57 protein-coding genes (2 of these 57 only partly in view) are annotated in these 55,324 nt (G+C 64.4%); 23 read left to right on the top strand and 34 right to left on the bottom strand.

Going from position 1 to position 55,324, the window contains the following annotated elements:
• The 5 genes from D9R08_RS05380 to D9R08_RS05360 all read right to left on the bottom strand — a co-directional run.
• Positions 1–826, bottom strand: partial view of a carbohydrate ABC transporter permease gene (locus D9R08_RS05380; RefSeq protein ID WP_121897003.1) — the 5' portion only. Its footprint begins 473 nt before the window's first position; 826 of the gene's 1,299 nt are visible here — the first part of the coding sequence; its start codon is at positions 824–826; its stop codon lies beyond the left edge, outside the window.
• A 68-nt stretch (positions 827–894) separates the two neighbouring features.
• Entirely contained in the window at positions 895–2,241 is a 1,347-nt protein-coding gene (locus D9R08_RS05375) for an ABC transporter substrate-binding protein (protein WP_121897274.1), read from the bottom strand.
• Positions 2,242–2,495: 254 nt separating this feature from the next.
• Positions 2,496–3,686, bottom strand: coding sequence for a kynureninase (gene kynU, locus D9R08_RS05370; RefSeq protein ID WP_121897002.1), 1,191 nt, complete (start codon positions 3,684–3,686; stop codon positions 2,496–2,498).
• Positions 3,687–3,689: 3 nt separating this feature from the next.
• On the bottom strand, positions 3,690–4,523 hold the full coding sequence (locus tag D9R08_RS05365) for a tryptophan 2,3-dioxygenase (RefSeq protein WP_121897001.1): 834 nt from the start codon (positions 4,521–4,523) through the stop codon (positions 3,690–3,692).
• Entirely contained in the window at positions 4,520–5,350 is an 831-nt protein-coding gene (locus D9R08_RS05360) for an alpha/beta hydrolase (protein WP_121897000.1), read from the bottom strand. The genes D9R08_RS05365 and D9R08_RS05360 overlap by 4 nt, the downstream gene beginning before the upstream one ends.
• Positions 5,351–5,513: 163 nt before the next feature.
• On the opposite strand from D9R08_RS05360, the gene D9R08_RS05355 reads away from it, so the two are divergent.
• Genes D9R08_RS05355 through D9R08_RS05320 form a run of 8 tightly spaced genes read left to right on the top strand, consistent with a single transcriptional unit; the run spans position 5,514 to position 13,442 of the window.
• Positions 5,514–7,808: a bifunctional salicylyl-CoA 5-hydroxylase/oxidoreductase gene (locus D9R08_RS05355; protein ID WP_121896999.1), complete on the top strand. Its 2,295-nt coding sequence runs from the start codon at positions 5,514–5,516 to the stop codon at positions 7,806–7,808.
• Positions 7,805–8,560, top strand: coding sequence for an SDR family NAD(P)-dependent oxidoreductase (locus D9R08_RS05350; RefSeq protein ID WP_121896998.1), 756 nt, complete (start codon positions 7,805–7,807; stop codon positions 8,558–8,560). Before D9R08_RS05355 ends, D9R08_RS05350 begins: the two co-directional genes overlap by 4 nt.
• Positions 8,557–9,024, top strand: a complete 468-nt coding sequence (locus D9R08_RS05345) for a MarR family winged helix-turn-helix transcriptional regulator (RefSeq protein WP_121896997.1) — start codon at positions 8,557–8,559, stop codon at positions 9,022–9,024. The genes D9R08_RS05350 and D9R08_RS05345 overlap by 4 nt, the downstream gene beginning before the upstream one ends.
• Positions 9,025–9,029: 5 nt before the next feature.
• Positions 9,030–9,833 (top strand): enoyl-CoA hydratase family protein, encoded by an 804-nt coding sequence (locus tag D9R08_RS05340; RefSeq protein ID WP_121896996.1) that lies wholly within the window; start codon positions 9,030–9,032, stop codon positions 9,831–9,833.
• Positions 9,833–10,990 (top strand): acyl-CoA dehydrogenase family protein, encoded by a 1,158-nt coding sequence (locus D9R08_RS05335; protein WP_121897273.1) that lies wholly within the window; start codon positions 9,833–9,835, stop codon positions 10,988–10,990. Before D9R08_RS05340 ends, D9R08_RS05335 begins: the two co-directional genes overlap by 1 nt.
• Positions 10,991–10,994: 4 nt before the next feature.
• Positions 10,995–12,623 (top strand): AMP-binding protein, encoded by a 1,629-nt coding sequence (locus D9R08_RS05330; protein WP_121896995.1) that lies wholly within the window; start codon positions 10,995–10,997, stop codon positions 12,621–12,623.
• Positions 12,624–12,627: 4 nt separating this feature from the next.
• Positions 12,628–13,032 carry an acyl-CoA thioesterase gene (locus D9R08_RS05325; RefSeq protein ID WP_121897272.1) on the top strand — a complete coding sequence of 135 codons (405 nt, stop codon included), beginning with the start codon at positions 12,628–12,630 and terminating at the stop codon, positions 13,030–13,032.
• Complete coding sequence (locus D9R08_RS05320) at positions 13,032–13,442, top strand: RidA family protein (protein WP_121896994.1); 411 nt, start codon at positions 13,032–13,034, stop codon at positions 13,440–13,442. The genes D9R08_RS05325 and D9R08_RS05320 overlap by 1 nt, the downstream gene beginning before the upstream one ends.
• 63 nt (positions 13,443–13,505) lie before the next feature.
• Here the strand turns inward: D9R08_RS05320 and D9R08_RS05315 are convergent, their stop codons facing one another.
• Positions 13,506–14,246 (bottom strand): aspartate/glutamate racemase family protein, encoded by a 741-nt coding sequence (locus D9R08_RS05315; protein WP_121896993.1) that lies wholly within the window; start codon positions 14,244–14,246, stop codon positions 13,506–13,508.
• A 3-nt stretch (positions 14,247–14,249) separates the two neighbouring features.
• Complete coding sequence (locus D9R08_RS05310) at positions 14,250–14,963, bottom strand: GntR family transcriptional regulator (RefSeq protein ID WP_325048862.1); 714 nt, start codon at positions 14,961–14,963, stop codon at positions 14,250–14,252.
• A gap of 68 nt (positions 14,964–15,031) precedes the next feature.
• Here D9R08_RS05310 and D9R08_RS05305 point away from each other — a divergent pair, with 68 nt between their 5' ends.
• Positions 15,032–16,723: a thiamine pyrophosphate-binding protein gene (locus tag D9R08_RS05305; protein WP_121896991.1), complete on the top strand. Its 1,692-nt coding sequence runs from the start codon at positions 15,032–15,034 to the stop codon at positions 16,721–16,723.
• A 4-nt stretch (positions 16,724–16,727) separates the two neighbouring features.
• Here the strand turns inward: D9R08_RS05305 and D9R08_RS05300 are convergent, their stop codons facing one another.
• Positions 16,728–17,642: a LysR substrate-binding domain-containing protein gene (locus D9R08_RS05300; RefSeq protein WP_121896990.1), complete on the bottom strand. Its 915-nt coding sequence runs from the start codon at positions 17,640–17,642 to the stop codon at positions 16,728–16,730.
• 95 nt (positions 17,643–17,737) lie between these two features.
• On the opposite strand from D9R08_RS05300, the gene D9R08_RS05295 reads away from it, so the two are divergent.
• The 6 genes from D9R08_RS05295 (at position 17,738) to D9R08_RS05270 (ending at position 24,026) form a co-directional block, all read left to right on the top strand.
• Complete coding sequence (locus D9R08_RS05295; RefSeq protein WP_121897271.1) at positions 17,738–18,874, top strand: enolase C-terminal domain-like protein; 1,137 nt, start codon at positions 17,738–17,740, stop codon at positions 18,872–18,874.
• Complete coding sequence (locus D9R08_RS05290) at positions 18,871–20,118, top strand: NAD(P)/FAD-dependent oxidoreductase (protein WP_121896989.1); 1,248 nt, start codon at positions 18,871–18,873, stop codon at positions 20,116–20,118. Before D9R08_RS05295 ends, D9R08_RS05290 begins: the two co-directional genes overlap by 4 nt.
• Positions 20,119–20,165: 47 nt before the next feature.
• Positions 20,166–21,149, top strand: a complete 984-nt coding sequence (locus D9R08_RS05285; RefSeq protein ID WP_121897270.1) for a TRAP transporter substrate-binding protein — start codon at positions 20,166–20,168, stop codon at positions 21,147–21,149.
• A gap of 81 nt (positions 21,150–21,230) precedes the next feature.
• A complete protein-coding gene (locus tag D9R08_RS05280) occupies positions 21,231–21,767 on the top strand; it encodes a TRAP transporter small permease (protein ID WP_121896988.1) in 537 nt (178 codons plus the stop codon).
• Between the two features lie 4 nt (positions 21,768–21,771).
• A complete protein-coding gene (locus D9R08_RS05275; protein ID WP_121896987.1) occupies positions 21,772–23,082 on the top strand; it encodes a TRAP transporter large permease in 1,311 nt (436 codons plus the stop codon).
• Complete coding sequence (locus D9R08_RS05270; RefSeq protein WP_121896986.1) at positions 23,079–24,026, top strand: hypothetical protein; 948 nt, start codon at positions 23,079–23,081, stop codon at positions 24,024–24,026. The genes D9R08_RS05275 and D9R08_RS05270 overlap by 4 nt, the downstream gene beginning before the upstream one ends.
• Before the next feature lie 39 nt (positions 24,027–24,065).
• Here D9R08_RS05270 and D9R08_RS05265 read toward each other — a convergent pair whose 3' ends face one another.
• From D9R08_RS05265 to D9R08_RS05235, 7 genes are all read right to left on the bottom strand, one after another.
• Positions 24,066–24,812, bottom strand: coding sequence for an SDR family oxidoreductase (locus D9R08_RS05265; protein ID WP_121896985.1), 747 nt, complete (start codon positions 24,810–24,812; stop codon positions 24,066–24,068).
• A 9-nt stretch (positions 24,813–24,821) separates the two neighbouring features.
• Positions 24,822–26,276, bottom strand: coding sequence for an aldehyde dehydrogenase family protein (locus D9R08_RS05260; RefSeq protein ID WP_121896984.1), 1,455 nt, complete (start codon positions 26,274–26,276; stop codon positions 24,822–24,824).
• 82 nt (positions 26,277–26,358) lie between these two features.
• Positions 26,359–27,588, bottom strand: coding sequence for an MFS transporter (locus tag D9R08_RS05255; protein WP_121896983.1), 1,230 nt, complete (start codon positions 27,586–27,588; stop codon positions 26,359–26,361).
• 49 nt (positions 27,589–27,637) lie between these two features.
• Positions 27,638–28,657, bottom strand: coding sequence for a GGDEF domain-containing protein (locus D9R08_RS05250; RefSeq protein ID WP_121896982.1), 1,020 nt, complete (start codon positions 28,655–28,657; stop codon positions 27,638–27,640).
• Positions 28,654–29,241, bottom strand: a complete 588-nt coding sequence (locus D9R08_RS05245; RefSeq protein WP_121896981.1) for a heme NO-binding domain-containing protein — start codon at positions 29,239–29,241, stop codon at positions 28,654–28,656. The genes D9R08_RS05250 and D9R08_RS05245 overlap by 4 nt, the downstream gene beginning before the upstream one ends.
• 89 nt (positions 29,242–29,330) lie before the next feature.
• Entirely contained in the window at positions 29,331–30,890 is a 1,560-nt protein-coding gene (locus D9R08_RS05240; protein WP_121897269.1) for a trimethylamine methyltransferase family protein, read from the bottom strand.
• Positions 30,891–30,998: 108 nt separating this feature from the next.
• The gene (locus D9R08_RS05235; protein ID WP_121896980.1) at positions 30,999–31,697 is read right to left on the bottom strand and encodes an HAD family hydrolase; all 699 of its coding nucleotides are present in this window, start codon (positions 31,695–31,697) and stop codon (positions 30,999–31,001) included.
• Positions 31,698–31,781: 84 nt separating this feature from the next.
• Between D9R08_RS05235 and D9R08_RS05230 the strand changes: the two genes are divergently transcribed.
• Positions 31,782–32,237: a MarR family winged helix-turn-helix transcriptional regulator gene (locus D9R08_RS05230; protein WP_121896979.1), complete on the top strand. Its 456-nt coding sequence runs from the start codon at positions 31,782–31,784 to the stop codon at positions 32,235–32,237.
• 27 nt (positions 32,238–32,264) lie between these two features.
• Here D9R08_RS05230 and D9R08_RS05225 read toward each other — a convergent pair whose 3' ends face one another.
• Positions 32,265–32,543, bottom strand: coding sequence for a DUF3572 domain-containing protein (locus D9R08_RS05225; protein WP_121896978.1), 279 nt, complete (start codon positions 32,541–32,543; stop codon positions 32,265–32,267).
• Between the two features lie 93 nt (positions 32,544–32,636).
• On the opposite strand from D9R08_RS05225, the gene D9R08_RS05220 reads away from it, so the two are divergent.
• On the top strand, positions 32,637–34,007 hold the full coding sequence (locus tag D9R08_RS05220) for a diguanylate cyclase (protein WP_121896977.1): 1,371 nt from the start codon (positions 32,637–32,639) through the stop codon (positions 34,005–34,007).
• 129 nt (positions 34,008–34,136) lie between these two features.
• On the opposite strand, the gene D9R08_RS05215 is transcribed toward D9R08_RS05220, so the two are convergent.
• Genes D9R08_RS05215 through D9R08_RS05200 form a run of 4 tightly spaced genes read right to left on the bottom strand, consistent with a single transcriptional unit; the run spans position 34,137 to position 36,166 of the window.
• A complete protein-coding gene (locus D9R08_RS05215) occupies positions 34,137–34,679 on the bottom strand; it encodes a periplasmic heavy metal sensor (protein WP_158598929.1) in 543 nt (180 codons plus the stop codon).
• A gap of 5 nt (positions 34,680–34,684) precedes the next feature.
• Positions 34,685–35,041, bottom strand: coding sequence for a dihydroorotate dehydrogenase (locus D9R08_RS05210; RefSeq protein WP_199709260.1), 357 nt, complete (start codon positions 35,039–35,041; stop codon positions 34,685–34,687).
• Complete coding sequence (locus tag D9R08_RS05205) at positions 35,028–35,618, bottom strand: RNA polymerase sigma factor (protein ID WP_121896976.1); 591 nt, start codon at positions 35,616–35,618, stop codon at positions 35,028–35,030. Before D9R08_RS05205 ends, D9R08_RS05210 begins: the two co-directional genes overlap by 14 nt.
• A gap of 59 nt (positions 35,619–35,677) precedes the next feature.
• Complete coding sequence (locus tag D9R08_RS05200; protein ID WP_121896975.1) at positions 35,678–36,166, bottom strand: CREC-EF hand family protein; 489 nt, start codon at positions 36,164–36,166, stop codon at positions 35,678–35,680.
• Between the two features lie 172 nt (positions 36,167–36,338).
• Here D9R08_RS05200 and D9R08_RS05195 point away from each other — a divergent pair, with 172 nt between their 5' ends.
• Both D9R08_RS05195 and D9R08_RS05190 read left to right on the top strand, forming a co-directional pair.
• On the top strand, positions 36,339–36,734 hold the full coding sequence (locus D9R08_RS05195; RefSeq protein ID WP_121896974.1) for a DUF983 domain-containing protein: 396 nt from the start codon (positions 36,339–36,341) through the stop codon (positions 36,732–36,734).
• Entirely contained in the window at positions 36,707–37,399 is a 693-nt protein-coding gene (locus D9R08_RS05190; protein ID WP_121896973.1) for an NUDIX hydrolase, read from the top strand. The genes D9R08_RS05195 and D9R08_RS05190 overlap by 28 nt, the downstream gene beginning before the upstream one ends.
• Before the next feature lie 61 nt (positions 37,400–37,460).
• On the opposite strand, the gene D9R08_RS05185 is transcribed toward D9R08_RS05190, so the two are convergent.
• Genes D9R08_RS05185 through D9R08_RS05175 form a run of 3 tightly spaced genes read right to left on the bottom strand, consistent with a single transcriptional unit; the run spans position 37,461 to position 40,222 of the window.
• On the bottom strand, positions 37,461–38,390 hold the full coding sequence (locus D9R08_RS05185; RefSeq protein WP_121896972.1) for an AEC family transporter: 930 nt from the start codon (positions 38,388–38,390) through the stop codon (positions 37,461–37,463).
• 1 nt (position 38,391) lies between these two features.
• Positions 38,392–39,303 carry a DMT family transporter gene (locus tag D9R08_RS05180; protein WP_121896971.1) on the bottom strand — a complete coding sequence of 304 codons (912 nt, stop codon included), beginning with the start codon at positions 39,301–39,303 and terminating at the stop codon, positions 38,392–38,394.
• Between the two features lie 37 nt (positions 39,304–39,340).
• Positions 39,341–40,222, bottom strand: a complete 882-nt coding sequence (locus D9R08_RS05175) for a fatty acid desaturase (protein ID WP_121896970.1) — start codon at positions 40,220–40,222, stop codon at positions 39,341–39,343.
• Positions 40,223–40,345: 123 nt separating this feature from the next.
• Here D9R08_RS05175 and D9R08_RS05170 point away from each other — a divergent pair, with 123 nt between their 5' ends.
• On the top strand, positions 40,346–41,212 hold the full coding sequence (locus tag D9R08_RS05170; RefSeq protein ID WP_121896969.1) for a helix-turn-helix domain-containing protein: 867 nt from the start codon (positions 40,346–40,348) through the stop codon (positions 41,210–41,212).
• Here the strand turns inward: D9R08_RS05170 and D9R08_RS05165 are convergent.
• Positions 41,209–42,342: a thioesterase family protein gene (locus D9R08_RS05165; RefSeq protein WP_121896968.1), complete on the bottom strand. Its 1,134-nt coding sequence runs from the start codon at positions 42,340–42,342 to the stop codon at positions 41,209–41,211. The two genes, D9R08_RS05170 and D9R08_RS05165, sit on opposite strands and share 4 nt — an antisense overlap.
• A 53-nt stretch (positions 42,343–42,395) precedes the next feature.
• Positions 42,396–43,442: an aldo/keto reductase gene (locus tag D9R08_RS05160; protein WP_121897267.1), complete on the bottom strand. Its 1,047-nt coding sequence runs from the start codon at positions 43,440–43,442 to the stop codon at positions 42,396–42,398.
• Positions 43,443–43,696: 254 nt separating this feature from the next.
• Here D9R08_RS05160 and D9R08_RS05155 point away from each other — a divergent pair, with 254 nt between their 5' ends.
• The 3 genes from D9R08_RS05155 (at position 43,697) to metG (ending at position 47,332) form a co-directional block, all read left to right on the top strand.
• Complete coding sequence (locus tag D9R08_RS05155; protein ID WP_121897266.1) at positions 43,697–44,911, top strand: MFS transporter; 1,215 nt, start codon at positions 43,697–43,699, stop codon at positions 44,909–44,911.
• 71 nt (positions 44,912–44,982) lie between these two features.
• Positions 44,983–45,552 carry a YceI family protein gene (locus D9R08_RS05150; protein ID WP_121896967.1) on the top strand — a complete coding sequence of 190 codons (570 nt, stop codon included), beginning with the start codon at positions 44,983–44,985 and terminating at the stop codon, positions 45,550–45,552.
• A gap of 64 nt (positions 45,553–45,616) precedes the next feature.
• Positions 45,617–47,332 carry a methionine--tRNA ligase gene (gene metG / locus D9R08_RS05145; protein ID WP_121896966.1) on the top strand — a complete coding sequence of 572 codons (1,716 nt, stop codon included), beginning with the start codon at positions 45,617–45,619 and terminating at the stop codon, positions 47,330–47,332.
• Positions 47,333–47,495: 163 nt separating this feature from the next.
• Here the strand turns inward: metG and D9R08_RS05140 are convergent, their stop codons facing one another.
• The 9 genes from D9R08_RS05140 to cyoE form a co-directional block, all read right to left on the bottom strand.
• Positions 47,496–48,896: an FAD-binding oxidoreductase gene (locus D9R08_RS05140; RefSeq protein WP_121897265.1), complete on the bottom strand. Its 1,401-nt coding sequence runs from the start codon at positions 48,894–48,896 to the stop codon at positions 47,496–47,498.
• 64 nt (positions 48,897–48,960) lie between these two features.
• A complete protein-coding gene (locus tag D9R08_RS05135) occupies positions 48,961–49,545 on the bottom strand; it encodes a GNAT family N-acetyltransferase (RefSeq protein ID WP_121896965.1) in 585 nt (194 codons plus the stop codon).
• The gene (locus D9R08_RS05130) at positions 49,545–50,807 is read right to left on the bottom strand and encodes a M16 family metallopeptidase (protein WP_121896964.1); all 1,263 of its coding nucleotides are present in this window, start codon (positions 50,805–50,807) and stop codon (positions 49,545–49,547) included. Before D9R08_RS05130 ends, D9R08_RS05135 begins: the two co-directional genes overlap by 1 nt.
• On the bottom strand, positions 50,804–52,192 hold the full coding sequence (gene thrC / locus D9R08_RS05125; protein WP_121896963.1) for a threonine synthase: 1,389 nt from the start codon (positions 52,190–52,192) through the stop codon (positions 50,804–50,806). The genes D9R08_RS05130 and thrC overlap by 4 nt, the downstream gene beginning before the upstream one ends.
• Positions 52,193–52,202: 10 nt before the next feature.
• Positions 52,203–52,877 (bottom strand): SURF1 family protein, encoded by a 675-nt coding sequence (locus tag D9R08_RS05120; RefSeq protein WP_121897264.1) that lies wholly within the window; start codon positions 52,875–52,877, stop codon positions 52,203–52,205.
• Positions 52,878–53,060: 183 nt separating this feature from the next.
• Positions 53,061–53,867, bottom strand: a complete 807-nt coding sequence (locus D9R08_RS05115; protein ID WP_121896962.1) for a cytochrome c oxidase subunit 3 — start codon at positions 53,865–53,867, stop codon at positions 53,061–53,063.
• 21 nt (positions 53,868–53,888) lie between these two features.
• Positions 53,889–54,452: a cytochrome c oxidase assembly protein gene (locus D9R08_RS05110; protein WP_121896961.1), complete on the bottom strand. Its 564-nt coding sequence runs from the start codon at positions 54,450–54,452 to the stop codon at positions 53,889–53,891.
• Positions 54,449–54,643, bottom strand: coding sequence for a hypothetical protein (locus D9R08_RS05105; RefSeq protein WP_121896960.1), 195 nt, complete (start codon positions 54,641–54,643; stop codon positions 54,449–54,451). Before D9R08_RS05105 ends, D9R08_RS05110 begins: the two co-directional genes overlap by 4 nt.
• A gap of 1 nt (position 54,644) precedes the next feature.
• On the bottom strand, positions 54,645–55,324 hold the 3' portion of the coding sequence (cyoE, locus tag D9R08_RS05100; protein WP_121896959.1) for a heme o synthase. The gene runs 262 nt beyond the window's last position; 680 of the gene's 942 nt are visible here — the last part of the coding sequence; the start codon falls outside the window, past its right edge — the gene reads right to left on this strand; it ends in the stop codon at positions 54,645–54,647.

Below are 55,324 nucleotides of genomic sequence, written 5' to 3'. Positions count from 1 at the left end.
TCTGCTGCGGGACGCCGAACCAGCCGGTGACCGTGGCAATGAAGCCGTTGTCCCAGGTGAACCAGTTCCACATCAGCACATACATGACCGGCGGCAGGATGCGGGGCAGGAACCAGATCGAACGGAAAACGTTCGCAAGCTTGAGCGGCAGGTAGAAGGTCGAGATCGCCAGAAAGAGGCCAAAGGTGATGTTGAACGCCAGCGTGCAGACCACATAGAACGCGGTGTTCAGCGCATATCGCAGGGTCGAAGGCAGCTCGAAAAGAAGCGAGAAGTTATCGCTGGTCCAGATCCAGCCTGTATAGGCCGCGGTGACAAGCGCATCATGATCCGAAGGGTCGATGCCCGTGTCCGAAAGGGCGTCGCGAAACGCGGCTTCTGTGTCATATCTCTCGCCGACGATCGTGACGGCGAAAAGGTCGGCGGCGGCCTTGCGCTCGCGGGTGTTGCGGATCGGGTTGTTGTCCAGATCGCGCAGCAGGCGCTCCAGATCGCGGCGAGCCTCGAACGTGTCGCCAAAGTAGTCCTCGCGCAACTCCTGCGCACGGTCTGCGCCGAACGCGGCGGCCATTCGCGCCAGCCCGACCTCGGTAATCGCGTATCCCGCCGCGTCAAGCTGCACGACGGTTTCCGCGCTCACGCCCTGTGCGGGCAGGTCGCGCAGATCGGTTTCAATGATCAGGTACTCGCCACCGCTAATGCCCGTTGAGGTGGACATGTTCGTGAAGGAGAATACCGCGGTCAACAGGACCGGCAGAAGAAAGAACAGCGACACCGCGACAAGTGCAGGAGCCAGAAAACCGATACCAAGCAGGCGGACGCGCATGACGGAGACCTCTTTGCAGGGAGGGATCGGGGCGCCGTTCTTCAGCGCCCCGATCCCAGGTGGCCGCCCTAGCGGATGATCAGATCGTCGCCCAGGGTCGCGCGCATCTGCGCCTCGACCTCTGCTACGGCCTCCTCGACACTCTGGGTACCGCTCCACGCGGATTCCAGACCGCTGAACATCGCCTCGGAAAAGGCCCCGTATTGCAGATGGTTGGGTTGCGCATTGGCCGAAGCCAGCAGCACCTCGGTCGCCTCTGACGCCCATCTGTCGCCGCTGTAGAGATCCAGATCCTGCTGCACCTGCGCCACCGCAAGATGGCTCGATTTGATCGCGTGCAGCGTGTTCAGGCGCGGCTCGGTCGCGATGGCCACCAGCCGTGCGGCAATCTCTTCGGCCCGGTCATCGTCCTGATCGGTCAGCAGATAGACAAGCGGATGCGTGATGGTGTTGGGGCGGCCGGCATCATTGCCCGCCGGGATCAGCGAAAACTGGATCGTGTTCCAGAAATCCTCGTTCCCCTCGCGGCCATAGCGGCCGAAATGCCATGTCCCGCCATGCCAGAATGCGGCGCGTCCATTGGCAACCTCGTTGTACCACTGGTCCCAGTCGGTGCCGATATGGTTCTGCCGGGTCACGCCCGCCTCCACCGCGTCGACGAAGAACTGGTAGAATTCGGTCATTGCCGCCCGGTCGAAGACCAGTTGCCCGGTTTCCGGGTCGATCAGTTCACCGCCGAAGGATTGGTAGAACTGCGCATAGTCCGGCCCGTTGGAGACCCGCGGGTAAAACCCGTATCCTTCCTCGACAAGGCCCATTTCGACGGCGCGGGTGGCATCGGCCAGCATGTCGCGGAGTGTGTAATCGCCGCTGGCAACCATGTCGGGCAGGGCGTCGATCTGCTCTTCGGTATAGCCCAGCCCGCTCATCGTTTCGCGCCAGAAGAAGAAAGGTCGCGATTCGGAATCCTGCGGCACACCCCACTGCGTGCCACCGAAGGCGGCAATTTCCATGAGGTTCGGATAGACGTTGTTCAGCGGCCAGGCATCCAGATCGACATAATCCTCCACCGGCACGATGTATCCGGCCTGGCTCCACGGGGCGATGTCGAGATGCGAGGTGACAACGATATTGGGCGCGGTTCCGGCCTCGGCGCCAAGTGTCACGGCCTGTTTGAATTCATCCCATCCGGCGAAATCCCAACGCCCATCAACGGTGATGTCGATCTCTTCGCCCCGGATCGCGGCTTCGCGCTCCAGAATATCGGCGGCCATCTCGATCGCCTCGACACGGTAACTGTCGTTGTCGTTTGAGCCGCCGGCCCAGACGGTGATGGTGATTTGCTCGGCAAGGGCCGGAGCCGCGAAAGCAGCGAGCGTCGCGGCGATTGCCGTGCTGCGGGTCAATATGGTCATCAGTTTCTCCAAGGAAGAATTGTGGCAGAGAATGCGTCAGTGTGCACACGTGTGCAGAGCCTCTTCGATTCTTGTAACACCATCAAGACAATGTTTGCCGCTACGTAAGCCGGCAGATGCGGGCCGGACCCTGAAAACGGCCGCGCCACACGCCGCGATCCGCTTGCCTGACATCTGGTCAGGTCATCTCGCGGGCAGACCACCGGGCGCCAATCGGCACGCCCGCCAAGCCCCTCTCCCGGCCCGAAAAGAGTTCAGGTGACCTTGTTCGCCGTCTTGTAAGCCGGATCGTCCCAAAGCCGATTGGCCATGATATCCTGCAAGATGCCCGCGGCCGCCACAATATCGTCCTCGTCCAGATATAACGGGGTAAAGCCGAAGCGAATGATGTCCGGCGCGCGGAAATCGCCGATGACACCACGGGCGATCAGCGCCTGCATCGCGGCATATCCCTCAGCAAACGCAAAGGAAACCTGGGAACCCCGCATCGCCGGATCCCGGGGGCTGGCCAGCACCAGTTCCGGGCAGCGGGCTTCAACCTCCTGAATGAAGCGTTCCGACAGGCGGATAGAGGCGGCCCGGATTTCATCCATCGTCACGCCTTTCCAGACGGACATCGCCTCCTCCAGTGCACTCATCTGCAGAACCGGTGGCGTACCGACGCGCATCCTCTCGACACCCGAGGCCGGGCGATATTCCAGATCGAAGGCGAAAGGCGCATCATGGCCCATCCATCCCGACAGGGCAGGCCGCACATGATCCAAGATGTCGGGCCGCACATAGATGAAGGCCGGCGCACCTGGGCCCCCATTGAGATACTTGTAGCTGCATCCGACCGCGAATTCGCAGCGCGACCCGGTCAGATCCACAGGCAGCGCGCCCGCCGAATGGGCCAGATCCCAGATCATCACCGCCCCGGCATCATGGGCCCGCCTTGTCAACTCCGTCATGTCGTGTTTTCGGCCCGTGCGGTAATCGACTTCCGTCAGCATCACCGCCGCCACGGTCTCGTCCATTGCGCCCGCGACGTCCTCGGGGTCCACGATCCTCAGCTCGTGGCCTTGCCCGAGCGAGGTCAGAAGCCCCTTCGCCATGTAAAGATCGGTGGGGAAATTGCCGCTGTCGGACAGGACCACCTTTCGGTCCGGGCGCATCTCCAACGCCGCCGCCAGCGCCTGATAGACCTTGATCGACAGGGTATCTCCCATCATGACGCTGCCCTCCGGCGCGCCGATCAGCGCGGCCACCAGATCGCCAACGCGACCGGGCTGATCCATCCACCCGGCGTCGTTCCAGCCGCGGATCAGGCTTGTGCCCCATTCCGCTCCGATTACATCCGCCACCCGCGCCCTGACCGATTTCGGCAAGGGACCAAGTGAGTTGCCATCGAGATAGATCACGCCCTCGGGCAGATCGAACAGGTCCTTTCTGGGTAATGTTGACATGGTCTAAAGCCCTCCGCGCAGGTGCCAGAGTTCGGGAAACAGTTCCACCTCCAGCATACGGCGCAGATATTGCACACCGCTGGTGCCGCCGGTACCGCGTTTGAACCCGATGACGCGCTCCACCGTCGTGACATGGTTGAACCGCCATCGCCGGAAGTAATCCTCAAGATCAACCAGCTTCTCGGCCAGCTCGTAGAGTGTCCAATATGTTTCCGGGGCCCGGTAGATCTTGGTCCAGGCCGCGATGACGGTCTCATCGGATTGATGCGGCGCATCCATCCGGAACACCGAGGGGTCGAAGGAAATCCCGGTTTCTCCCGAGAGCGCGTCGAGCGCCACATGATAGAGCGAGGGCCGCGCCAGTTCGTCCTGCAACAGCCGGTGCAGTTCGGGCCTGTGTTCGTGCATCTTCATCATGCTGGTGTTGCGATTGCCAAGCGCATATTCGATCAGACGGTACTGGTGCGACTGAAACCCCGACGAGTTGCCCAACGCCTCGCGGAAGGTCGTGTAATCGCTTGGCGTCATCGTGCGCAGCACATCCCAGGCCGAGTTCAGCTGATCGAAGATCCGGGCGACCCGCGTCAGCATCTTGAAGGCCGGCTGGAACTGCCCGCGGCCGATCAGATCGCGGGCCGCCGATATCTCGTGCAGCACAAGCCGCATCCACAGCTCGGAGGTCTGGTGCTGAATGATGAACAGCATCTCGTCATGGGCGTCGGACAGAAGATGCTGCGCGCCCAGCACCTGATCCATCCGCAGATAGTCGCCATAGCTCATGTCTTTCCTGAAGGACATCTTGGCACCGTCTTGGGTGGGGTCGTAGGCATCGGTCATGGTGTCACCTTTTTGGGTGCGGTCAATGTGGTCAGGAGGCGGCTTTCGGCGTCGGCCAGCGCCGAGATAACCGAGAAATGGTCCTGCCCCGGCTCGTAGACCTCGCTCGTATCGGCGCCTTTCGCGCCCCAGATCTCGCCAATCAGGCGGGTCTGTCGAACCAGTTCCGGACGCTCGGCCGCCCCGACCCAGAAACAGATCGGGATCGTCTCGTACGGGTCCTGCAGCGCCGGGCTCTCCGCCACCGCCTCCGCCTCGCTCAGGCGCAGGGTCTCGTTCATGTCGGCCTGCAGAAGAGGGCGCAGATCATGAATGCCGCTGACCGAGATCACCCCTTCCAGCCGATCCAGCACCGGGCTGTCCAACGGGCCCGATCTGCACAGCATCCGGGATACGAGATGTCCGCCCGCGGAATGGCCGATGATCCGGATCGGGCCCGGCACCTCGCCTGCTGCCGCGGTGATCGCCGCGCCGATCTCCCGCGTGATGTCCGAAATGCGCGCCTCCGGTGCCAGCGTGTAGCTGGGGATCGCCATCGCCCAGCCGTGGGACAACGGACCGGCGGCCATATGCGACCAGAAGGACTTGTCCAGCGCCTTCCAATAGCCGCCATGGATGAACACAATCAGACCTTTCGGCTCTGTCCCCGGCGAGAACAGGTCGAAGCGGTTTCGCGGCCCCGGCCCATAAGGAATATCCAGCCGCGCGCGGCCTGCCGGCACCGCCCGGTCCCTATAGGCCGATGCCGCATCGGACCACAGATCGGCCAGCTTGTCGCTGCCGCGCACATAGCTGGAATTGTCGAACGCATCCGTCCAGTCGATCATCGCCCCTTCCCTTTCAACGCCCCTGTTAAACGTAATCGTTAGGCCTTTCAAAAATAAACTTCAAGCTTAAAATTTTATACTTGAAATACTTCCTATGCCGGTTAAGATGATTCCTATTAACAGAAGCGCCACAAGCCAGCGCCGAGCAATCAGGGAGACGAAGATGCGCATCGCATGTCTGGGAGGGGGTCCGGCAGGTCTCTACTTCGCCATCTCGATGAAACTGCGCAACCCGTCCCATGAGGTCACCGTTTTTGAGCGGAACAAGGCCGACGACACGTTTGGCTGGGGGGTGGTTCTGTCCGACGATGCGTTGGAGAACATGGCGCAGAACGATCCCGTCTCCGCCGCTGCGATCCGCGAAAACTTCGCCTATTGGGATGATATCGCGGTGGTCCATGACGGCCATCGCACCGTTTCCGGCGGCCATGGCTTTGCCGGGATCGGGCGCAAGAAGATGCTTCTGCTGCTGCAGGAGCGCGCGCGGGAGTTGGGCGTCGATCTGCGCTTCGAAACCCCCATCGGGCCGGTGGAAACCTATGCCGACGACTATGATCTTGTGGTGGCCTCTGACGGGATCAACAGCGCCGTACGCACCTCATGGGCGCAGCATTTCAAGCCGGAGGTGGATATCCGCGAGTGCAAGTTCATCTGGCTTGGTACCCATCAGAAATTCGACGATGCCTTCACCTTCATCTTCGAGAAGACGGCCCATGGATGGGTCTGGGTCCATGCCTATCAGTTCGATGACGACACCGCGACGGTGATCGTGGAATGCCAGCAGGACACATGGGACAGAATCGGGTTCGAGAAGATGTCGAAATCCGAAATCATTGCCAAATGTGAGGAGATTTTCGCCGATCATCTGAACGGCCATCCGCTCATGTCGAATGCCGATCATCTGCGCGGATCGGCGGTCTTCATGAATTTCCCCCGCGTGTTGTGCGAGAAATGGCACCACGAGAACGTCGTTTTGCTGGGCGATGCCTCGGCCACGGCGCATTTTTCCATCGGGTCGGGCTCCCGGCTGGCCTTCGACAGCGCCATCGCCCTGGCCGAGTTCCTGCATAGCGAACCGGACATGCGGCGCGCCTTCGAACGGTATCAGGACGAACGCCGCCTCGACGTGCTGCGCCTGCAATCTGCGGCGCGTAACTCGCTGGAGTGGTTCGAACAGGTCGAACGCTATCTCGACATGGACCCGGTGCAGTTCAACTACGCGCTCCTGACCCGGTCACAACGGATTTCGCACGAGAACCTGCGCCTGCGCGACCCGGACTGGCTTCGTTCGGCCGAAGGATGGTTTCAGCAAAAGGCCGGACTGCCCGCCGACGCGCCCGTCCGCCCGCCGATGTTTGCGCCCTTCAGGCTGCGCGAGATGGCATTGGACAACCGGATCGTCGTATCGCCGATGGCCCAATACAAGGCCGTGGATGGCTGCCCGACCGACTGGCATCTTGTCCATTACGGGGAGCGCGCCAAGGGGGGCGCGGGACTGATCTATACCGAAATGACCTGCGTGTCGGAAACCGGGCGGATCACGCCCGGCTGTCCCGGGCTCTACGCGCCCGAGCACGAGGCCGCATGGTCCCGTCTCGTTGATTTCGTCCATGCGGAGACCCGGGCGAAGATCTGCTGCCAGATCGGGCATTCCGGGCGCAAGGGCTCCACGAATATCGGGTGGGAGGGGATGGATACGCCGCTTGCAACCGGCAATTGGGATCTGATCTCCGCCTCCGCCATTCCCTGGTCCGGCGGCAACGCCACCCCCCGCGCGATGACCCGCGAAGAGATGGACCAGGTCCGCGATCAGTTCGTGGCCGCCACCCGAATGGCCGAACGGGCGGGCTTCGACATGATCGAACTGCATGCCGCCCATGGTTACCTGATCTCCTCCTTCATCTCTCCGGTGTCCAATGCCCGCGAAGACGCCTACGGCGGCAGCCTTGAAAATCGCCTGCGCTATCCGCTGGAGGTGTTCGCCGCGATGCGCGCCGTCTGGCCGGCGCCCAGGCCGATGTCGGTCCGGATCTCCGCCAATGACTGGGTCGGCGAAGACGGCGTGACCCCCGGGGATGCGGTGGAGGTCGCCCGGGCCTTCAAGGCCGCCGGCGCCGATATCATCGACGTATCCGCCGGACAGACGACGCCCGAAGCAAGGCCGGTCTATGGCCGGATGTTCCAAACCCCGTTTTCCGACCGGATCCGCAACGAGGCCGGTATCAGCACCATGGCAGTGGGCAATATCTACGAGGCGGATCATGCGAACTCGATCCTGATGGCGGGCCGCGCCGATCTGGTGGCCCTTGGCCGCCCGCATCTGGCCGATCCCTACTGGACGTTTCACGAGGCTGCGCGGATCGGTGACCGCCATGCCATCTGGCCCCTGCCCTACGAGGCGGGCCGCGATCAGGCCTGGCGACTGGCCGACCGCGAAGCGGAGGCGATCCGGGCATGAGCATGACAGGCAGACATATCGTCATAACCGGCGGAGGAACCGGGGTCGGCGCCGAAGTCGCGCTGCGCGCGGCTGCGCTGGACGGCAAGGTCACGATACTGGGCCGCCGTCCGGACCCGTTGCAGTCGATCGCCGACCGGACCGGCGCGCTGGCGCTCAGCTGTGACGTGACCGATGCAGACGCGGTCAGATCGGCGCTGGCCGAAGCCCGCGCGGCGCAGGGCCCCGTCGACATCGCCATAGCCAATGCAGGCGCGGCAGAGAGCATTCCGTTTTCGCGGATGGCTGTCGGGGATCTGACCCGCGACCTGTCGGTCAATCTGACCGGCGTCTTCAACCTCTGGCAGGCCGCCCTGCCGGACATGACGTCGCGCCGGTGGGGGCGGATGATCGCAATCGCCTCCACCGCCGGTCTCAAGGGATATCCCTATGTGTCTGGCTATTGCGCGGCCAAGCATGGCGTCGTGGGGCTGACCCGCGCCCTTGCGCTGGAACTGGCAAGAACCGGTATCACCGTCAACGCGGTCTGTCCCGGTTTCATCGAAACGCCGCTTCTGGACCGTTCCATCGCGACCATCGTCGACAAGACCGGGATGAGCGCCGAAGACGCCGCCAGCTCACTCCGCCGGAGCAACCCGCAGGACCGGTTCGTGCAGACGTCGGAGGTGGCCGAGGCGGTCCTCTGGCTCTGCTCGGACGGCGCGCAATCGGTCAACGGCCACGCACTCAGCATGTCAGGAGGTGAAATATGAATACCGATCCAAATCCGGACCCGTTCGAGCCAGAGAGCAAGGAGCGGCTGCGTCTCTGGTTGCGACTGCTGAAAACCACCCGTCTTGTCGAGGCCGAGTTGCGGGAACGGCTGCGGCTTGAATTCGCCACGACCCTGCCGCGCTTCGATGTCATGGCTGCCCTGCACCGCCATCCCAAGGGCCTGAAAATGAGCGAGCTTTCACGGTTTCTGATGGTGTCGAACGGCAATGTCACCGGCATCGTCGACCGGCTTGCCGAAGACGGGTTCGCCCTGCGGGAACAGGTCCCCGGGGATCGGCGGGCGGCCCGCGCGCGGCTGACCCAGAAGGGCAAGGAGGAGTTCATCCGTCAGGCCGAAGCGCATGAGGCGTGGCTGGATGCGATGCTGGCCGAGATCGGCCCGGACATAGCCAGCGACCTCAGTACCGCGCTGGCCCGCATTTCCGACAAGTTCGAGGATTGATCCCCATGGCCCGTCCCGACCCAGAGCATTTCCTCTGCCAGATCGAGAATGGCATCGCCACGGTCGCGCTGGACCGCCCGGAGCGGAAGAACCCGCTGACCTTCGATAGCTATGCCGAACTGCGCGACTGGTTCCGCGACCTGCCCTATGCGGAGGATGTGGATGCGGTGATCTTCGCCCCGAATGGCGGGAATTTCAGCTCGGGCGGGGATGTGCATGACATCATCGGGCCCCTGACCCGCATGAACATGAAGGAGCTTCTGGCCTTCACCCGGATGACCGGCGATCTGGTCAAGGCCATGGTCAATTGCGGCAAGCCCGTCATCGCGGCGGTCGACGGCGTCTGCGTGGGCGCGGGCGCGATCATCGCCATGGCATCGGATTTGCGGATTGCGGCCCCGGGGGCCAAGACCGCCTTTCTGTTCACCCGTGTCGGGCTTGCCGGTTGCGACATGGGCGCCTGTGCGATCCTGCCGCGGATCATCGGACAGGGGCGCGCGGCGGAACTGCTTTACACCGGCCGGTCGTTCACCGCCGAGGAGGGCGCGGCATGGGGGTACTTCAACCGCGTGGTTCCGGCCGAGAATCTCATGGAGACCGCGCAGGACATGGCGGCGCGCATCGCTGCCGGCCCCAATTTCGCGCATATGATGACCAAGACGATGCTGGCGCAGGAATGGTCCATGTCGATCGAACAGGCGATCGAAGCCGAAGCGCAGGCGCAGGCCATCTGCATGCAGACCGGCGATTTCACGCGCGCCTACGACGCTTTCGTCAAGAAGGAAAAACCGGTGTTCGAGGGGGAATGATGGCAGATAGAACCTTTCTCGACTGGCCGTTTTTCGAGCCTCATCACAAGACGCTGGCGCAGGAGCTGGACCTTTGGGCCGCCCGGCATCTGGGTGATATCGACCATGGGGATACCGATGCGGCCTGCCGCGCGCTCGTCGCGGCCCTGGGAGAGGCGGGCTGGCTGCGCCACAGCGGCGCGGCAGACGGCGAAACGCTGGATGTGCGCACGCTTTGCCTGATCCGGGAAACGCTTGCGCGTCATGACGGTCTGGCCGATTTCGCCTTTGCCATGCAGGGGCTGGGAACGGGTGCGATTTCCCTTTTCGGCACAGAAAGCCAGAAAGCCGAATGGCTGCCGCTGACCCGGTCGGGAAAAGCCATTTCCGCCTTTGCACTGACGGAGCCGCAATCGGGCTCGGATGTGGCGAATTCGACGATGACGGCCAGGCGCGACGGCGATCATTTCGTCCTGAACGGCGAAAAGACATGGATCTCCAACGGCGGCATAGCCGATGTCTACACGGCTTTCGCCCGCACGGGCGAGGCGCCGGGCGCGAAGGGGCTCTCGGCCTTCGTCCTCCCCGCCGATCTTCCGGGCCTCGACGTGGTCGAACGGCTCCAGACCATTGCGCCCCATCCTCTGGCCACGCTCCGCTTTTCGGAATGCCGCGTTCCGGCCGCAAACCTCATCGGCGCGCCGGGCGCGGGATTCAGGATCGCGATGTCGGTTCTTGATGTCTTCCGCTCCACCGTTGCGGCCGCCGCACTGGGCTTTGCGCGCCGCGCGCTGGACGAAACGCTGACCCGGGTGACGACCCGCGAGGTTCAGGGCGCCCCGCTTTTCGATCTGCAGCTGGTGCAGGGCCATATCGCGGATATGGCGCTCGATGTGGATGCCGCGGCCCTTCTGGTCTATCGCGCCGCCTGGACCAAGGACAGCGGCGCACCGCGCATCACCCGCGAGGCCGCGATGGCCAAGCTGTTCGCCACTGACCATGCCCAGCAGGTGATTGACAAGGCGGTGCAGCTTCATGGCGGGGACGGCGTGAAATCCGGCGAGATTACCGAGAGGCTCTATCGCGAGATCCGGGCCTTGCGCATTTACGAAGGCGCCTCGGACGTGCAGCGCGTGGTCATCGCCCGTCAGGCGCTTGGCCTGCATCAGGGAGGGTAAGACTATGCTGCGACCATCAGCCCATACCGACATGTTTGCGCGCGACAACCTGCCCCCGGCGGACACATGGCCTGATCTGCTTCTGGACGGTTTCGACTACCCCGACCGGCTGAACGCGGCGGTGGAACTGACCGATGTGATGGTGGCGAAGGGTTTTGGCGATCACACCGCGCTGATCGGGAACGGCCGCCGGCGCACCTACAAGGAGCTGACCGACTGGACCAACCGGCTGGCCCATGCGCTGGTGGACGATCTTGGCATCAGGCCCGGCAACCGGGTGCTGATCCGGTCGGCCAACAACCCCGCGATGGTCGCCTGCTGGCTGGCCGCGACCAAGGCGGGCGCGGTGGTGATCAACTCGATGCCGATGCTGCGGGCCGGCGAGTTGAGGTCCTATGTGGAGCTGGCCGAAATCGCGTTTGCGCTTTGCGATACACGGCTGATGGACGAGATGACCGCCTGCGCCAAGGACAGCGCTTTTCTGAAAACCGTCGTGGGGTTCGACGGCACTTCGAACCACGACGCCGAACTGGACCGACTGGCGCTTGAAAAACCGGTCCGGTTTCAGGCGATCGATACCGCGCAGGACGATGTGGCGCTTCTGGGCTTCACCTCGGGTTCCACTGGTGCGCCCAAGGCCACGATGCATTTTCACCGGGATCTCCTGATCATCGCCGATGGCTACGCGCGCGAGATACTGAATGTCACCGATACCGACGTCTTCATCGGGTCGCCGCCGCTTGCCTTCACCTTCGGTCTGGGCGGGCTTGCGATTTTCCCGCTGCGCTTCGGCGCGGCCGCAACGCTGCTGGAAAACGCCTCTCCGCCCAACATGATCGACATCATCGAAAAGTACCGCGCGACGGTCTGCTTCACTGCGCCGACCGCCTATCGCGCGATGATGAAGGCGATGGATGAGGGGGCCGATCTCTCCTCGCTCCGCGCGGCGGTTTCGGCCGGAGAAACCCTTCCCGGACCGGTTTACGAAGAATGGATGGCGCGGACCGGCAAGCCGATGCTGGACGGGATCGGCGCGACGGAGATGCTGCATATCTTCATCACCAACCGGTTCGACGACCACCGACCGGCCTGCACCGGCAGGCCCGTCACCGGCTACGAGGCCAAGGTGATCGGGTCTGACGGGCAGGATCTGCCGGCGGGCGAAATCGGCCGTCTGGCCGTGCGCGGGCCCACCGGCTGCCGCTATCTGCGGGGCGCGCGGCAGGCGGATTACGTGCAGGATGGCTGGAACATCTCGGGCGACACGTTCGTGATGGATGCCGAAGGCTATTTCCATTTTTCCGCCCGGAATGACGACATCATCCTCTCCTCGGGCTACAACATCGCCGGCCCGGAGGTGGAGGCGGCCCTTCTCGCCCATGCCGCCGTGGCCGAATGCGCCGTCATCGGTGTGCCGGACGACGACCGGGGCGAGATCGTCCAGGCCCATGTGGTTCTCTCCACGGGCGCGGAGCCAGGGGAGGCGCTGACCAAGGAACTCCAGGATCATGTGAAAGCCACGATTGCCCCCTACAAATATCCACGCTCGATCGTCTTCGTGAGCGATCTGCCAAAGACGGAGACCGGTAAGATCCAGCGCTTCCGTCTGCGGCAGACCCGGAATGGCGGGTAGAATGATGGCTTTTTCGATGCGTCAGAAAGTGCTCTTCAAGCATTGCGACCCCGCCGGGATCGTCTTCTATCCGCGTTACTTCGAAATGATGAATGACTGCGTGGAGGCGTTCTTCGACCATATCGGCCATCCGTTCGAGGAGTTGCATACGAAGGCCGCCGTCCCCACCGCGCAGATCGAGACGACCTTCACCGCACCCAGCCACCATGGCGACATGCTGGATATCCGTCTGGGATGCACCCGGATCGGAACCAGCAGTCTGGGCATCGCGTGGCACGGATCGGCTGACGGAGAGACCCGCTTCACCGCAAGCGCCACGCTTGTGCATGTGGGGCAAAACGGGCGGCCCCTGCCGTGGCCGGCCCCGCTCAGAAATACGTTAGAACTGCATTTGGAAGGAGCCGATTAATGGCGCAAAGGATCATCCAGCCCGACGGATGGGCCCCTGCAAAGGGGTATGCCAACGGCGTTCTGGCCGCCGATGGCCGCTTGTCGGTCGCAGGGCAGATCGGCTGGAATCATCAGAAAGTCTTCGAAACCCATGATTTCATCGGCCAGACGGAACAGGCTCTGAAGAACGTCGCCGCCGTGGTCGAAGCGGCGGGCGGGCGCGTCGAGGATATCACGAGGCTGACATGGTATGTCACCGACAAGACCGAATATCTCGCCCGCCAGCGCGAGGTGGGGGAAGCCTATCGCCGGGTCTTGGGCCGCCATTTTCCCGCGATGACCATGGTCGTGGTCGTGGGGCTGGTCGAAGATGCGGCCCTGGTCGAGATCGAGGCAAGCGCCCTGATCCCGCCCCCGGCAGACGGCTGAGGTTGAAAGGGCCCGCCAGCCCGGCATGGGGCGGCCCGCGCCGCCCGTTCAGGGGTGACGCGATCAGACGCGCGGGTCGTCCAGATCGCCGGGGAACCTGCGCGGCATGAGCCCGGCCTGAAACCATGTCAGGAAACTGTGGATCGAATAGACCGGCAGCCCGGACTGCCGCCGGATATCCGCCGCATAGGGCACCATATTGGTGCATTCCAGCACGATGGCGCCGGTTTCGGGATGGTGCGCGGTCAGCGTCGCGGCGGCGTCCAGCAAATCCGCGCGGCAGGCCGCGAAGTCTATCTCCGCCTCGTCACCCAGCACAGCGCGGGTAAACTCGCGCCCCTCGTCGGTGCCGATCACCGGCGTGTCGGCAGGGACGCCCGCCGCCGCCAGATGCGCGGGGCCGAGCGTTTCCCTCGAAATCGTCAGGATCGCCACCCGCCGGTCCGGCGGCAATGTCGCCTGCACCATAGGCACCTGCATCAATGCGGAGGTCGCCACGGGAACACTCAGTTCCGCGGCCATTTCGCGTTGCAGCAATGCAAGAAATCCGCAATTCGTAGCGATCCCGTCGCATCCCATTTCCACCAGATCGCGCCCCGCGGCAATGAAATCCTCCAGCCGGGACCGGGGGTCGCCGCGCACCACGTTGTCCGGCGTGGCCCCCCGCACCACACGATACTGCACCGGAAAGGGCCAGCTCAGCGCATTGCCGATATCGCCTGGGATGCGCGGAAACCGTGTTTCCAGCATCAGCACCCCGACCGAAGCGCCGTAAACGGTTTTGCCACCCGGTGTCTTCTGCATCGCTCAGCCCGCCTGCACGTAGATATGGGAAAAGGCGTCGCGGACCGCCTGGGTCGCATCCTCCTTGCGCATCTCGATATGGGCGCGCAATTCGGCAAGGAGCAGGTCCTGATCCCGCGCGATCAAGGCCCCCAGAATGGTCCGGTGCGCGCCCATGCGCCCCGGCCTGCCATCCTCCATCTTCAGCCCCATCATCCGCACGTAGCGGATGCGACCGTTGATGTTCTCCAGCATTCGTTCCAGCTCCGCATTGCCCGACAGGCGCACCAGCGCCATATGAAACGCCTCGTCCATCTCCAGCAATGCCAGACGATCCGTCGTCCGCTCGTAAAGAGGCTCGGCCCGGTCCAGATCGTCGGCCAGTTGCGCGATGGCGGCGGGGCTGGCGCGGCTCACCGCATGGCGCATCGCCTCGCATTCGATGGCCGCGCGCGCCTCGTAAAGATCCATGATCCGTTCGGGCGTGAGCGAGCGGCAGAAAAATCCCTGCCCGCCCGTAAAGGTCAGATATCCCTCGGAAACCAGGCGGTTCAGCGCCTCGCGCAGCGGTGTGCGGCTGACCGACAGGCGCTTGGCCATCTCGCCCTCCCGGATACGCTCATCGGGTTTGATGCGGAATTCCGCCGCCATCCGGCGCAACTGCGAGGTGAGACGGTCGACATGGCTTTCGGTCATCATCGGCTCCTCCGAAAACGTCGGTGCAGGATGATATTTCAACTTGAGTATTGCAAGATATTTAGTGCTGTATACAGAATGAAATGCAGGCCGGAAGGGGGACGTGTGCCATGACCAACAAAATGAACGGGGCCGAAGCACTGGTTGCGATGCTGAAGGCGCATGACGTCCAGCATATCTTCGGACTTTGCGGCGACACATCCCTGCCCTTTTACGATGCGATGCGATCCCATGGCAGTGCCATCACCCATGTGCTGACCCGCGACGAACGCTCCGCCACATACATGGCCGATGCCTATTCCCGCGTGACCGGCCGCCCCGGTGTGGCCGAAGGGCCCTCCGGCGGAGGGGCCACCTATATCCTGCCCGGGCTGATCGAGGCGTCGGAAAGCTCCTATGCAGTGCTGGGCATTACCACGGATATCTCCGTCGGCAGTTACGGGAAGTATCCCCTGACCGAGGTCGATCAGGCCGCATTGATGCGGCCCCTGACCAAATGGAACACGGTGATCGTGCAGGCCGCCCATATTCCCCGCATGCTGCGCGCCGCCTTCCGCGCCATGACCACGGGCCGGGCCGGGGCGGCGCATCTGGGGCTGCCCTATGACATCCAGTACGATCCGGTTGACCCGGCCGATATCTGGGCCGATCCGAAACATCGAAGCTACCCGGCCTATCCGCAGGCGCCCGAACCTGACGCCGTCGATGCCGCGATGGAGGCGATCCTGTCCGCGAAATCGCCGCTGATCGTTTGCGGCGGCGGGGTGGTGATTGCGGGCGCGATGGCGGACCTGGCCCGCCTCGCCTCCCGGCTGGACATTCCGGTCGCCACTTCGATCTCGGGCCAGGGGGCGCTGGCCGACTCGCATCCGCAATCTCTGGGCGTGGTCGGCTCGAACGGCGGCACGGACGAGACCTGGGAGGCGATGGAGGGCGCCGATCTGGTCGTTTTCATGGGCTGCCGCGCCGGCTCCACCACCACCGCCAGATGGGAAGCCCCGAAACCCGGCGCGCGGATCGTGCATTTCGACAATGACCCGATGGTGATCGGCGCGAATTACCGGACAGAGGTGGGCGTGGTAGGCGATCTGCGCCTGTCCCTTGCGGCGCTGAATGCGGCGCTCGACAAACGCCGGCAGGGTCTGGCGACATTTGGCGGGGCCAAGGCGGTGGCCCATCTCAAAGGTCGGAAGTTCGCCTGGTTCGAAGCGCTTGCCAAAAGCTCGCAGGCCCCGATCCGCCCCGAGCGCGTGGTCGCCACGCTGAACCGCCTGCTGCCGGAGGATGCCACCATCCTGTCCGACCCCGGCACCAGTTGCCCGTATTTTTCCGCCTATTACCAGCAGCCTCTGGCGGGCCGCTTTTTCATCACCAACCGTGCCCATGGCGCTCTGGGCTATGCACTTTCCGCGTCTCTTGGCGCGTGGTACGGGAGGCCCTCTTCCAAGACCGTGGCCCTGATGGGCGATGGCTCCTTCGGTTTCACCTGCGGCGAGTTGGAGACCGTAACGCGCGCCGGCGCGAACATCACCTATATCGTGTTCTCCAATTCCAATTTCGGCTGGATCAAGGCCAGCCAGATGGCCGACAAGGGTGCACGCTACTACAACGTGGATTTCGGGCGTGTCGACCACGCCGCCGTTGCCGCCGCCTATGGGGTGAAATCCTGGCGGGTGGAGGACCCCGAAAAACTGGACTCCGTGTTGAAAGAGGCGATTGCCCATGACGGCCCGACACTGGTCGACGTGATCTCGCAACCGTTGGAGGAGGCCGCCGCCCCGGTCCGCCGCTGGATGGGCTAGGCGCCTAGCCGGCGGTCGGTTCCGGCGCGGCCGCATAGGGTGCAAGCTCGGCCAGCAGAAGCGCCAGGAACTCCTGTCCAAGTGCGGAAAGCGGCCTTGCGCGCGAGGTGATGACCACCAGATCCATCATGATGCGCGGACGGAAAGGGCGGGTCACGAACCCTCCGCCCTCGTCGAAATCCAGCGCGAACGGGTCGAGCATGGCAACGCCCATCCCCTCTTTCACGAAGCTGAGCTTGTTCTTGAACAGATGGGTGTGGATGCGTGTCCGCCACGGTACGCCCGCGGTATGAAACGCCTCCCGCGTGCGGCGATGGGTCATGTGATCGGGGCCCATGACGATGAAGGGCTCCCCTTCCATCAGCGCGGGCGACAAGACCTCGTGCCGGGCCAGCGGATTGTCCTCATGCATCGCCACAAGGGTTTCCACGGCCAGCGGGTGATGCTCGAACGCATCGTAGAGCAGGGGCATTTCGCAGATACCGATCTCGAACAGGCCAGCCATCACCCATTCCTGGATCTTGGAGGAGTATTGCGACTGGAACGAGATCGACATGTCCGGCCGGGTCTGCGCGAACCGGGCGATCAGCTTCGGCATGAACCCGAAGGACAGCGCATGTTGCGAGGCGACCTGAAGCTGCCCACCCTGCTTGTTCTGCAGATCGACCACCGCTTGCGAGACATGGTCCAGCCCGCGCACGACCGTATCGACCTCCTGATACAGGACCCCGGCCTCCGGCGTGGGGATCAGCCGGCCCTTGACCCGCTCGAACAGCCGGAACCGGGTTTCCCGCTCAAGCTGCGCCAGAAGGTTGGAAATGCCGGGCTGGGAGATGCCCAATAGCGCCGCCGCGCCCGTCACCGTGCCGGTCTCGTAGATTGCATGGAACGCCTGAAGCTGGCGGAATCGAATGGACATGGCGACATATATATCATTTTTTGTGATGAGTTTGCCATAACTCCGTATTTGAAATGATGATCCCGCATTGGCACGGTTTTGCCGCAGGGGGATGCATGACGGACCAGAACCAGATCATCACGGAATTTGCCCTTTGGCATCTGTCCTTGCCGGTGAACGCGCGGCGCGACCACGGCATCGGCTCGGTGGAACACGCGATCGAGATCGTGGTGCTGCGGCTCGGCGCCGAAGGCGGTCAATACGGGTACGGCGAGGCCTCCCCCTGGGTCGTGTTCACCGGTTCGGCCGAAGCGTCATTCGCCGCGCTGGACCGCTACATCCGCCCGCTGGTCATCGGGCGGCCGGTGGGCGCACACCCCTCGATCATGGCCGAGGCGCAGGCCGCTGTCGCCCACTGCACCGAGGCCAAGGCCGCGCTGGACACGGCGCTCTACGATCTGCGCGCGCGGATCGCGGGCATTCCGGTCTGGGCGCTGCTTGGCGGGCGCACAAGGGATCGCATCCCGCTCTCCTGCTCCATTGCCGATCCGGATTTCGACAAGGACCTGCGATTGATGGAACGGCTCCGCGATGACGGGGTGCGGATCATCAAGCTGAAGGCAGGCTTCAGGGATCACGCCTTCGACATTCTGCGGCTGGAACGGCTCCGCAAGGATTTCCCCGAGTTCGACATCCGCGTGGATTACAATCAGGGCCTGCATCACGACACGGCGATGGCCTGCCTCCGCGATGTCGCCGGGTTTCGGCCCGGTTTCATCGAACAGCCGGTCAAGGCGCATCTGCGCGACCTGATGGCCCGCCTGAGGGACGCGATCGACGTGCCGCTTCTGGCCGATGAGGCCGTGTTCGGGCCCGAAGACATGATGCCGGCCACCGCCCTCGGGCTGGCCGACGGCGTGTCGGTCAAGATCATGAAATCGGGTGGGCTGGCCCGTGCCCAGACGGTGGCGCGCATGGCGCAATCCGTCGGCATGTCGGCCTATGGCGGCGACATGTTCGAAAGCGGCCTCGCCCATCTGGCAGGCACCCACATGATCGCGGCGACACCCGAAATTACCCTTGGATGCGAATTCTATCAGGCCAGCTATTTCCTGAGGGAGGATATACTCTCCACGCCCTTCCCGGTCGAGAACGGGCAGGTGGTGGTGCCCGATGCCCCGGGTCTGGGCGTGGATGTGGACCCTGATACGCTGGCCCGGTTTTCGATCAATCGCTCGGGGCTGGCCGCATGACCACGGAGGCGCACACGGTTGTCGTCGGCGCGGGTATCGTCGGCGTTTCCACCGCGATCTGGCTGCGCCGCGCCGGTGTTCAGGTGACCCTGCTGGACCGCGACGCGCCAGGGCAAGGCACCTCTTACGGAAATGCCGGTGTGCTGGCCAATTGCTCGATGGTACCGGTGACGGTGCCCGGGTTGATCCTGAAAGGTCCGCGATATGCGCTCGATCCGAACTTCCCCCTGTTTCTGCGCTGGTCCTATCTGCCGAAACTGCTGCCCTGGCTGCTGAAGTATCTGGCCCATGCCAATGACGCGGAGACCCGCCGCATCGCCCATGGGCTGACCCCGATCGTCGGCGACGGGGCCGATCAGCACAAGGCGTTGAGCGCGGGGACGGGCGCGGCGGACTGGGTGGTGGAGAGCGATTACACCTTCGCCTATGCAACCCGCGCCGCGTTCGAGGCCGACAGCTATGTCTGGGACCTGCGCCGCGAGGCCGGTTTCGAACCCGAGATACTCGACGGCGACGCCGCCCGCGACTACGAGCCCAATCTGGGCCCCGCAGTCGATTGCCTTGCTGTGATGAAGGACCATGGTTTCATCCGCGATCCCGGTGGCTATGTCATGGCGCTGGCAGAGGAGTTTCAGCGGCTCGGCGGCACGTTCCGCAAGGCCGATGTCAGGGATTTCAGCTTTACGGACGGCAAGGTTCGCGCGGTCGAAACCACGACCGGGCCGATCCCCTGCACCGATGTGGTCCTGGCCACCGGCGTCTGGTCGAAACCGCTGATGAAGAGGCTGGGGCTGACGATCCCGCTGGAAAGCGAACGCGGCTATCACGTGGTCTACGAGGACGCGACGGGTGGCCCGGCGATGCCGATCATGGTGGCGGCGGGCAAATTCGTGGCGACGCCCATGGCGGCGGGTCTCAGATGTGCCGGCGTGGTGGAGTTCGGCGGGCTGGAGGCCGGGCCTTCTGCCGCGCCCTTTGCCCTTCTGCGCCGCGAAGTGGCAAAGGCCTTCCCCCGGTTGCAGGCCAAGGCCGAGCTGGAATGGCAAGGCCATCGTCCGGCCCCTGCGGACAGCCTGCCCCTGATCGGGCAGGTCGGTGGCACCGGCGTCTATGTCGGGTTCGGCCACCATCATATCGGCCTGACGGGCGGGCCGAAAACCGGGCGTCTGCTGGCGCAGCTGATGACGGGACAAAAGCCGAATCTGGACATGGCGCCCTATGATCCAGCACGGTTCGCCTCATGACGCACCACAGCAAAACCAAAAAATCACTCAACAAGGAGAGACGAGAGATGAAAACCCTAACCCTGACCGCAGCGGCGCTGGCCGCGATCCTGGCCGTGCCTGCCGGCGCCGAAACCTGGGATATGCCGATGGCCTATTCCGGGTCCAACTTCCATTCGGTGACCGGGGCGGAGTTCGCCCAATGCGTGACCACCGGCACCGGCGGAGAGATCGAGATCGTGACCCATCCGGGCGGCTCGCTGTTTGCGGGCGCCGATATCAAACGCGCGATCCAGACAGGTCAGGTCCAGATCGGCGAGCGGCTCCTGTCGGGCCATCAGAACGAGGATGCCCTGTTCGGCTTCGACTCGATCCCCTTCCTTGTCGGCTCCTTCGATGAGCACGACATGCTGTGGGAAGCCGCCGAACCGACCATCACGGAGCTTCTGGCGAGCCAGAACCTGCACCTGCTCTATTCGGTGCCCTGGCCGCCGCAGGGTCTCTATTTCAATCAGGAAATCAATTCGGTCGCCGACATGGAAGGCATCCGGTTCCGTTCCTACAACAATGCCACGAACCGTCTCGCCGAACTGACGGGCATGTTGCCGGTGACGATCGAGGCGGCCGAGATCAGCCAGGCTTTCGCAACCGGCGTGGCCTCGTCGATGGTCTCGTCGGGCGCCACCGGCTATGACCGCCGCGTCTGGGAAAGCCTCAGCCATTTCTACGAGGTGGATGCATGGCTGCCGCGGAATTACGTGATGGTGAACGCCGATGTCTGGAATGACACGTCCGAAGCCAACCAGAACGTCATCAACGCCTGCGCGGGCCTGGCCCAATATGCCGGCACATGGCGGGCGCGGGAATACACCGGCTTCACGCTGGCGGGTCTGCGCGCCGGCGGCATGACCGTCGAACCCGCGGGCGAAGCGCTGATGGGGGAGTTGCGCGCCATCGGCGAGACGATGACGAATGAATGGCTGGAAGCCGCCGGTGACGAAGGCCGGGCCATCGTCGAGGCCTATCGCGAAGCTGCGGCCGCCGCACAGTAGCCGCACCATCCTGGTTCCACCGGGGCGCCGATCCGTCGGCGCGCCGGTGGTGTTCTTTGGTCCTCAAGACAAGGCTGACCCATGGCAGAGATGCACGGTGTGATCCGCTCTTTCCTCGACTGGCTTTACAAGGCGTCCGGCGTGGCGGCCGCGCTCTGCCTGATCGCGATCCTTCTTCTGATCGTGGCGCAGATGGTTGCGCGGTGGGTCGGCGATATCTTTCCCGGCGCGCCGAATTACGCGGGCTACATGATGGCGGCGGCCAGTTTCCTGGCCTTCGCCAGCGCGCTCAATGGCGGAGCGCATATCCGGGTGTCGATCCTGCTGAACGCGGTTCCCCCGAAGATCAAATGGATGCTGGAGGTCTGGTGCTTTGCCATCGCAACCGCGACCATCGCCTATTTCGTCTACTACGCCTACTGGTTCGTCTACTGGTCCTGGAAATTCAACGAAGTCAGCCAGGCACAGGACGCCACCGCGCTCTGGATCCCGCAATCGGTGATGGTGGTGGGCGGTGGGATCCTGCTGATCGCGTTTGCCGACAACCTTCTTGCGGTTCTGTTCAAGGGCAATCACCGCATCGGCAGCAACATCGTCGATCAGAGCTTCGGGGAGTGATCCGATGACAGAGCTTTACGCCATCGTCCTCTTTCTCTTTGTTCTCTTCCTGCTTCTGGGCACCGGCGTCTGGGTCGGGGTCGCCCTGATGGGCGTCGCCTGGGTGGGGATGGAGCTTTTCACCTCGCGGCCGGTGGGCGACACGATGATCACCACGATCTGGGCCACCTCGTCGAGCTGGACGCTGACCGCGCTCCCGCTTTTCATATGGATGGGGGAAATCCTTTATCGCACGAGGCTGAGCGAAGACATGTTCCGCGGCCTTTCCCCATGGCTTGCGCGGCTGCCGGGCGGGCTGGTTCATACCAACATCGTGGGCTGCACGGTCTTTGCCGCTGTATCGGGCTCGTCAGCGGCGACGCTCACGACCGTGGGCAAGATGTCGATCCCCGAGCTCAGGGCGCGCAAATATCCCGAGCATATCGTGATCGGGACGCTGGCGGGCGCCGCGACCCTCGGCCTGATGATCCCGCCCTCGCTGGCGCTGATCGTCTATGGCGTGGCCGTCAACCAGTCGATCACGGAGCTGTTCTTTGCCGGCGTATTGCCGGGGCTCGTTCTGGCGCTGATGTTCATGGGTTACGTGGCCGCCTATTCGGTGATCTCCAAAGGATGGGCCCCCACCATCGAGACCGCGATGAGCTTCGGCGACAAGCTGAAGAATTCGCGCTTCCTGATCCCGGTGATCTGCCTGATCCTCGTGGTGATCGGCTCCATGTATACCGGCATCGCCACCGCGACCGAAGCCGCCGCCTTCGGCGTGATCGGTTCGCTGATCCTGGCCGCCGGGCAGGGTTCGCTGAACTGGAACAGCTTCCGCGAAAGCCTGATGGGGGCCACCCGCACCTCGGCGATGATCATGCTTATCCTTGCGGGTGCGGCGTTCCTGAAACTGTCGATGGGCTTCACCGGCCTGCCCCGCGCGCTTGCAGACGGGATCGGCGCGCTGGAGTTGAGCCGGTTCGAACTGCTCATGGCGCTATTGGTGTTCTACATCATTCTGGGCATGTTCCTTGATGGCATCTCCTCGGTCGTGCTGACCATGGCTGTCGTCGAGCCGATGGTGGTGGAGGCGGGGATCGACCTGATCTGGTTCGGAATTTTCGTCATCGTCGTCGTGGAAATGGCGCAGATCACGCCGCCCATCGGCTTCAACCTCTTCGTGCTGCAGGGCATGACCGGGCATGAAATGGGCTATATCGCCAAATCCGCGCTGCCGATGTTCATGATCATGGTGCTGATGTGCTTCGTGCTGATCTGGTTCCCCGATCTGGCGCTCTGGCTGCCCGAAAACCTCCGACAAGGGCCGCAATGATCCGGTGGACCGGGCGGGCGCTGCAGGTCTTCGCCCGGCACGGACGCCTGACACTGGTCGCCGGGCTGATCGCCGGGCTGGCCTTGCCCGGCCTTGCCGCCGCCATGCAGCCATGGCTGCCCCAGATGGTGGCGGTCCTGCTTACGGTCACCGCGTTCCGCATTGGGCATCGCGCGGCCTTCGGCGCCTTTGCCGATCTCCGCTGGAGCCTTCCTGCGGTGCTGATCCTGCAGCTGGCGCTGCCTCTCGCCATGATCGCGGCGGCGGCAGGTCTTGGTCTGTCGGGCACGGCACTGACGCTGGCGCTTGTGCTGGCCTGCGCGGCGCCGACGATTTCCGGCGGCGCCTCTCTGGCGATCATCCTGCGGCAGGACCCGGCCCGGATGATGCAATTCCTGATACTGGGCACGGCCATCTTTCCGCTGACGATCATCCCCGTGCTGATGGCCGTCCCCGTGGCGGTCAGCCCGGTGGCTCTGGCCTGGGTGGCCTTGCGTACGCTGGCGATCATTCTGGGGGCCGCAGCGCTTGGTTTCGGGCTGCGGCGCTGGCTGCTGCCAAACCCGGATGCGAGGCAGATCAGGGCGATGGACGGGGCCGCAATCCTGTTTTTCGCGATCATCGTGGTGGGCCTGATGGCAGCACTCGGCCCGCTGCTCAGGACCGATCCCGGTCTTGCCCTGCTCTGGGCCCTTGCCGCCTTCGCGCTGTCCTTCGGGTTGCAGGCCATCGTCCTGCTGGCGCTGCACCGTTCCCGGCTCGCCGCCGTGTCGGGCCCGCTGGCGCTGGCGGCGGGCAATCGCAACATCGCCCTGTTTCTGATCGCCCTTCCGCCCGAGGTGACGGGGCCGATCATGATCTTCATCGCCTGCTGGCAATTGCCCATGTATCTGACGCCGATACTGCTGCCGCGGCTCTACCGTCTCACCCCCGCAACCGGATGATATGGCGCGCAGTCGGGCAACCCGGCTTGCGCCGCGCGCTCAGATACAGCGCCCGCCATCCACCTCCATACAGACGCCTGTGATCATGCTGGCCTCGTCCGAACAGAGATAACAGGCCGCATTGCCCATATCCTCGGGGGTGGAGAACCGGCCCAGGGGGATCGTCGCCAGAAACTTCGCCCGCATTTCGGGCGTGTCCTCCCCCATGAAGCTTTTCAGAAGCGGCGTTTCCCCGGCAACGGGGTTCAGTGCATTGACCCGGATGCCCGTCGGCGCAAGTTCCACCGCCATCGCCTTGGTGGCGGTGTTCATCCACCCCTTGGAGGCATTGTACCAGTTCAGCCGCGGCCGCGGACTGACCCCGGCGGTGGAGGCGACATTCAGGATCACCCCCGCCCCCTGCCCCTTCATGAGCGGCACGATATGCTTCGCGGTCAGATAGACCGATTTGCAGTTGACCGCGAAAACCCTGTCGAACGCGGCCTCCTCGACATCTTCCAGCGGGGTCGGCAGATGGGTGATCCCGGCATTGTTGACCAGAATGTCGATCCGGCCGAAGGCCTCCAGCGTGGCGGTTTTCAACTCGGCCACACTGTCCCCGTCGGCCACATCCGTCTGCTGCGTTCTGACTGCCTCTCCAAGCTCCGCTGCAAGCTCCTCGGCCATGTCCTTGTTCAGATCGGCGATCATCACCCGCGCGCCTTCCGCCACGAATTTGCGCGCGATGCCGGCCCCGAAGCCGGACGCGCCGCCGGTCACGATCGCCGTTTTCTCGTTCAGTCGCATGAATGTCTCCTATCCGTGCAGCGCCGCAACGGTCTTCAGCGTGGAAAAGCCGTAAAGCGCCTCGAATCCCTTTTCGCGGCCATGGCCCGACAGGCCCGTGCCGCCGAAAGGTAGTTCCACACCGCCGCCCGCTCCGTAATTGTTCAGGAACACCTGCCCGGCGCGCAGATGCTTTGCCAACCGCATCTGGCGCGCCCCGTTTTCCGTCCAGACAGAGGCGACAAGCCCGAAGGATGTGCCATTGGCGATATCGAGCGCCTCCTCTTCGCTATCGAAGGGGATGATCACCTGCACCGGGCCGAAGATCTCCTCCTGCGCAAGCCGATGCATGGGTGCGACGCCCGCGAACAGCACCGGGGCCACATAGGCGCCGCCGGGTGGCGCATCGTCGACGATCTGTCCCTGCGCGGCCATCTCCAGATCCGCGCCGCTGCCAATGAACCCCTCGACGATCTCCTTCTGACGGCCGGACACCAGCGGCCCGAGATCCAGATCCGAGAGGGCAGGACCGGCCTGCAATGCGGCATATCGCTCCGCCATGCGGTCAACAACGTGATCGTAGACACGCCTTTGCACCAGAATGCGCGACGAGGCCGAACAGGTCTGTCCGGCATTCTGAACCCCCGCATTCACCAGAAACGGCATCGCCGCGTCGAGATCGGCATCGTCGAACACCAATTGCGGGGATTTCCCGCCAAGTTCCAGCGTCACCGGAACAACATTTCGCCCCGCCGCCTGCTGGATCAGCCGGCCCACCGCCACCGACCCGGTGAAGGAAATGTGATGAACCCCTGCATGCCCGCTCAACGCGGCCCCCGCCTCGGCGCCCAGTCCGGGCACCACATTGAGCGCACCGTCAGGCAGCCCCGCGGCCCGTGCGATCTCGGCAAAGGCAAGCGCGGTCAGGCAGGCCTCCTCCGCCGGTTTCAGGACACAGGCATTTCCCATGGCAAGCGCGGCCCCGACCGAACGCCCGATGATCTGCATCGGGTAGTTCCACGGTATGATATGGCCCGTCACGCCATGGGGCTGGCGAAGCGTGTAGACGGTGTAGCCATCCAGATAGGGGATCGTCTCGCCATGCAGCTTGTCGGCCGCGCCGCCGTAGAATTCCATGTAACGCGCCAGCGCCACCACATCCGCGCGGGCCTGTTTCAACGGCTTGCCCACATCCAGCGCTTCCAGCCTAGCCAGTTCGTCGATGCGTTCCAGAACCGCCTGACCGATCTTGTACAAGATCCGGCCCCGCTCAGCGGCCGTCGCACGGCCCCACGGCCCGGACAGCGCCGCATGTGCCGCGGCTACGCCTGCATCGACGTCATCGGCCTGCCCCCGGGCGATCCGGCAAAGCTCCGACCCGTCGGATGGCGAATGAAGCGGAAGCGTATCACCCGCCACCGGCGGGGACCATGCTCCGCCGATGAAACACCGGGACGGGTCAATGCCCAGAGGCCGCAAGCTCATCCTATCCCTCCCCCGATCATGGACGCGTGTCGCGCCGAGAATGGCCAGCCGCACAGCCGGGCGCAACACCAAAGGGCCCGGCTCACGGGGCGGATATCGCCGCCGCCCTGCGCCCGCCCCGGCTTGCATTCACCAAGATCAGCACCATGATGCCGATATTGAGGAAATTCCAGACGATCCCGTTGATGAAGGCCATCTGGTAGCTCCCGGTCATGTCGTAGATCCAGCCGGACATCCAGCCGCCCAGTGCCATGCCGATGATTGTGGCCATCATCACGGCGCCCACCCGCGCACCGGCCTCCCGTGCGGGCATGTATTCCCGCACGATGATCGCGTAGCTCGGCACGATGCCGCCCTGGGCCAGACCGAAGACGAGGCTGACAAGGTAGAGCGAGACCAGCCCGTCGAATGGCAGGAACAGGAACAAGGCGACACACTGTAAAACCGACCCGATCAGGAGCGTCCGCACACCGCCGAGCAGATCGGCCACGAAGCCCGAGACCAGCCGCGACGCCACCCCGCCCAGCAACATCAGAGACAGCATTTCGGCGCCCACGGCGGGCCCGTATCCCAGATCGACACATAGCGCCACGATATGGACCTGCGGCATCGCCATGGCCATGCAGCAGGCGATCCCGGCCGCGGCCAGCAGCATCTGCAACTGCCCGGGCGTGAAGCTGACGCGCCCGGCCCGGTCCGCCACCGCGATCACGCCGTCATTCGCGGGCATGTGGGGCACGCTCCGGCGCAGCAGAAGCGACAGCGGCACCATCACCAGAAAAACCACGCCGGCCAGCAGCAGATAGGCGGCGCGCCAGCCCTGCTCCTCCAGAACACCGGCAAGAAGGAACGGCCAGATCGCCCCAGAAAGGTAATTGCCGCTTGCCGCAACCGCCACGGCGATCCCCCGCCGCCGCAGGAACCAATGCGATATGTCTGCGATCAGCGGGCCAAAACTGGTGGCTGTGCCAAAGCCTACGATCACCTGCGCGATCGACAGCATCAGCACCGACCCGGTCATCGCCGCAAGCGCAAAGGATAGGGCGACGCCGATGGCCGCCGCAATCAGGCACAGGCTGATGCCGAGCCGGTCGACCGCCCAGCCGATCACCAGGTTGCCGAGCGCGAAACCGACCATCGTCGCGGCATAAGGCAAAGACGCAGCGGACCGGTCGACACCGAATTCCGATTGGATCGCCGGCAGGATGACAATGATCGCCCACATGCCGACATTCCCGACCATGGCAATCAGCAACGTGATGGCCAGCCGCAGCCAGGAATATCGGCTGTCGTGAAAGTCCCCGGATCCCATGGCTGCGACGCTAGGCCCGCGCCCCCGGATTGTCCACCGGCGCGGCGCCTCAGCCGGGGGCGAGATCAGGTGTGTAGAAGGTATGGCGCGCCCGGCCACTGTTTTTTGAAGCGTAAAGCGCCTGATCGGCATCGCTGAGCAACTGATCAACCGTGGGTTTGATGTAATAGCTCGACAACGTCGTCCCTATCGAGGCCGATATCCGGCAGGTTTTGCCCTCGAAAACGGTCGGTTGTTCCAGCCGTCCGATCAGGCGCTGCGCGATCCGATCGAGAAGGTCGGGGTCGTCGCAATCACGGAACAGCAGCACAAATTCGTCGCCGCCGACGCGCGCCACGATATCGCCGCGGCGCACCTCGGAGCGCAGCACCTTTGCCACATGGGCCAGCACATGGTCACCCGCGGCATGGCCAAGCGTGTCGTTGACGCGCTTGAAATAGTCCAGATCCATATGCATCAGGCCATAACGTGCCTGCGGATTGCTCAGTGTGCGGGCAAGCGCCGTGTCCATCGCCCGGCGATTGGCGAGCCCGGTGAGCGTATCGGTCAGCGCCTGCTCTTCGGCCACGATCCGCGCGGCCTCCAGACGTTCGGTCAGCATCCGCGATTCATGCGAGGTCAGAGCACTCGCCTCGCGCAGGTAAAGCAGATCAACCGTCTGATCGCAGGGCGAGAAATCGCGAAGTGTCAGGTGCCACTCGGCCACCGCCTCGGCAAATGACACTCCAAGCGAGATATTCAGGAAGGCGCCACTGTCGCCGGGCAGGGCAACCACCATTCCGCGCAATGTCAGATGCGGCGCCGTATTCAGCATCAGCGTCAGCCTTTGCCCCTGCAACGCCATCAGATCGGGCAGCTTGCTGACAAGACGCGGACGTTTCAGCTTCATCAAGTCGAAGATGCTGCCGCCGATGATATCCGCTTGCCGCACCATCTTGCGGAATGTCGGCCCTGCGCGCACGATCTGTCCCTTCGGGCTGAGCCATACGTGAAGCGGCATCAGCCGGTCCAGCGCCGCGCCGGACAGGCCGATCAGAGGATCGGGAAGGATGATCTCGGGACTGGTCATCGCATTTGCGCATCCAGCTCGAAGGTGCGGCCAGCAGCGAACTGCGCATCCAGCAGATCGATCACGACAATCTCGGCCCCTTCCCGGCCATGCTCCGCTTCGAGCACCACCAGCGCGCCATAGTCGTCCGCCATGCCTCGCAAGGCGCCCAGAAGAACCGAGCCCATGCCGTCAAGCACCCATCTGATTTCCAGTCTGAAGCGGCCCGGGGTATCGGTCTGCAATACGATTTCGGGCATATCCAGATCGGGAAGCGCCATGCGCGCGCGGCCCGGAAGCTCCTCAAGCGATTGCAGGAAATCCAGGAATGTCGTGCCGCCGAACCGCAACAAACGGCGGATGGACTCCTGCGCCGGGTTCGAGACCAGCCAGCTTCCCACATCCTCCAGCAACGACGCGGCATCCTTGTGCAGCACGGCGGAGGCCGCATCTATCGTCAGTCTCGTCAAGCGAATGTCGTAATGCAGCATCGATTCGAATTCGTCGAAGGGCAAGGCTGCCTGATCCCGCACTTCGCCCCAGATATCCGCGCCATAGGTATCCTTCACAAACTCCTGCAACGCCCGATTGACAAGACCATGCATGGCAATCCTTCCCGCAAGCCATCCGCAATGGCATACGCTGAAAACCGTAAAGAAAGCGTTGGCATGGCGTTTGACGCGGTGGCCCGTGGTCAGAAATCGGTCGGTGCGCCGCCCTCTTCCTTGCGGCGGGCGACGAAGGCCTGCAATTCGTCGCGAATGGCGTCGTCCATCGGCGGCGCCTCGAACTCATCCAGTATCCGCTTATAGGTCCGATGCGCCCTTTCAGCGGTCCAGACACTGCCATCGAGCTGCCATGCCTCGAAATTCCGCCAGTCTGACAGGAAGGGCTGATAAAACGCGGTCTGATACCGGGCCTGAGTATGCGCGCAGCCGAAGTAATGGCCGCCATGGCCGACCTCGCGGATCGCATCGAGCCCGATCTCGTCCTCCGTGGTGGCCCAGAGCGCCGGCTCGAAATATCGCTGGATCTGCTGCAAGATCTCGCAATCCATGACGAATTTCTCCGGGCTCGCGATCAGACCGCCCTCCAGCCAGCCGGCCGCATGATAGACCATGTTGGTGCCCGATTGCACCGCCGCCCAGAGGCTTTGGGAGGTTTCCCACATGGCCTGCCCGTCCGGCACATTGGCGGCACAGACCCCGGAAGAGCGCATCGGCAGCCCGTAGAACCGGGCCATCTGTCCGGTCATCTGCGTCGCGCGCATGTATTCGGGGGTTCCGAAGGCCGGAGCCCCGGATTTCATATCCACATTGGAGGTGAATGTGCCGATAGCGACGGGGCAGCCAGGGTTGATGTATTGCAACAGCGCAATCGCCGCGAGCCCTTCGGCCAGCGACAGTGCAGCAGCGCCCGACATCGTCACCGGTGCCATCGCGCCCGCGAGCGTGAAGGGTGTGACCACCGTCGGCTGGCCGCGCCGGGCCATCCGCATCGCCCCATCGAGCATCGGGTGGTCATGTTTCAGGGGCGAGACCGAGTTGATGTTGGTATACATCCGCGGTGTCGCGTCGAACTCCGCATGGGTCAGGCCCCCGGCGATCCGCACCATCTCCATCACATCCTCCACCCGCTCCGCCCCAAGCGAATAGGCGTGAGCCACCTTGTCGGTCAGCGTCAGCTTCTCATACAGACAGTCTAGATGGCGCACGGAGGGGTGGATATCGATCGGCTCGGGTGCATAGCCGCCGGCGAAATGGATACAGTTGAAATACTGGGTAAGCTTCAGAAACTCCTTGTAGGTCTCGAAATCACCCGATCGCTTGCCGCGCTCCAGGTCCCAAGCATTCGGCGGGGAGGAGACGTTGCCGAACGTCAGAACATTCTCGCCGATGATCAGCTGCCGCTCGGGGTTGCGCGGCGTAATGGTGAAGCTTGCGGGCGCATGGCCCACCATCTCCATCACGAAACTCTCGTCCATGAAGACGTTTTCGCCCTCGATCCTGCACCCGGCCCTGCCGAGTATCCTGCGCGCCTCCTCGTTCAGAAACTCGATCCCGATCTGGCCGAGGATATGCATGGCCCCGCGATGGATTGCCTGCACCCCGTCTTCGTCAAGCGGTTCGGTCGGCCTGTCGGTATTCCGGATCAGCCGCCAGGGCATCTGGTCGATGGCTGCATATCCGGCGCGGTCGGCATGGCCCTTGCGCCCCCCGGTGCGGCGGCGGCGTGTCGGTGTTTCAGCGGTCATCTTCAGCATCTCCCCGCGCGTGGTCGCAAGTCCAAGATTGACCTCGCCGGGGCCGCCAGAAGTTTTCAGTTAGCGACCGATCGCGTCGCATTCCGGCGACCGGCGGGCCTATCGGGCCTGCGTATTGTCCAGCCACCCTGGGATGTGGCCGATATCGGGCAGAACCACATGTGCCAGATCCTCCAGATCCGCGGCGGTTGCCATGCCGGTCAGCACCCCCACGCCCACCATTCCCGCGGCCGCGGCAGCATGCAGATCGTGGCGGCTGTCGCCGACCATCACCACACGCTCGGGCGGCAGGTTGAGCGTCGTCGCAAAGCCCAGGCACATGCCCGGATCAGGTTTGGCGCCATAGCCGCTATCGGCCCCCGCCACATAGTCGAACGCGTCCAGTACGCCTGCCGCGGCCAGATGCGCGCGCGCGGGCGTCTCCGCATCGTTGGTGGCTACGCCGAGCCGGAGCCCGGAAGCCCTGAGCCCTGCAAGATAAGGTGCCAGCGGCACCGCCTCCGCCATCCGAGCCTCAGCCGCGGCCACCGTCAGATAGGCGTTCAGCCGCGAAAGCTCCCAATCCGGCAGACCGGGCAGCAGCGCACGGGCCGTTTCGTCGAGCGTACCGGCAATGGCCACGCTGTCGGGCCGGAATCGCACCTTTTCGATATCGAAGCCAATCCGCGCGCCCAGATCGGAGGCCAGCGCCGCCTCACCGCCCGCAAGTTCGGCAAGAACATCCGCCGCCCAGCCGGACCAGCTGGCCTCGAAATCGAACAGTGTGCCGTCCTTGTCGAAAAGAATGCCCGCGATCATTTCCGCGCCCGCCCCGATTGACTTTCTGGCTCCGGGGTGACTGTGTCTTGACCAATATGCAACAAGAAAGCCATTGTAGACGGTATGGATGGCGTAAAACCTCGTTTCGGGCTTCATGAAAGCATCAGTTTCCACACCTCGCAAACCGCAAGGTTGATCGAGCGTCGGGTGGAGGAGGGCTTGCGCGCCTTCGGCCTGACGCGGGTCGGATGGTGTATTCTGGTGGCCGTGGCCGAAGACGGGCTGAAAAACCCCTCTGAGATCGCAAGCTTCGTCGGCATCGACCGCACCGCGACGTCTCGCGCCCTGCGGCAGTTGGAGGATGAAGGGCTGATCGCCCGCAGCATCGGCCGTCAGGACCGGCGCACGACCGAAGTTGCGCTGACGCCCGAAGGCCGGACCAGAATGCGTGCCGCGATGCCGATCTGTTCGGAAAACATGGCGCATTTCAACGAGAAGCTGTCCGCCCCGGAACGTGTGGAACTGACCCGCCTTCTGGCGAAACTCCGCAGCGGCGAAGGGGACGACCCTCTCGACTGACGCCGCCGGCCGGATCGTCGACACTCATCACGTCCAGTTCGGCAGGTCGCCTCCGGGCAACGCGGCCCGCGCCTGCGCCAGGGTTTCGTAGCGCATGTCCTGGGCGTCGCAGCAGCGGATGACCCAAGCGTCATCCATCATGACGAAATCCAGAACGCCGGCCAGAAATTGCGGATTTCCTGCCTGCGCCCTGACATCCGCGACGGACGCACCGGTTGCGCCCAGAAAGACCCCGAACAGATCGGGATCCGCGGCAAGCCAGGCCAGGGTATCGATGGCGATTTTTTCGGCGGATTCTTGCTGCATGGAGAGAAGTTGACCTTAACGTTAAATAGTTTGTTAACCTTTCATATGCAAATTGACGGACGCTGATAAAAGGCAGTTTTTGGAGCTCGGAGTATGACAGGGCGCATCCTGGTCGTCGATGACGTAGCGACCAACCGCATCGTGATGAAAGTCAAGCTTTCTGCCGCCTGTTATGAGGTCGTTCAGGCCGATAGCGGAGCCGATGCGCTGGAAAAAGCCAGGTCGCACCGGCCCGATCTGATCCTGCTTGACGTCCTTATGCCCGATATGAGCGGGCTGACCGTCTGCGACCGCCTCAAGAGCGACCCCGAGACCGCGGATATTCCGGTGATACTGATCACCGCCATGGCAGACAAGGAAAGCAAGGTTCAGGGGCTTGAAAAAGGGGCGGATGATTTTCTGACCAAACCGGTGGATGAAGTGGCGCTTCTGGCGCGGGTCCGCTCGCTTCTGCGCGCGCGCGACACGCAGCGGGAGCTGCGCCTGCGGGAGGAAACCTGCGCGGAGCTTGGGTTTGCCGAAGGCGCAGGCGAATTCGAAGGCCCCGGAAAGATCGCGCTCGTCGCCTCCGATGCGGGCCCGGCCGTGGCCTGGAAACAGGCTTTGGAGGCAAAGCGCGCCGGTATCGTCCAGATCGTGGCGCAGGAAAATGTCCTGGCCGATTTCGGCCAGAGCGATACGCCGGATCTGTTCGTAATCTCGGCCGATATGGCCTGCCGCAACGACGGGCTGCGTCTTCTGTCGGATCTGCGCTCCCGCCCGATTACCCGCTATGCGGCCACGGTTATGGTATTGCCCGCCGCGGATTGCGAGCGCGCCGCCATCGCGCTCGATCTCGGGGCCGGGGACATTCTTTACGAGCCGGTGGACGCCGATGAACTGGCGGTGCGGATCAGGACACAACTCCGGCGCAAGCGCCAGTCGGACCGTTTGCGGACCACCGTGCAGGAAGGGTTGCAACTTGCCGTGACCGACAGCCTGACCGGTCTGCACAATCGCCGCTATGCGCTGCACCATCTTGAACGCATGCTGGGCCATCCCGGGCGCGGGATCGCCGTGATGATGCTGGATCTGGATTTCTTCAAGGATGTGAATGATCGCTATGGCCACGCCGCCGGCGACGGGGTGCTGGCCGTGGTCGCAAAACGGCTTCGCGCGCAGCTTCGCAGCATGGATCTGCTGGGCCGGATCGGGGGAGAGGAGTTTCTTGTCGCCATCCCAGATGCGGATCACGCGCGTGCAATGGATGTAGCCGAACGCCTGCGCGTCGCGGTCGGCAGCACCCCGATTTTGATCGGGGCTGACAAAACGCCGATTTCTGTGACCATGAGTGTCGGCATTGCCCTGGCACAGGATTACGAGGACAGCGCGGCGGCGATCCTGTTGAGGGCCGATCAGGCGCTGTATGGCTCCAAGGCGGAAGGGCGAAATCTCGTGACCATGGCAACGGCCTCGGCCGCCTAACGCGATCGGCGGCCCTGCCCGCCGCTCCCTTCGCGGGTCCCGTCAGTCAGACGGCGGGACGCCATCCTGCATCACCGCGCAAAGCGCCGTGGGCTGCCTGCATCCGCCGGGCGGCCCGCAACGCAACGCTCATTGAGATCTGTCCCCGCGGCGCATGCTCCGCGACAGGCGTCGTTGCAAACGGTCGGCCAGATCGGCGCGGGCCTCCGGGGTCATCGCCTCCAGCTGGTCCAGCAGCAATCGATGGCCCTCGGTCTGCAATCCCTGCACATTGCGGCGCTGCTGCTCCAGGGCCGCCGCCGCCGCCGCCCGGTCGAAGGGCTCGCTGCGCAGCGCCTCTCCGAAGCGGTGGACCGAATGGCCAAGCCCCCGCAGCTCAGGCCGGAACCGGTCCTGCCCCTCTTCCATGCGCGCACGCAGGGCGGCCCGGTCGTCGCGCTCCAGAACATAGATCAGCGGCCCGAGCCCGAGCGTCCGAAGCGCCAGCGGCGCTTCGCCGGAGCCAGGCGGCCCGCCAAGACGGCCCCAGACCGCGCCCATGACGATACCGGCGATCAGCAGGTTCAGCGCCAGAGACAGCCCAAGCGCGATCTTGACACCCCGGCCCGCTCCGCGCGGCGGGGGCGCCGGCGGACCCGGAGCAGTTGGAGGGATCGGAGGCGTCTCAACCATCGCGCTCAGCCCTCCCCGAAGGAAATGGCAAGAAAATCGATCCCCGGCATCAGCCCGGCGCTGTCGCCCCCGGTCAGGTCGGTCAACTGCCCGTTCAGCAGCATATCGACGCTCTCTGTCGCATAGATCCCGATCATCAGACCGGTCACGCCTGCCACGGCAAGCCCCGACAGGCCCGGCCATCCGCCGAGCGTCCCCCGCATCCGCGCAAACCACCCCGGTCCGGGGCAAGCTGCCGCAATGTTTCCGGGCTGAACGCGCGCCGCGTCGGCCAGAACCCGCGCGGTCATGTCGGCACCGGGCCGCGCGTCCCGGCGCGCTTCGGCGAACAGCGCTGTCAGATCATCCTTATCCGTCACCATAGCCCAATGCCTCCTTCTGGCCCGCAAGGGCCGCCGCCAGCGCGCGTTTGCCGCGTGCCGTCAAACTCTCCACCGCTTCGACGCTGATGTCCAACACGGCCGCGATCTCCGGGTTGGAGACGCCTTCGATATGGCGCAGAACCACGGCCTGCCGCTGCCGTTCCGGCAGCCGTGCAAGCGCGGCATCCAGCGCCGCCACCCGCCCGCGGCGGATCAGCATGGCTTCGGCGCTTTCACGGTCATCGGCGGGTTCGTCCACCGCATCCAGCCCCACGGCCCGGCCCGACCGGCGCAACCGGTCCACGATCAGATTGGCCGTGACCCGGTAAAGCCATGTCCCCGGTTTTGCCGCACCGTCGCCCTGCCAGCCCGGGGCGGCCCGCCAAAGTCGCAACATGGCCTCCTGTGCTACGTCCTCGGCCTCGCTCCGGTCGCCCAGAACGCGCACCGCATGGCTGAGCACACGCGGCAGGAGCCGCGCGGTCAACACCCGCGCGGCCCGCTGATCACCATTGGCGTAGAGCACCAGCAAGGCTCCATCCTCCAATTGATCCAGCTCGGCATCCACCTGCACCATGCCCCTGCTTAACGCCGGAAATCCGGGGCGGCAAAAGATTAGCCATGCCGCCCGGCGCCTTATCCGCGGTCGCGGCCGAACCCGTAGCCGCCGCCTCGGTGGCCGCGCATGACATCTGCGGCGTCCTCGAACTCCTCTGCACTGATGGCGCCGTTGCCATCGCGATCCAGCCGCTCGAACATGCGCGTCTGAAAGCGTTCCGCGCGCCGATCCGCCGCCGCGTCCATCTCGGCCCGGCTGATCGCGCCGTCCTCGTCGGAATCCAGCCTCTCCAGCATCCGGTCGACACCCGCCGCGACCCGGGCCTGACCCGCCGCAATCATCTCGTCACGGCTCAGGTTGCCGTCGTTATCGGCGTCGGCCTGATCGAACCGGGCCCCGCGATGGTTGCGCATCTCGTCCAGGCTCACCTCGCCATCATTGTTCAGATCCATCTCTTCGAACAGAAAATGCGGGCCCCGCGGCCCGGTCTGGGCTGCGACAGGCGCGGCTGCCGCCAGCGCCAGCGCCAATACGACACCAACCGTAACAGTGTTCTTGGGGGACATGCGTAAACTCCTTTTGCTGCCTGTCTGACCCTTTCCACGGGCGCGGCAGCGGGTTCCGTCGAAGTTTCTTGTCCGGCGCGGTTTGCGACCATGCGCCGCGTACCGGCGTCATTGGACAGATCCACCGCCATGTTACATACGGTAACAGGGATTTCCGGAAAGGGCGCGGCCCATGCCATATACATCAGATCAAGCCGCGTTCGACGCAGATGTGCCCGAGCGCCCCGCCTGGCCCGCGATCCGCCGGGGGCTGCACCAGCGCTGCCCGAATTGCGGCAGGGGGCATCTGTTCGAAAGCTATCTGAAACTGCGCCCGGCCTGCGAAAGTTGCGGCGAGGATCTCAGCCATGCCCGCGCCGATGACGGCCCGGCCTATCTGGTTATTCTGGTCACCGCCAAGGTTCTGGGCACACTGATGCTATGGGTTTACACCACATGGCAGCCCGGGCCCTATCTGCTGTCTGCGATGTTTTCGGTTGGCGCGGTGGCGATGGCGCTATACCTCTTGCCCCGTTTCAAGGGCATGATTGTGGGGATTCAATGGGCCAAGCGGATGCACGGCTTCTAGACAAAACGGCTATCCGCGACGCGGCAACCATCATCATGTTGCGCGACGCGGAGACGCGCCCCCGCGTTCTGATGGGCCAGCGCGGCAGAACCGCCGCCTTCATGCCCTCGAAATTCGTCTTTCCGGGCGGCGCTGTCGACGCGGTCGATGCAACCATCCCGCTGGCGCGCGCGGCACACGCCGAGATGGCGGCGCAGCTGGCCGCCAAGGCAGAGGCCCCCGCAAATGCCGTGATCGCCGCGGCCACCCGTGAGCTGTGGGAGGAGACCGGCCTGCTCCTCGGGCGTGCCGATGACCGGGCCGGTCATCTGGACGCACCCCGGGGCTGGCGCGGCTATCTCGCAACCGGGCATCTCCCAGATGGTCCGACGCTGGAGTTCATCTTCCGCGCGATCACGCCGCCCGGGCGACCGCGGCGCTTCGATGCCCGGTTTTTCGTGGCCGATGCATCCGATCTGGCCAGCGATCCCGATGATTTCAGCCGTGCCGAAGACGAGTTGAGCCACCTTCAATGGGTGCCGCTCGACACCGCGCGGACCTTCGATATGCCGTTCATCACCGAGGTTGTACTGGCGGAACTTGCCGCGCGGCTGAACGGCACCGCCCATGACGGCGTGCCGTTTTTCAACAATGCCGACCGGATCAGCCGGTTCGAACGTCTCTGAGCGCCGCCGGCCGGCCTTTCGCCCGGAAAAATGGCTGGACGCTCGTCGGCCGCCCCCTCTCTCAAACCCCGAACACACGCTCCCCCAGGCTCAGCCACAGGGGCATTGTGGCAAAGCTGAGCAGCGTCTGCATCGTGATCATCGCCGCCATCAGCGGCGCATCGCCGCCCAACTGGCGCGCCAGCGTATAGGCCGCGACACCGGTGGGCAGCGCGCCGTAGATCAGCGCGACCTGCGCGCTGAGCGGATCGAGGCCCAGCGCCAGCGCGGTCATCAGGATCACGGCCGGGAAGACCACGATCTTGCCGAATGCGGCCAGCGCCATCGGTCCCGCCTCGGCGCGCAGGCCTTTCAGCTTCAGGTTCGCGCCCACGCATAAAAGCATGATCGGCAGAGCCGCCTGCCCCAGCACACTCAGGGTTTCGTGCAATACCGGAACAGCCCCGATACCGGCGGCATTGAAGCCAAGGGCGGCCAGGATCGCGAGGATCAGCGGATTGGTTGCCAACTGCCGGACTGCGGCGCGCGCCACGCCTCCGCCGGGCGGCCTCAACATCACGGCAAACAGGCTGATCGCGATCAGGTTCACGCCGGGGACCAGCACCGCCGCCCCCAGCACCGCCAATTGCAGTCCCGGCGCACCGTAAAGCGCCTCCGCCACGGCGAGGGCCACAAAGGTGTTGAACCGGCAGGCCCCCTGCATCACCGATGTCCCGACCGCGCCGCCGCGCGCCAGCAACACCGCACCGATCAGGCCGATGACCACCCCGGCAAGGAAGCCCGCATATAGCACGATGGCGAAACGGCCCAGCCCCGCCTCGCCCAGATCGGCGGTCGAGATACGGACGAAGAACAGAGCCGGCATCAGCACAAAATAGACCAGGCGATCGTTCAGATCCCAGAACTCATCGGAGGGGATGCCACCCCGACGAAGCGCATAACCGGTCAGGATCAAAAGGAAAATCGGTGCGATGGAAAGGGCGATCATCATCTCACAGGCTGCCGAGGAAGATCAGCCCGATCGAGGCCACGATCAACGCGATCCCCCAGATTTCCTTGAGCGACGACCGTTCTTTCAACCAGAATACGGAAAACAGAAAGGTGAAGACCAGCTCGATCTGGCCGAGAGCCTTCACATAGGCCGCCGTTTGAATGGTGAAGGCGGTGAACCAGCCCAGCGAACCCAGCATGGAGGTGAGCCCAACCAGACCAGACACCCGCCAGCTTGCCAGCACCTTTGCGATCTGCCCCCGTTCACGCCAGGCGAGCCAAAGGCCAAGGGTCACGGTCTGCACCGCCGTCGCGGCCGCCAGGGTGAACGCCGCCCGCAGGAAAACATCGCCCTCGGGCAGGGACAGGGATGCGCCGCGATACCCAACCGCCGAAACCCCGAACAAGAGGCCCGAGGCGAGCCCGTAGCCCGACGCGACGTTGAAAAGCCGCGCCCGCCACGGCAGCGCGATCTCTCCCTTCGGCGGATCCGACAGCAGCAGGACGCCGACGAAGCCGACACCGATCGCCGCTACGACCGGGGGCGACACCGCCTCCCCCAGAATGACGAGGCCCAAGAGCGCGGTCAGGATCACCTCGGTCTTTTTCAGCGTGATGCCGACGGCGAAGTTCCGATGCGCGAACAGCGCCACGACGCACATCGTGGCCAGCATCTGCGCCATCGCGCCCGACACGACGAAAAGCCAGAACCGGGCGCCCGGCCCCGGCAGGGCCTGATCCGACGCGGCGGCATAGACCGCGACGATACCCGCCACCAGCGGAGCGGAATACAAGAAGCGTGCCCAGGTCGCGCCGCCCGTCGACAGGGTCGTGACCTTCAGATGCCGTTGCAGCAGAAACCGCAGGTTCTGCATGAAAGCGGCGAAGATGGTAACGGGGATCCATATGGGCATGGGCGCAGTCTTCGCGCCTATCGCCCGGGTCTACAAGTCAGTTTCGCGGCCAGAGCGGATGCGGCACCGGGTCCTTGGCGCGGAACAGATGGCGCCGGAAAATCTGGCCGTAGGACCGGTAAAGATACCCGTCATTGCGTTGCAGATACCTGTCCCTGTCGGCGAAATACCTCTCCGGAAGCCGATACCACGGCAGGCGCGGGTGCATGTGATGCACCACATGGAAGTTGTTGTTGAGAAACAGGAAGGCCAGCACGCCCCGATCCTCGATGATCACGGTGCGCCCGCTGGCCCGGTCATGGGCGCGGTGTTCCAGAAAGGTGCGGATCTTCAGGGTCGCAAGCCCGATATAGCAGGCCAGAAGATACGCCCAGAGCGGCAGGGGCGACATCCAGACCAGCGCCAGAACCGGCAGGACCGTCAGCCCGTGCAGCCCCCATGCCCGCAACACGGCGCGGTCGCCCTGCCGGATCCGCCGCCAGTCATCGGCCATGAAGGCGACCTGCGAGACGACGGGCCCCAGAAGCAGCCGCCCGATCAACGTGTTGTTGGCAGACAGGATCACGCGCACCGGCGCTGACAGCCGGTCCCAGACGGCGGGGTCCAGATAGTTGGTTTCCGGATCGTCATAGGGATCGGTCAGATTGCTATCCAGATGATGCTCCAGATGCATGTCACGAAACCGGATGAAGGGAATGCACAGGTTGAGCGACGTGAAAACCGCCGCCTCGCTCAGCCCCCGGTGGGCGAAGGGGTGACCGTGGGTCACTTCATGCTGAAGCGAAGACTGCAACGCTATGGTGAAGGCCGCGACCAAAACCGCCAGCGGCAGCCAGATCGTCGGCAGCCAGAACACCGCGCCAAGCCAGCCCAGATAACAAAGCACAATCAGCAAAACGGTCGGCCATTCAACGCGCATTCAGTCTCCGATGTCATAAGCACGGCATCCCCAGCCGCATGAGATGTGCCTAACAGGCCTTGCGTTTCACGGGCAGTCCGGGTTTTCTCAGCAGAAATCCAACAAAGATGATAATATCAAACAATGCTGAATTTATACGACAAACGTCAGCGCGCCTCTCTCTTCCGGGAGCGCCTTGCCGCGGCTCTGACGGCGTCCGGCCTGTCGCGCGCGGCGCTTTCGCGCGCAACCGCGGTCGATCGCTCCACCATCACGCAGCTCCTGATGGCCGAGGATGCGCGGATGCCCGGTGGCCATCTGGTTGCCTCCGCAGCCCAGACCCTTGGCGTATCGGCGGACTGGCTTCTCGGGCTCACCGACAGGCCGGAACTGGCGGGCGATATCCTGGCCACTAGCATGTCGCTTACGGAAACCAACCGCTCCAGCGCCATCGACGACCAGATCTTTGCGTGGCACGAAGAGGCCGCGGGCTATAAAATCCGCCATGTCCCCGCAACTTTGCCGGACATGCTCAAGACCCATGGGCTCATGCGGTGGGAATACGCGCCGACCATGAACCGCCGCCCGGATCAGGCCATCGGCGCTGCTGAGGCGAGGCTGGACTGGATGCGCGGCAGCCAGAGCGACTACGAGATCGCACTTCCGATCCACGAACTGGAATGCTTCGCCCTGGGTCAGGGCTATTACACCGGTCTCAGCGCCCAGCTGCGGCGGGAACAGATCGACTGGCTGATCGAGGTCTATGATCAGGTCTACCCGCGCCTGCGCCTGTTCATCTTCGATGCCCATCGGGTGTTTTCCGCCCCCGTCACGGTTTTCGGGCCGAAGATGGCGGTGATCTATATGGGCCGCCATTACGTGGCCTTCCGTGACCGCGACCGGGTCCGTGGCGTGACCGAGCATTTCGACTGGCTGATCCGCGAAAGCCTCGCCTCGGCCCGGCAGATCCCGAAAATCCTGACGGCGCTGCGGCACCGGGTGGAGGACTAGCGCGGGTCGCCCACCGCGCGGCCCATGCCCTCGGGCGCGGGCAGGCCGGCATGGGCCTGCGTCGCGCGCGCCAGAACGCCCGCCACATCCGCGCGCGGCGGGGCCGGGCGCCGGGTGGCAAGATCCACATGGAGCAGCATCTGTTCCCCTGTCGCCACAAGCGCGCCGCGGCTCCGCATCTCGTGCCAGACATGCAGACGCTTGCCGCCGCCCTCGATGACCCGGGTGGTCACCACGATCCGGGTGCCGATATCGACCTCGCCCAGATGGCGGATATGGGTCTCCACCGTGAAGACGCTGTGGCCCTGGGCCACGCAATCCGCATCCATCCCGGCCCAGAGCAGCAGACGGTCGGTCGCGTGGGAAAAGGCCGTCAGGTAGTGCGCCTCGTTCATGTGGCCGTTGTAATCCACCCAATCGGGCGGCACCTGCCGGTCCAGCGTCACCGGCGGCTGGCCCAGATCCGGCATGCTCGGGGCAAGGGCGCTTTCATGGTCCGCAAGGGCCGCGCCCAGGCCCGGGTCGTTGCGGGATTTCAACGCACGCAGAACCGCCACCACCGTGCCCGGATCTCCATCGGGCAGAACCTCGGCCAGTCCATCCGCATCCAGAACCATCCCGATCCCGGCCAGCACGGCCTTGGCCCTGGCCAGCAGATCCGGGGCCGCGACCGCGCCGCCCTCGACCCTGACCTGCGGGAACAGCCAGACCGGCGCCCGCCCCGAAACGGCAACGATCTGGGCCGGGCGCGGCGCGCAGCCCTGCAAATCCTCCACGCTCAGCGTCTCCGAGGTTCCGGCGATGACCACATCGGGACCGACGCCGGCCTGCACGGCCTGATACATCTTGCGTTTCAGCGAGACCCGATCGGGCAGCCCGTCCTGCACCCAGTCGACCCCGCTGACCGCTTCGGCCAGACTATCGTGATAACTCACCTCTCCCACGGGCGGCAGCGCCACGTCGTAAAGCGCGGGCAGGCTGCCGGCGGCGGCCGACAGCGCGTCGACCATCCGCGCCTCCGCACCCGGCTCAGGGTCGAAAACGCGCACCTGCCATCCCATCAATGCAAACCGCGCCGCCCAGGCACAGCCGCTCGTCCCGGCCCCCAAAAGCGCCATTCGGCCTGTCATGCTTCCCCCCGTTCGCGTGACCTGCGGGCACAGTAACCCGCCCGGAGCGGGGCTCAATAGGGCATGGGAATCGCGCGGTGGGCGGTGTTGATTTCGGCCAACACTTCTTTGGAGAGCGACACGTCCAGCCCGTTCAGAATATGCCGCAACTGATCGGTATTCGTGGCGCCGAAAATCGTCGATACGGGAAACGGCCGTGACACGGTAAAGGCCAGCGCCATATGGATCAGGTCGAGCCCGTGGCGGGCCGCGATGTCCTGATAGACGGCAACCGCCTCAAACGCGCGGTCGGTCTTCCGCCCGCCCAGATTTTCCACCAGCGACATGCGTGAGCCATCGGGCACCGCGCCATGCTGATACTTTCCGGTCAGAAGCCCCGCGCCAAGCGGCGAGAACGCCAGCAGGGTCACATTCTCGTTCACCGCCAGTTCCGCCAGGTCGGAGTCGTATTGTCGGCACAGCAGCGAGTACTCGTTCTGGATCGACGCGATGCGGGGCAGCCCCCGCTCCTCGCTCAGCCGCAGCCATTGGGCCGTGCCCCATGCGCTGTCATTGGACAGCGCCAGATGGCCCAGCTTGCCTGCGGACACCAGCTCGTCCGCGACCTCCAAAATGTCGACCATATGAGCCAGCGTTGTGGCCTTGTCCTGCCCTGACGGATCATAGTCCCAGATCTGCCGGAAATGATAGCTGCCGCGATTGGGCCAATGCATCTGATAGAGGTCGATCCGGTCGGTTTTCAGCCGTTTCAGCGAGGCCTCGAACGCCTCAAGAAACGTCTCGCCGGTAATGTCCTGCCCTATACGCACGAAGCTGTCGTTGCGCCCGCTGATCTTGGTGGCGATCACCAGATCGGCGCGGCGATGCGGATTGGCGGCAAGCCAGTTGCCCAATATCTCCTCCGTCCGGCCGACGGTCTCCGCGCGGGCCGGGTTCACCGGATACATCTCGGCGGTGTCGACGATGTTGATCCCGGCCTCCAGCGCCATGTCCATCTGCCGGTGGGCATCCTGTTCCGGGGTCTGGTTTCCCCATGTCATCGTGCCAAGGCAGTAATCGGTGATCCGGGTCTCGCTTTGGCCCAGGGCAATATGTTTCATCTTCCAGAAATCCTTTCGGCAATCCGGTGACAGAGGTAACCGGCCCGGCGGCGAGGGCAAGGCGAAACCCGCGTGCCGGCCGTACAGGCCCGGGCAACAGATTCGGAAAAGACGGAAATCCGTGGTTTTGGAACCCATCCGGATCCGTTGGGTGACCACGCGAGAGGCCAATTGCGACATCGCAAAAGACGCAAACCCGCCAGATCGCCCCGCACCCCCGTGTGACGGTGCCCCAAAACCAAACCTCCGGTCTCATGCGCCTGATCCTGTCGTTCACTGCCCTTTTCCTTTCGGTTATCCTTCTGCAACTCAGCTCGGGCGGTGTCGGCCCGCTGGATGTGCTCTCGGGCAGTGCGCTCGGCTTCAGCAACGGGCAGATCGGGCTTCTGGGGTCCGCCCATTTTCTCGGGTTCTTCATCGGCTGCTGGTGGGCGCCGCGCCTGATGGGCTCGGTCGGGCATTCGCGGGCCTTCGCGGCCTTCACCGCGACCGGCGCCATCGGGCTGCTGGCGCATATGCTGGTGATCGACCCCTATGCCTGGGCACTGATGCGGGTCGCCTCGGGGCTGTGCATCGCGGGCTGCTACACGGTGATCGAGGCATGGCTGCAATCGAAGGTGACCAATGACACGCGGGGCCGGGCCATGGGGCTCTACCGGATGGTGGATACCGGCGGCTCGCTCGTGGCCCAGCTTCTGATCGGCGTGCTCGCACCGGCATCCTACGTCTCCTACAACATTCTGGCGATCCTGTGCTGTGCCGCGCTGCTGCCGCTGACCCTGACCACCATGTCGCAACCGAAAACGCCCGAGGCGCCCCGGCTGCGCCCCGGTCTGGCCTGGCGGCTCTCGCCCCTCGCCGTCGCGGGCGTGCTGGTCGCCGGTCTCAGCGGCGCGGGGTTTCGCATGATCGGCCCGCTTTATGGGCAGGAGGTCGGCCTTGCCGCCAGCCAGATCGGCTATTTTCTGGCAGCTTTCGTTCTGGGCGGCGCGCTGATGCAACTGCCCGCAGGCTGGCTGGCCGACCGCTACGACCGCCGGTGGGTGCTGATCTGGTTTTCCGCCGCGGCAATCCTCGCCAGCGGCATCACCGTGGTGCTCGCCGGTCAGGGCACGGTCGCGATATTCGCGGGTGCGCTGCTGTTCGGCGGGCTGACCTTTCCGATCTATTCGATCTCGGCGGCCCATGCCCATGACTGGGCAGATGATACCCAGAGGGTGGAGTTGTCAGCCGCGCTCATGTTCTTCTATGCCACGGGCGCCATCGTGGCGCCGCTTGCCAGTTCGGCCCTGATCACCGTGTTCGGACCCTCGGCGCTCTTCACCTTCATCGCGGCAGGCCATGTGGTGCTGGTTGTCTTCGGGCTGATCCGCATGCGCCGCCGCATGGGCGCGGAAACCCGAAAACCCTATGTCTGGATTCCACGCACCTCCTTTCAGGTGGGCCGCCTGTTCCGCCGCTCTCGCTGAGGCGTGACGCGACAGGGCCGCGATCGGTGCTATACTGAGCGCGTTCACCACCCGGCCGGAGCCACGGACCCATGACCTCACTGATTGCGGCAATCGCCCTTGTTCTTATGCCGCTGGCCGCGCTGGCCGATCCGGTCCGGTACCTGCTGGAGCCCGACCGCTCCACCGTGGGCTTCACCTACAGCTTCGGCGACGGTTCGGATGATGGCACGATGCCCGTTCTGGGCGCCGATCTGCTGGTCGATCTGGACACACCCTCCCGGTCGCAGGTCGACGTGACCGTGAATGTGCGCGGCGCGCGCACCGGTTTCTTTCTCGCGACCGAGGCGCTGCGAAGCGCGCAGGTGCTGGATGCGGCCACCTATCCCACGATCCGGTTTCGCTCCACCCGCGTCACCCCCGAAGGCACCGGCGCGCGGATCGACGGGGAACTCACCATCCGCGGCATCACCCTGCCCGCCACACTGATGGCGCAATTCTATCGCCAGCAGGGAACCGTGGCCGGAGATCGCAACAGGCTCTCGATCTATCTGACAGGTTCGGTCAGTCGCTCCGCATTCGGGGCATCGGGCTTTGCCGCAGAGGTGGGCGACCGCGTCGATCTGCGCATCCTGGCCCGCATTCGCCGCGAAGGCACCTAGCGCCGCTGGTCCTTGGCCCGACCTTGGGTTAAATGGGCTGCAAACGGCGGACAAGGTACACGGAATGGCGCGCACCCTCATCACTTCGGCGATCCCGTACATCAACGGGATCAAACACCTGGGCAACCTGATCGGGAGCCAATTGCCCGCCGATCTCTACGCCCGCTACCTGCGCGCGCGGGGCCAGGAGGTGCTGTTTCTTTGCGCCACGGATGAGCACGGCACGCCCGCTGAGCTGGCGGCGGCCAAGGCCGGCAAACCCGTGGCGGAGTATTGCGCCGAGATGTGGGAGGTGCAGGCCCGGATCGCCGAGGGCTTCCGGCTCAGCTTCGATCATTTCGGACGCTCCTCCAGTCCGCAGAACCACGCCCTGACGCAGCATTTCGCCGGGCGTCTGGCCGATGCCGGGCTGATCGAGGAGGTGACGGAGAAGCAGGTTTACTCCAACTCCGATGGCCGCTTCCTGCCAGATCGCTATATCGAAGGCACCTGCCCAAATTGCGGCTATGACAAGGCCCGGGGCGACCAATGCGAAAACTGCACAAAGCAGCTTGATCCGACCGATCTGATCGAGCCGCGCTCGGCCGTCTCGGGCTCCACCGATCTCGAAATCCGGGAGACCAAGCATCTTTATCTGCGCCAGTCCGCTCTGCGCGGGCAGTTGAGCGACTGGATCGACAGCAAGACCGACTGGCCGATCCTGACGACGTCCATTGCCAGGAAATGGCTGAACGACGGCGACGGGCTGCAGGATCGGGGCATCACCCGGGATCTCGACTGGGGCATTCCGGTCAAACGCGGTGATCAGGACTGGCCCGGGATGGAGGGCAAGGTCTTCTATGTCTGGTTCGACGCACCCATCGAATACATCGCCTGCGCCAAGGAATGGACCGACGCGGCGGGCCGTCCCGACGCCGACTGGGAACGCTGGTGGCGCACCGACAAGGGCGCGGACGACGTCCGCTACGTCCAGTTCATGGGCAAGGACAATGTGCCCTTTCACACTCTGAGCTTTCCGGCGACGATCATCGGCTCGGGCGAGCCCTGGAAACTGGTCGATTACATCAAGTCGTTCAACTATCTGAACTACGATGGCGGGCAGTTCTCCACCTCTCAGGGGCGCGGCGTGTTCATGGATCAGGCGCTGGAGATCCTGCCGCCGGATTACTGGCGCTGGTGGCTGCTTAGCCATGCGCCGGAGACTTCGGACAGCGAGTTCACATGGGAAGCCTTCCAGCAGGATGTGAACAAGGATCTGGCCGATGTGCTTGGCAATTTTGTCAGCCGGATCACCAAGTTCTGCCGCTCCAAATTTGGGGAAACCGTGCCCGAGGGCGGCGCCTATGGCCCGCAGGAAGAGGCGTTGATCGCCGAATTGCAGACCCGGCTGACCGCCTATCAGGCCCATATGGATGCCATAGAGATCCGCAAGGCAGCGGCGGAGCTGAGGGCGATCTGGGTGCTTGGAAACGAGTACCTGCAATCGGCCGCGCCCTGGACCGCGTTCAAGGACGACCCCGACCGCGCCGCCGCGATCACCCGGCTGGCGCTGAACCTGATCCCGGTCTACGCCACCCTGTCGGCCCCGTTCATCCCCGATGCGGCGGCCACGATGCTTGAGTCCATGAACGCCGCGCCGGTCTGGCCCGAGGATATGGCAGACGCATTGGGCAGGCTGCCCGCAGGGCATGGCTTCACCGTGCCCGATGTGCTGTTCAGCAAGATCACCGACGAGGCGCGCGAGGACTGGCAAACCCGGTTCGCAGGTGTGCGTACCTGACCCGGCCAGGGCCCGGAGCGTCTGAAGACGGGGCGGCGGGCCGGCCCGCCGCGCGCACCGTCAGGTTCATCACGCGGGAAGAGAGCATCCCAATGGCCGCCTGAGTCCCTTGTCGTGGGAGCGGGCGGCCTTCCGGATCGCGGCTGTCGGATTGCGAGGCCCCCTATGGCGCGCGCAGGACGGCCCCGGGGTTCATGATGCCCTTGGGATCCAGCGCCTGCTTGATCGCACGCATGGCGGCCAATTTCGCCGGGTCGCCATAGCGTTCCAGATCGTCGACTTTCAGCCTGCCGATCCCGTGTTCCGCCGAAACCGACCCCCCCATCTCATGAACCAGATCATGCACGCAGGTCTTGATGCCGCCGCGCGCCTCCTCGTGATCCGCCCGGCTTTGGCCCTGCCGGGGAAAGACATTGTAATGCAGATTGCCATCGCCCAGATGGCCGAAACAGTTGATCCGGTAATCACCGATCTTCGCCAGCCGCCCCGGAGCCTCGGCGATGAAGGCCGGGATGGCGGCGACTGGAACGGAAATGTCATGGCTGGAGATCGACCCGATCCGCCGGTTCGCCTCGGGGATGCTCTCGCGCAAGCTCCAGAATTCCTGCCGCTGGCCTTCGGAGCGTGCGATCACGCCGTCGCTGACAAGCCCCGCCTCATGGGCCTCGGCAAAAACCGCCTCCAGCAGGTCCGAGGGGTCCTGCCCCTGCGCCAGCCCCAGATCGATGAGGCACATCCAGTCGGGCCGCGCCGCGAAGGGCTGTCTCAGCTCCGGCCCGACTTCGTCCAGAAAGGTGAGCCCCATCCCGCCGATCAGCTCGAAGGCCGACAAGCCGCCACCCGCGCGCGCCTGCACACGGCGCAAAAGCGCCAGCGCCGCATCCGGGTCCGGCACCACCATCAGCGCCGCACCGGTGGCGGCCGGCTCCGGGAAAAGCCGCAGCGTCGCCGCCGTGATCACGCCAAGGGTTCCTTCCGCCCCGATCAGCAGATGCCGCAGATCGTAGCCGGTGTTGTTCTTGCGCAGCGATGACAGCCCATGCATCACCGTGCCGTCCGGGAACACGACCTCCAGCCCCAGACACAGATCCCGGGCATTGCCATAGCGGATCACGTTGACCCCGCCTGCATTCGTGGAGAGCAGGCCGCCGATCCGCGCCGAGCCCTGCGAGGCGAGGGTCAGCGGAAAGATCAGTCCCTCCGCCGTGGCGGCGCTGTGGACATCGGCCAGGATCGCCCCGGCCTCGACGGTCATTGTCGCGCCCACCGGGTCCAGCTTGCGGATCTGGCGCATGCGTTCAAGAGACAGGACCACCGGTCTCGTCCCCTCCCCGGCGATCTGCCCGCCCACCAGTCCGGTGCCACCGCCATAGGGCACGATCGGCGTGGCGGTCTGCGCGCAGGCTTTGACGATTGTTGTCACCTCCTCGGTGGAGGCCGGCGCCAGAACCGCCACAGCCTGACCTGCGTACCGCCCACGCGGCTCCTCCAGATAGCGCGGCTCGGGCGGGCGGAAGCTTGCCTCCGGCAGGGATTGGCGCAGAATGGTTTCGATCTCGGTCATCAGCCACTCCTGTTCGGCAAGGCGCATCGGGGGGACCCGCCGCATGGACCCGCTAGGGACGGCGCTAGCCGACGTCGGTGCGCCCGCGTCGGTCGCTGCGCAGATTGGCGTAAAGCACGTGGTTCCGCCAGCGCCCGTTGATCTGCAGATAGCTTTGCGCCACGCCCTCGTATTTGAAGCCGGAGCGTTCCAGCACCCCGCGGGAGGCCACGTTCTCGGGCAGGCAGGCGGCCTCCACCCGGCTCAGATCCAGCGAGCGAAAGGCGTGGTGAACAACTGCAAGGATCGCTTCGCGCATATAGCCCTGCCGGGCATGGGCCTGCCCGATCCAGTAGCCGAGTGTGCCCGCCTGTGCCGGCCCGCGGCGGATATTGTCCAGCGTGATCGCGCCTACCAGCACATCGTCGGATCTGCGGATCATGAAAAGCGGCATGGCCGAGCCCTGCCCCATCGCCCGCTGCGCCCAGTAGACGCGGTTGGTGAAGCTCTTCCGCGTCAGGTGATCCCCGGCCCAGGACGGCTCCCAGGGTTGCAGGAACTCCGCCGAGCCTTTCCTGAGAGACGTCCAGGAGCGGAAGTCGGAATGCTGCGGCAATCGCAGCGTCATCCGCTCCGTCTCGATCTTCGGTCTGCGTCTACGGGCGAGCATCAGGCAGCCAGACGCTCCGTCAATCTGATGAGATCGGGGGCTTTTGCCACTGGCCCGTAAAGCGCCATCGCGGCCCGCTCGGCGCCGGCAAGCCCGGCTCCGAAGTCGCGCAGACCGGACAGATCGACCGCATCGATCCGGGCGATGGTTTCCTCCAGCGGCGGCACCCGGTCCCAGATCGCCACCAGCCGTGCCAGACGCTCGGCGCGGGCAGAGGGGCTTTCCAGCCCCATCAGCATGCCGGCCTTCATCTGGGCGCGGGCGCGGTCCAGCTCCGCCTGGCTCATGTCACCGGCGGCGCGCTTGATCTCGTCCATGGTCAGCCGGGCAAGCTCGGGCAGGTCATCCGCGCCGGTGCCGGCATAGATCGTCATCATGCCGGTGTCGTCATAGCTGCCGACCTGCGCATAGATCGTGTAGCAAAGCCCGCGCTTCTCGCGAATTTCCTGAAACAGGCGCGAAGACATGCCCCCGCCCAGTGCGGTCGCATAGATCTGCGCAGTATAGATATCGTCGGAGCGATATCCCGGCGCCTCCAGCGCAAGGGTGAAATGCGCCTGTTCCAGCGGTTTTATCTCCCGGCGTTCGCCACCTGCGAACTGGCCCGGTTCCGGCCGCGATTGCCCGCATGGCGGCAGATGGCCGAACGCGGCCTCCGCAAGGCGCAGGATCTCGTCGTGATCCACCGCGCCCGCCGCCGAGAGGATCAACTGTCCCGGTCCGTAATGCTCGGCCACGAACCCGGTCAGATCCGTATGGCTGAAGCCGCGCACCCGTTCGGCGGGGCCGAGAATGGTACGCCCAAGCGCCTGTGCCGGATAGGCGACCTCCTGCAACCAGTCGAAGATGATGTCGTCGGGCGTATCGGCGGCCTGGCCGATCTCCTGCAGGATCACGCTGCGCTCGACCTCGATCTCTCGCGGGTCGAAAGCCGGATTGAGCACGATATCGGCGATCAGGTCGAGCGCCAGCGGCACGTCATCCTTCAGAACCCGCGCATAATAGGCGGTCACCTCGCGGGAGGTGTAGGCGTTGATATAGCCGCCTACATCCTCGATCTCTTCGGCGATCTGCTGCGCGTTGCGCCTTGCGGTGCCCTTGAAGGCCATGTGTTCCAGAAAGTGGGCGATGCCGTTCTGCTCGACCCGCTCATGCCGCCCGCCGACATTGACCCAGAGGCCGAGCGCGGCGGACTGAAGGCCCGGCATGTGTTCGGTCACGATACGCAGGCCGTTGGGCAAAGTGTGCAGCGCCACGCTCATGCCATGACCTCACCCCGGATCAGCGCCTGAAGATCCGCAAGGTCGTTTTCCACGCGCGTCATCCGCTCGGGCCGCTCGAACAGATCGGCCATGCGCGCTGGCAGCGGCGGGCGGATCCCGCTGGCGGCCTCCACCGCATCGGGGAACTTGGCGGGATGGGCCGTGGCGAGTGTGATCATCGGCGTTGTACCCAGATGGTGCTGCGCGACCTTCACACCAACCGCGGAATGCGGGCAAAGCAGTTCGCCCATATCCCGCTTCGCCTGCGCGATCATGGCGGAGGTTTCCTCCTCCGACACCCGGCCCGAGGTGAAAAGATCACGCAACCTGCCAAGCGCGCCCTGCGAGATGTGGAAGCCCCCGCCGGATTTCAGTTCATCCATCAGCTGCGCCACCGCATTACCATCCCGATCATAGGCATCGAACAGCGCCCGTTCGAAGTTGGAACTCACCTGAATGTCCATCGACGGGCTGATGGACGGCGTCACGCCCTGCGTCACGTAATCGCCGGAGGACAGGGCCCGGTGCAGGATATCGTTCTGGTTGGTCGCCACCACCAGCTTTTCAATCGGCAGCCCCATGCGCCGCGCGATATGGCCTGCGAAAATATCGCCGAAATTTCCCGTGGGAACGGTGAAGCTCACCTTGCGGTGCGGCGCGCCCAGAGACACCGCCGCAGTGAAGTAATAGACCACCTGCGCCAGCACCCGCGCCCAGTTGATCGAGTTCACACCGGCCAGCTTCACCCCGTCCCGGAAGTCGAAATCGTTGAACATGTCCTTCAGGCGCGCCTGACAATCGTCGAAATCGCCTGCAAGGGCGAGCGCGTGAACATTGGCCTCGGCCACAGTGGTCATCTGGCGGCGCTGCACGTCGGAGACACGGCCATGGGGGTACAGGATGAAGACCTCCACCGCGTCAAGCCCGCGAAACGCCTCCATCGCAGCGGATCCGGTATCGCCTGAGGTCGCGCCCACGATCGTCACCCGCTCGCCGCGCCGGCTGAGCGCGGTCTGGAACAGCTGCCCGATCAGCTGCATCGCGAAATCCTTGAAGGCCAGCGTCGGCCCGTGGAACAGTTCCAGCAGGAAATGGTTCGGCTGCATCTGCACCAGCGGGGCGCGGGCGGCATGGCCGAACCCGGCATAGGCCCGCGCGATGCAATCGGTGATCTCGGCATCGCTGAAGCTGTCGCCCATAAAGGGGCGCATCACCCTATAGGCGACATCTTCGTAGCTGAGCCCGGCCAGCGCCGCGATATCCGCAGTCGCCATCACCGGCACCTCGGCGGGCACGTAAAGCCCGCCGTCGCGCGCCAGCCCGGTCAGCATCGCCTCTTCGAATGTCAGCGCCGGCGCGGCGCCCCTGGTCGAGATATACTGCATTTGTCCGCCTTCAGATCGTCCGCTGCCTGATACGCCACAGAAGATAGAGTGTCATCCCCATCCAGATCAGCGCCAGCGAAAACCAGGTGATCGCATAGCTGAGGTGATCGTTGGGAATGCCGCTTGTGTCCACCGGAAGGGGCGTCAGGGCGCCTTCGTCTTCCGACATCTCGCGCGCAACCAGCAGGATCGGCTCGGTTCCAAGGGCGCGGGCAAGGGCGGGCACGTCGCGGGCGAACCAGATATTGGCCTCCGTGTCGGGTACTGGCGTGGCGCGGGTCACCTCATCGGGCCAATGCAGGTTTGCGGTCACCCTGACCGTACCCGCGGGTGCAGCCGGCACCGCATCCGCGACGCGGACAAACCCCCGGTCCAGAAGCAGCCTGCGCCCCTCCGTCTCGAACGGGGAAATCACCCGATACCCCGCCCCGATCCGCCGCTGGCTGACCAGAACCCGGATGAAGTCGTCGCCGACCTCTCCCGTGGCCTCGACCGGCAGGTAGCGGTCCGCGACCGGATCGGGCGCCGCCGGCACGGCCATAGGCGGCGCGGCGATCCGGGTCTCGATATCGGCAAGCACACCCTCTTTCCAGGCGAGCCGCTGCATCTGCCAGACGCCAAGCGACACCAGAATAGCCATACCGCAGATCCCGAAGACCAGGGGCCAGATCATCCGTGTCAACAGCGTCCCTCCAATTGGAAAGGCCCACCCCAATCGGCAGGCCCCCGTGCCAGGTATCAAGATCGGTCCGCCCTGCCCGCCCGGTTCCGGCAAGAACGGTGCGGGGCCGATATCGGGGCCCCGGCCGCAGAGCGGAGAGACCGGCGCGATCCCGCACCCGGGACCGCAAGAGGCCGCTGCGACGGGTCAGCCGATACCCCAGATATAGACCGCCGCAAACAGGAACAGCCAGACCACATCGACGAAGTGCCAGTACCATGCCGCCGCTTCGAACCCGACATGCTTTTCGGCGGTGAAATGCCCCGCCCGCACGCGCAGATAGCACACGAACAGGAAGATCGTGCCGATGATCACATGCACGCCATGGAAGCCGGTGGCCATGAAGAAGGTGGAGAAGAACTTGTCTCCGCCGAAGCTCCAGTCCTGATGATCCAGCAGGTACCAGTATTCATAGGCCTGAAGGCCGGTGAACACGATCCCCAGAACCACGCCGATGATCAGGCCCAGCTCCACGTCCTTGCGGCTTTCGTTATGCACCAGCGCATGGTGCGCCCAGGTGACCGCGCAGCCCGACAGCAAAAGGACGAGTGTGTTGATCAGCGGCAGGTGAAAGGCATCGACCTGATAGAACTCGGGCGGCACATAGGTGGAGGCCTCGTAGGTGTTCATCGGGTAGATCGCGTGTTTGAAAAACGCCCAGAACCAGGCGACGAAGAACATCACCTCGGACATCACGAACATGATGAACCCGTATTTCAGGCCAAGCCGCACCACCGGCGTGTGATCGCCCGCATTGCTTTCGGCCACCACATCCGACCACCAGCCGAACATGACATAGAGAACCGCCACGAACCCGATCAGGAACAGCCACGGGCCCGACCCGTGCATCCAGAGCACCGCCCCGGTCAACATCGCAAAGCCGGCGACGGCGCCCAGAAACGGGTAAATCGACGGTGGCAGAATGTGGTAGTCGTGGTTTTTCACATGGGCCATGATGTCGGTCCTTCGTCTGGCTTAGTCTGTGGAGCCGGCAAGTGCGGCGTAATCTTCTGGAATGTCGGTCACGTGAAACGTGTAGGACAACGTGATCGCGGGTGTGCCATTGGCCTCGGGGTCGTCAACGAGCGCCGGGTCCACATAGAACGTGACCGGCATTTCGACGCGCTGGCCGGGTTCCAGAACTTGCTGCTGGAAACAGAAGCACTCGATCTTCGAGAAATAGAGCCCCGCATCGAAGGGCGCGACGTTGTAGCTGGCAGTCCCGGCAATCGGCTGATCGGTCGGGTTGTAGGCCTCGTAGAAAGCCAGACCGGTTTCGCCGATGCGCAGTTCCATCGAGGTCTGCATCGGGCGGAATTCCCAGGGCATGTCGCGGGCAAGGCTTGCATCGAACCTGACCAGGATCGTCCGGTCCAGGATGACATCGCTTTCGGTCTCGGACACATTTGTGGTGCCACCATAGCCAGTGACCCGGCAGAACCAGTCGTAAAGCGGCACCGCCGCCCAGGCCAGCGAGCCCATGATCAGAACGACGCCCACGCATTGCGCCACGGTTTTCTGATTGCGATCGAGCGTCATTGGTCAGTCTCCACAGGTGGGGTGATCGACACGCGCGGCTGGTGGTCAAACGCCTCCATCTGCGAGCCCTGACGGATCTTCGCGATGGTTAGTCCGAAAACGATGGCGCAGAAACCGACAAGGCAGAGCGCCACGCCGAGATTGCGGCCAAAGCGGCGTTTGTGAAGTTCATGGGTTTCGGTGATCGGCATCTTACCAGCCTCCAAGGCCATAGGGGCGCAGCGCCGCCTCGGCCAGAAGCGCACCGAAATGCAGGAACAGATAATAGAGAGAGAAGCGGAAGACCTTCTTCTCTGTCGCGTAGGCATCGGCCTCGGCCACCGTCTCGTCACGCCGCCAGATAGCCCACGCCCCTTTGAGGAAGATCGCGTTCAGAGCGACCGCGACGGCCAGATAGAGAGGCCCCCCGATGGACGTGAAGGCCGCGCCGATGGCCACCGGAACCAGCAGGATCGTGTAGATCAGGATCTGACGGCGGGTTTCCTCGCGGCCGTGGGTCACGGTCAGCATGGGCACCTTCGCCTTGTGGTAGTCCGACTTCATGAACAGTGCCAGCGCCCAGAAATGCGGCGGTGTCCACATGAAGATCAGCCCGAACATCAGCGCGCTTTCCAGCGACACGCCGCCTGTTGCCACGGCCCAGCCGATCATCGGAGGGAAGGCACCCGCCGCGCCGCCGATCACGATGTTCTGGGGGGTCATGCGCTTCAGCCAGATCGTGTAGATCACGGCGTAGAAGAAGATGGTGAAGGCCAGAAGCCCGGCCGCGAACCAGTTCGTCGCCAGCCCCAGCATGGCCACCGACATCGGGGAAAGCGCGATCCCGAGGCCAAGCGCCTCTCCTGGGGCGACCTTTCCGGACGGAACCGGAC

Origin of the sequence: Rhodophyticola porphyridii (assembly GCF_003688285.1) — a bacterium.
GTDB lineage: Bacteria > Pseudomonadota > Alphaproteobacteria > Rhodobacterales > Rhodobacteraceae > Rhodophyticola > Rhodophyticola porphyridii.
The sequence above is the reverse complement of the archived record's forward strand: the minus strand, read 5'-3'. Positions and strand labels throughout refer to the sequence as shown.

Excerpts from the sequence above, each read along its gene's own strand:
- D9R08_RS05375 (WP_121897274.1), bottom strand. The coding sequence starts at position 2,241 with ATGACCATATTGACCCGCAGCACGGCAATCGCCGCGACGCTCGCTGCT.
- kynU (WP_121897002.1), bottom strand. The coding sequence starts at position 3,686 with ATGTCAACATTACCCAGAAAGGACCTGTTCGATCTGCCCGAGGGCGTG.
- D9R08_RS05365 (WP_121897001.1), bottom strand. The coding sequence starts at position 4,523 with ATGACCGATGCCTACGACCCCACCCAAGACGGTGCCAAGATGTCCTTC.
- D9R08_RS05360 (WP_121897000.1), bottom strand. The coding sequence starts at position 5,350 with ATGATCGACTGGACGGATGCGTTCGACAATTCCAGCTATGTGCGCGGC.
- D9R08_RS05355 (WP_121896999.1), top strand. The coding sequence starts at position 5,514 with ATGCGCATCGCATGTCTGGGAGGGGGTCCGGCAGGTCTCTACTTCGCC.
- D9R08_RS05350 (WP_121896998.1), top strand. The coding sequence starts at position 7,805 with ATGAGCATGACAGGCAGACATATCGTCATAACCGGCGGAGGAACCGGG.
- D9R08_RS05345 (WP_121896997.1), top strand. The coding sequence starts at position 8,557 with ATGAATACCGATCCAAATCCGGACCCGTTCGAGCCAGAGAGCAAGGAG.
- D9R08_RS05340 (WP_121896996.1), top strand. The coding sequence starts at position 9,030 with ATGGCCCGTCCCGACCCAGAGCATTTCCTCTGCCAGATCGAGAATGGC.
- D9R08_RS05335 (WP_121897273.1), top strand. The coding sequence starts at position 9,833 with ATGGCAGATAGAACCTTTCTCGACTGGCCGTTTTTCGAGCCTCATCAC.
- D9R08_RS05330 (WP_121896995.1), top strand. The coding sequence starts at position 10,995 with ATGCTGCGACCATCAGCCCATACCGACATGTTTGCGCGCGACAACCTG.
- D9R08_RS05325 (WP_121897272.1), top strand. The coding sequence starts at position 12,628 with ATGGCTTTTTCGATGCGTCAGAAAGTGCTCTTCAAGCATTGCGACCCC.
- D9R08_RS05320 (WP_121896994.1), top strand. The coding sequence starts at position 13,032 with ATGGCGCAAAGGATCATCCAGCCCGACGGATGGGCCCCTGCAAAGGGG.
- D9R08_RS05315 (WP_121896993.1), bottom strand. The coding sequence starts at position 14,246 with ATGCAGAAGACACCGGGTGGCAAAACCGTTTACGGCGCTTCGGTCGGG.
- D9R08_RS05305 (WP_121896991.1), top strand. The coding sequence starts at position 15,032 with ATGACCAACAAAATGAACGGGGCCGAAGCACTGGTTGCGATGCTGAAG.
- D9R08_RS05300 (WP_121896990.1), bottom strand. The coding sequence starts at position 17,642 with ATGTCCATTCGATTCCGCCAGCTTCAGGCGTTCCATGCAATCTACGAG.
- D9R08_RS05295 (WP_121897271.1), top strand. The coding sequence starts at position 17,738 with ATGACGGACCAGAACCAGATCATCACGGAATTTGCCCTTTGGCATCTG.
- D9R08_RS05290 (WP_121896989.1), top strand. The coding sequence starts at position 18,871 with ATGACCACGGAGGCGCACACGGTTGTCGTCGGCGCGGGTATCGTCGGC.
- D9R08_RS05285 (WP_121897270.1), top strand. The coding sequence starts at position 20,166 with ATGAAAACCCTAACCCTGACCGCAGCGGCGCTGGCCGCGATCCTGGCC.
- D9R08_RS05280 (WP_121896988.1), top strand. The coding sequence starts at position 21,231 with ATGGCAGAGATGCACGGTGTGATCCGCTCTTTCCTCGACTGGCTTTAC.
- D9R08_RS05275 (WP_121896987.1), top strand. The coding sequence starts at position 21,772 with ATGACAGAGCTTTACGCCATCGTCCTCTTTCTCTTTGTTCTCTTCCTG.
- D9R08_RS05270 (WP_121896986.1), top strand. The coding sequence starts at position 23,079 with ATGATCCGGTGGACCGGGCGGGCGCTGCAGGTCTTCGCCCGGCACGGA.
- D9R08_RS05265 (WP_121896985.1), bottom strand. The coding sequence starts at position 24,812 with ATGCGACTGAACGAGAAAACGGCGATCGTGACCGGCGGCGCGTCCGGC.
- D9R08_RS05260 (WP_121896984.1), bottom strand. The coding sequence starts at position 26,276 with ATGAGCTTGCGGCCTCTGGGCATTGACCCGTCCCGGTGTTTCATCGGC.
- D9R08_RS05255 (WP_121896983.1), bottom strand. The coding sequence starts at position 27,588 with ATGGGATCCGGGGACTTTCACGACAGCCGATATTCCTGGCTGCGGCTG.
- D9R08_RS05250 (WP_121896982.1), bottom strand. The coding sequence starts at position 28,657 with ATGACCAGTCCCGAGATCATCCTTCCCGATCCTCTGATCGGCCTGTCC.
- D9R08_RS05245 (WP_121896981.1), bottom strand. The coding sequence starts at position 29,241 with ATGCATGGTCTTGTCAATCGGGCGTTGCAGGAGTTTGTGAAGGATACC.
- D9R08_RS05240 (WP_121897269.1), bottom strand. The coding sequence starts at position 30,890 with ATGACCGCTGAAACACCGACACGCCGCCGCCGCACCGGGGGGCGCAAG.
- D9R08_RS05235 (WP_121896980.1), bottom strand. The coding sequence starts at position 31,697 with ATGATCGCGGGCATTCTTTTCGACAAGGACGGCACACTGTTCGATTTC.
- D9R08_RS05230 (WP_121896979.1), top strand. The coding sequence starts at position 31,782 with ATGGATGGCGTAAAACCTCGTTTCGGGCTTCATGAAAGCATCAGTTTC.
- D9R08_RS05225 (WP_121896978.1), bottom strand. The coding sequence starts at position 32,543 with ATGCAGCAAGAATCCGCCGAAAAAATCGCCATCGATACCCTGGCCTGG.
- D9R08_RS05220 (WP_121896977.1), top strand. The coding sequence starts at position 32,637 with ATGACAGGGCGCATCCTGGTCGTCGATGACGTAGCGACCAACCGCATC.
- D9R08_RS05215 (WP_158598929.1), bottom strand. The coding sequence starts at position 34,679 with ATGGTTGAGACGCCTCCGATCCCTCCAACTGCTCCGGGTCCGCCGGCG.
- D9R08_RS05210 (WP_199709260.1), bottom strand. The coding sequence starts at position 35,041 with ATGGTGACGGATAAGGATGATCTGACAGCGCTGTTCGCCGAAGCGCGC.
- D9R08_RS05205 (WP_121896976.1), bottom strand. The coding sequence starts at position 35,618 with ATGGTGCAGGTGGATGCCGAGCTGGATCAATTGGAGGATGGAGCCTTG.
- D9R08_RS05200 (WP_121896975.1), bottom strand. The coding sequence starts at position 36,166 with ATGTCCCCCAAGAACACTGTTACGGTTGGTGTCGTATTGGCGCTGGCG.
- D9R08_RS05195 (WP_121896974.1), top strand. The coding sequence starts at position 36,339 with ATGCCATATACATCAGATCAAGCCGCGTTCGACGCAGATGTGCCCGAG.
- D9R08_RS05190 (WP_121896973.1), top strand. The coding sequence starts at position 36,707 with ATGGGCCAAGCGGATGCACGGCTTCTAGACAAAACGGCTATCCGCGAC.
- D9R08_RS05185 (WP_121896972.1), bottom strand. The coding sequence starts at position 38,390 with ATGATGATCGCCCTTTCCATCGCACCGATTTTCCTTTTGATCCTGACC.
- D9R08_RS05180 (WP_121896971.1), bottom strand. The coding sequence starts at position 39,303 with ATGCCCATATGGATCCCCGTTACCATCTTCGCCGCTTTCATGCAGAAC.
- D9R08_RS05175 (WP_121896970.1), bottom strand. The coding sequence starts at position 40,222 with ATGCGCGTTGAATGGCCGACCGTTTTGCTGATTGTGCTTTGTTATCTG.
- D9R08_RS05170 (WP_121896969.1), top strand. The coding sequence starts at position 40,346 with ATGCTGAATTTATACGACAAACGTCAGCGCGCCTCTCTCTTCCGGGAG.
- D9R08_RS05165 (WP_121896968.1), bottom strand. The coding sequence starts at position 42,342 with ATGACAGGCCGAATGGCGCTTTTGGGGGCCGGGACGAGCGGCTGTGCC.
- D9R08_RS05160 (WP_121897267.1), bottom strand. The coding sequence starts at position 43,442 with ATGAAACATATTGCCCTGGGCCAAAGCGAGACCCGGATCACCGATTAC.
- D9R08_RS05155 (WP_121897266.1), top strand. The coding sequence starts at position 43,697 with ATGCGCCTGATCCTGTCGTTCACTGCCCTTTTCCTTTCGGTTATCCTT.
- D9R08_RS05150 (WP_121896967.1), top strand. The coding sequence starts at position 44,983 with ATGACCTCACTGATTGCGGCAATCGCCCTTGTTCTTATGCCGCTGGCC.
- metG (WP_121896966.1), top strand. The coding sequence starts at position 45,617 with ATGGCGCGCACCCTCATCACTTCGGCGATCCCGTACATCAACGGGATC.
- D9R08_RS05140 (WP_121897265.1), bottom strand. The coding sequence starts at position 48,896 with ATGACCGAGATCGAAACCATTCTGCGCCAATCCCTGCCGGAGGCAAGC.
- D9R08_RS05135 (WP_121896965.1), bottom strand. The coding sequence starts at position 49,545 with ATGCTCGCCCGTAGACGCAGACCGAAGATCGAGACGGAGCGGATGACG.
- D9R08_RS05130 (WP_121896964.1), bottom strand. The coding sequence starts at position 50,807 with ATGAGCGTGGCGCTGCACACTTTGCCCAACGGCCTGCGTATCGTGACC.
- thrC (WP_121896963.1), bottom strand. The coding sequence starts at position 52,192 with ATGCAGTATATCTCGACCAGGGGCGCCGCGCCGGCGCTGACATTCGAA.
- D9R08_RS05115 (WP_121896962.1), bottom strand. The coding sequence starts at position 53,867 with ATGGCCCATGTGAAAAACCACGACTACCACATTCTGCCACCGTCGATT.
- D9R08_RS05110 (WP_121896961.1), bottom strand. The coding sequence starts at position 54,452 with ATGACGCTCGATCGCAATCAGAAAACCGTGGCGCAATGCGTGGGCGTC.
- D9R08_RS05105 (WP_121896960.1), bottom strand. The coding sequence starts at position 54,643 with ATGCCGATCACCGAAACCCATGAACTTCACAAACGCCGCTTTGGCCGC.